The 57,671-nt window shown below is 46.0% G+C and carries 49 protein-coding genes and 1 pseudogene (1 of these 50 running past the window's edge); 26 read left to right on the top strand and 24 right to left on the bottom strand.

Annotated elements, in window-relative coordinates:
* Both QUA99_RS17015 and QUA99_RS17010 read left to right on the top strand, forming a co-directional pair.
* A protein-coding gene (locus QUA99_RS17015; protein ID WP_333238733.1) for a mechanosensitive ion channel crosses the window boundary here: on the top strand, window positions 1-1,397 show its 3' portion. The gene continues 280 nt to the left of window position 1, outside the view; 1,397 of the gene's 1,677 nt are visible here — the last part of the coding sequence; its start codon lies off the left edge, out of view; it ends in the stop codon at window positions 1,395-1,397.
* A 104-nt stretch (window positions 1,398-1,501) separates the two neighbouring features.
* Complete coding sequence (locus QUA99_RS17010; RefSeq protein WP_333238731.1) at window positions 1,502-2,287, top strand: Uma2 family endonuclease; 786 nt, start codon at window positions 1,502-1,504, stop codon at window positions 2,285-2,287.
* 67 nt (window positions 2,288-2,354) lie between these two features.
* Here QUA99_RS17010 and QUA99_RS17005 read toward each other — a convergent pair whose 3' ends face one another.
* From QUA99_RS17005 to QUA99_RS16990, 4 genes are all read right to left on the bottom strand, one after another.
* The gene (locus QUA99_RS17005; RefSeq protein WP_333238729.1) at window positions 2,355-4,997 is read right to left on the bottom strand and encodes a polynucleotide kinase-phosphatase; all 2,643 of its coding nucleotides are present in this window, start codon (window positions 4,995-4,997) and stop codon (window positions 2,355-2,357) included.
* Window positions 4,998-5,503: 506 nt separating this feature from the next.
* Window positions 5,504-6,412, bottom strand: a complete 909-nt coding sequence (locus tag QUA99_RS17000) for a leucine-rich repeat domain-containing protein (RefSeq protein ID WP_333238727.1) — start codon at window positions 6,410-6,412, stop codon at window positions 5,504-5,506.
* Between the two features lie 174 nt (window positions 6,413-6,586).
* Window positions 6,587-7,981 carry a 3' terminal RNA ribose 2'-O-methyltransferase Hen1 gene (locus QUA99_RS16995; protein ID WP_333238725.1) on the bottom strand — a complete coding sequence of 465 codons (1,395 nt, stop codon included), beginning with the start codon at window positions 7,979-7,981 and terminating at the stop codon, window positions 6,587-6,589.
* A 145-nt stretch (window positions 7,982-8,126) separates the two neighbouring features.
* The gene (locus QUA99_RS16990; RefSeq protein WP_333238723.1) at window positions 8,127-9,578 is read right to left on the bottom strand and encodes a GTP-binding protein; all 1,452 of its coding nucleotides are present in this window, start codon (window positions 9,576-9,578) and stop codon (window positions 8,127-8,129) included.
* A gap of 179 nt (window positions 9,579-9,757) precedes the next feature.
* Between QUA99_RS16990 and QUA99_RS16985 the strand changes: the two genes are divergently transcribed.
* Both QUA99_RS16985 and QUA99_RS16980 read left to right on the top strand, forming a co-directional pair.
* On the top strand, window positions 9,758-10,588 hold the full coding sequence (locus QUA99_RS16985) for a CPBP family intramembrane glutamic endopeptidase (protein WP_333238756.1): 831 nt from the start codon (window positions 9,758-9,760) through the stop codon (window positions 10,586-10,588).
* Window positions 10,589-10,672: 84 nt separating this feature from the next.
* Window positions 10,673-11,020 carry an S-layer protein gene (locus QUA99_RS16980; RefSeq protein ID WP_333238722.1) on the top strand — a complete coding sequence of 116 codons (348 nt, stop codon included), beginning with the start codon at window positions 10,673-10,675 and terminating at the stop codon, window positions 11,018-11,020.
* Window positions 11,021-11,101: 81 nt separating this feature from the next.
* Here the strand turns inward: QUA99_RS16980 and QUA99_RS16975 are convergent, their stop codons facing one another.
* The 4 genes from QUA99_RS16975 to psbH all read right to left on the bottom strand — a co-directional run bounded on the left by QUA99_RS16975 (window position 11,102) and on the right by psbH (window position 12,643).
* Complete coding sequence (locus tag QUA99_RS16975) at window positions 11,102-11,368, bottom strand: DUF3146 family protein (protein WP_333138881.1); 267 nt, start codon at window positions 11,366-11,368, stop codon at window positions 11,102-11,104.
* On the bottom strand, window positions 11,365-12,027 hold the full coding sequence (gene pth, locus QUA99_RS16970; RefSeq protein ID WP_333152462.1) for an aminoacyl-tRNA hydrolase: 663 nt from the start codon (window positions 12,025-12,027) through the stop codon (window positions 11,365-11,367). The genes QUA99_RS16975 and pth overlap by 4 nt, the downstream gene beginning before the upstream one ends.
* Window positions 12,028-12,288 (bottom strand): TatA/E family twin arginine-targeting protein translocase, encoded by a 261-nt coding sequence (locus QUA99_RS16965; RefSeq protein WP_333096244.1) that lies wholly within the window; start codon window positions 12,286-12,288, stop codon window positions 12,028-12,030.
* A 151-nt stretch (window positions 12,289-12,439) separates the two neighbouring features.
* The gene (psbH, locus tag QUA99_RS16960; RefSeq protein WP_172189685.1) at window positions 12,440-12,643 is read right to left on the bottom strand and encodes a photosystem II reaction center phosphoprotein PsbH; all 204 of its coding nucleotides are present in this window, start codon (window positions 12,641-12,643) and stop codon (window positions 12,440-12,442) included.
* A 214-nt stretch (window positions 12,644-12,857) separates the two neighbouring features.
* Here psbH and psbN point away from each other — a divergent pair, with 214 nt between their 5' ends.
* The 7 genes from psbN to QUA99_RS16925 all read left to right on the top strand — a co-directional run bounded on the left by psbN (window position 12,858) and on the right by QUA99_RS16925 (window position 19,829).
* Complete coding sequence (gene psbN / locus QUA99_RS16955) at window positions 12,858-12,989, top strand: photosystem II reaction center protein PsbN (protein WP_333238719.1); 132 nt, start codon at window positions 12,858-12,860, stop codon at window positions 12,987-12,989.
* Window positions 12,990-13,242: 253 nt separating this feature from the next.
* Window positions 13,243-14,343, top strand: coding sequence for a chorismate synthase (gene aroC / locus QUA99_RS16950; RefSeq protein WP_333238717.1), 1,101 nt, complete (start codon window positions 13,243-13,245; stop codon window positions 14,341-14,343).
* A 1-nt stretch (window position 14,344) separates the two neighbouring features.
* Window positions 14,345-15,256, top strand: a complete 912-nt coding sequence (locus tag QUA99_RS16945; RefSeq protein WP_333238715.1) for an MBL fold metallo-hydrolase — start codon at window positions 14,345-14,347, stop codon at window positions 15,254-15,256.
* A 633-nt stretch (window positions 15,257-15,889) separates the two neighbouring features.
* On the top strand, window positions 15,890-16,813 hold the full coding sequence (locus QUA99_RS16940) for a hypothetical protein (protein ID WP_333238713.1): 924 nt from the start codon (window positions 15,890-15,892) through the stop codon (window positions 16,811-16,813).
* Window positions 16,814-17,771: 958 nt separating this feature from the next.
* Complete coding sequence (locus QUA99_RS16935; protein ID WP_333238711.1) at window positions 17,772-18,365, top strand: class II aldolase/adducin family protein; 594 nt, start codon at window positions 17,772-17,774, stop codon at window positions 18,363-18,365.
* Between the two features lie 266 nt (window positions 18,366-18,631).
* Window positions 18,632-19,186 carry an Npun_F5560 family protein gene (locus QUA99_RS16930; RefSeq protein WP_333032327.1) on the top strand — a complete coding sequence of 185 codons (555 nt, stop codon included), beginning with the start codon at window positions 18,632-18,634 and terminating at the stop codon, window positions 19,184-19,186.
* Window positions 19,179-19,829 carry a hypothetical protein gene (locus tag QUA99_RS16925; protein ID WP_333238709.1) on the top strand — a complete coding sequence of 217 codons (651 nt, stop codon included), beginning with the start codon at window positions 19,179-19,181 and terminating at the stop codon, window positions 19,827-19,829. Before QUA99_RS16930 ends, QUA99_RS16925 begins: the two co-directional genes overlap by 8 nt.
* A gap of 44 nt (window positions 19,830-19,873) precedes the next feature.
* Here the strand turns inward: QUA99_RS16925 and QUA99_RS16920 are convergent, their stop codons facing one another.
* The gene (locus QUA99_RS16920; protein ID WP_333238707.1) at window positions 19,874-20,401 is read right to left on the bottom strand and encodes an STAS domain-containing protein; all 528 of its coding nucleotides are present in this window, start codon (window positions 20,399-20,401) and stop codon (window positions 19,874-19,876) included.
* Between the two features lie 164 nt (window positions 20,402-20,565).
* Here QUA99_RS16920 and QUA99_RS16915 point away from each other — a divergent pair, with 164 nt between their 5' ends.
* The 3 genes from QUA99_RS16915 to QUA99_RS16905 all read left to right on the top strand — a co-directional run bounded on the left by QUA99_RS16915 (window position 20,566) and on the right by QUA99_RS16905 (window position 22,035).
* A complete protein-coding gene (locus tag QUA99_RS16915; protein ID WP_333238705.1) occupies window positions 20,566-21,189 on the top strand; it encodes a DedA family protein in 624 nt (207 codons plus the stop codon).
* A gap of 323 nt (window positions 21,190-21,512) precedes the next feature.
* Window positions 21,513-21,641, top strand: a complete 129-nt coding sequence (locus tag QUA99_RS16910) for a hypothetical protein (RefSeq protein ID WP_333238703.1) — start codon at window positions 21,513-21,515, stop codon at window positions 21,639-21,641.
* The gene (locus tag QUA99_RS16905; protein ID WP_333238701.1) at window positions 21,625-22,035 is read left to right on the top strand and encodes a hypothetical protein; all 411 of its coding nucleotides are present in this window, start codon (window positions 21,625-21,627) and stop codon (window positions 22,033-22,035) included. Before QUA99_RS16910 ends, QUA99_RS16905 begins: the two co-directional genes overlap by 17 nt.
* 245 nt (window positions 22,036-22,280) lie before the next feature.
* Here the strand turns inward: QUA99_RS16905 and QUA99_RS16900 are convergent, their stop codons facing one another.
* From QUA99_RS16900 to QUA99_RS16890, 3 genes are all read right to left on the bottom strand, one after another.
* Window positions 22,281-22,499, bottom strand: coding sequence for a hypothetical protein (locus QUA99_RS16900; RefSeq protein ID WP_333238699.1), 219 nt, complete (start codon window positions 22,497-22,499; stop codon window positions 22,281-22,283).
* 48 nt (window positions 22,500-22,547) lie between these two features.
* Window positions 22,548-22,964, bottom strand: coding sequence for a hypothetical protein (locus QUA99_RS16895; RefSeq protein WP_333238697.1), 417 nt, complete (start codon window positions 22,962-22,964; stop codon window positions 22,548-22,550).
* A gap of 348 nt (window positions 22,965-23,312) precedes the next feature.
* Window positions 23,313-23,744 (bottom strand): hypothetical protein, encoded by a 432-nt coding sequence (locus tag QUA99_RS16890; RefSeq protein ID WP_333238695.1) that lies wholly within the window; start codon window positions 23,742-23,744, stop codon window positions 23,313-23,315.
* 197 nt (window positions 23,745-23,941) lie between these two features.
* Here QUA99_RS16890 and QUA99_RS16885 point away from each other — a divergent pair, with 197 nt between their 5' ends.
* A complete protein-coding gene (locus QUA99_RS16885; RefSeq protein ID WP_333238693.1) occupies window positions 23,942-24,769 on the top strand; it encodes a pentapeptide repeat-containing protein in 828 nt (275 codons plus the stop codon).
* Window positions 24,770-25,008: 239 nt separating this feature from the next.
* Here QUA99_RS16885 and QUA99_RS16880 read toward each other — a convergent pair whose 3' ends face one another.
* A complete protein-coding gene (locus QUA99_RS16880; protein WP_333238692.1) occupies window positions 25,009-26,211 on the bottom strand; it encodes an argininosuccinate synthase in 1,203 nt (400 codons plus the stop codon).
* Window positions 26,212-26,588: 377 nt separating this feature from the next.
* On the opposite strand from QUA99_RS16880, the gene QUA99_RS16875 reads away from it, so the two are divergent.
* The 5 genes and pseudogenes from QUA99_RS16875 (at window position 26,589) to QUA99_RS16855 (ending at window position 34,615) form a co-directional block, all read left to right on the top strand.
* Entirely contained in the window at window positions 26,589-27,527 is a 939-nt protein-coding gene (locus tag QUA99_RS16875) for a glycosyltransferase (protein WP_333238690.1), read from the top strand.
* A gap of 585 nt (window positions 27,528-28,112) precedes the next feature.
* Window positions 28,113-31,265 (top strand): PAS domain-containing protein, encoded by a 3,153-nt coding sequence (locus tag QUA99_RS16870; RefSeq protein WP_333238688.1) that lies wholly within the window; start codon window positions 28,113-28,115, stop codon window positions 31,263-31,265.
* A 427-nt stretch (window positions 31,266-31,692) separates the two neighbouring features.
* The gene (gene argZ / locus QUA99_RS16865; RefSeq protein ID WP_333238686.1) at window positions 31,693-33,807 is read left to right on the top strand and encodes a bifunctional arginine dihydrolase/ornithine cyclodeaminase; all 2,115 of its coding nucleotides are present in this window, start codon (window positions 31,693-31,695) and stop codon (window positions 33,805-33,807) included.
* A gap of 132 nt (window positions 33,808-33,939) precedes the next feature.
* Window positions 33,940-34,197: pseudogene (locus QUA99_RS16860) on the top strand (hypothetical protein); the annotation flags it as partial.
* Between the two features lie 169 nt (window positions 34,198-34,366).
* The gene (locus QUA99_RS16855) at window positions 34,367-34,615 is read left to right on the top strand and encodes a hypothetical protein (RefSeq protein ID WP_333238685.1); all 249 of its coding nucleotides are present in this window, start codon (window positions 34,367-34,369) and stop codon (window positions 34,613-34,615) included.
* Between the two features lie 414 nt (window positions 34,616-35,029).
* Here QUA99_RS16855 and QUA99_RS16850 read toward each other — a convergent pair whose 3' ends face one another.
* From QUA99_RS16850 to QUA99_RS16830, 5 genes are all read right to left on the bottom strand, one after another.
* Window positions 35,030-36,181 (bottom strand): citrate synthase, encoded by a 1,152-nt coding sequence (locus tag QUA99_RS16850; protein ID WP_333238683.1) that lies wholly within the window; start codon window positions 36,179-36,181, stop codon window positions 35,030-35,032.
* Between the two features lie 684 nt (window positions 36,182-36,865).
* Window positions 36,866-37,360, bottom strand: a complete 495-nt coding sequence (gene sixA, locus QUA99_RS16845) for a phosphohistidine phosphatase SixA (protein WP_333238681.1) — start codon at window positions 37,358-37,360, stop codon at window positions 36,866-36,868.
* A 93-nt stretch (window positions 37,361-37,453) separates the two neighbouring features.
* Window positions 37,454-40,870, bottom strand: coding sequence for a diguanylate cyclase domain-containing protein (locus tag QUA99_RS16840; protein WP_333238678.1), 3,417 nt, complete (start codon window positions 40,868-40,870; stop codon window positions 37,454-37,456).
* 459 nt (window positions 40,871-41,329) lie between these two features.
* Window positions 41,330-42,604 (bottom strand): bifunctional oligoribonuclease/PAP phosphatase NrnA, encoded by a 1,275-nt coding sequence (locus tag QUA99_RS16835; RefSeq protein ID WP_333238677.1) that lies wholly within the window; start codon window positions 42,602-42,604, stop codon window positions 41,330-41,332.
* A 247-nt stretch (window positions 42,605-42,851) separates the two neighbouring features.
* Window positions 42,852-43,349, bottom strand: coding sequence for an HNH endonuclease (locus QUA99_RS16830; protein ID WP_190659271.1), 498 nt, complete (start codon window positions 43,347-43,349; stop codon window positions 42,852-42,854).
* Between the two features lie 343 nt (window positions 43,350-43,692).
* Here QUA99_RS16830 and QUA99_RS16825 point away from each other — a divergent pair, with 343 nt between their 5' ends.
* Entirely contained in the window at window positions 43,693-44,157 is a 465-nt protein-coding gene (locus QUA99_RS16825) for a COP23 domain-containing protein (RefSeq protein WP_333238675.1), read from the top strand.
* Window positions 44,158-44,245: 88 nt separating this feature from the next.
* Here the strand turns inward: QUA99_RS16825 and QUA99_RS16820 are convergent, their stop codons facing one another.
* Window positions 44,246-47,020, bottom strand: coding sequence for an AAA-like domain-containing protein (locus tag QUA99_RS16820; protein WP_333238673.1), 2,775 nt, complete (start codon window positions 47,018-47,020; stop codon window positions 44,246-44,248).
* Between the two features lie 160 nt (window positions 47,021-47,180).
* Between QUA99_RS16820 and QUA99_RS16815 the strand changes: the two genes are divergently transcribed.
* Both QUA99_RS16815 and QUA99_RS16810 read left to right on the top strand, forming a co-directional pair.
* Entirely contained in the window at window positions 47,181-47,948 is a 768-nt protein-coding gene (locus QUA99_RS16815; protein ID WP_333238671.1) for a 5-formyltetrahydrofolate cyclo-ligase, read from the top strand.
* Between the two features lie 93 nt (window positions 47,949-48,041).
* On the top strand, window positions 48,042-48,932 hold the full coding sequence (locus tag QUA99_RS16810; RefSeq protein WP_333238669.1) for a M48 family metallopeptidase: 891 nt from the start codon (window positions 48,042-48,044) through the stop codon (window positions 48,930-48,932).
* A gap of 155 nt (window positions 48,933-49,087) precedes the next feature.
* Here the strand turns inward: QUA99_RS16810 and QUA99_RS16805 are convergent, their stop codons facing one another.
* The 3 genes from QUA99_RS16805 to QUA99_RS16795 form a co-directional block, all read right to left on the bottom strand.
* Window positions 49,088-49,339, bottom strand: a complete 252-nt coding sequence (locus QUA99_RS16805; RefSeq protein ID WP_333238754.1) for a S1 RNA-binding domain-containing protein — start codon at window positions 49,337-49,339, stop codon at window positions 49,088-49,090.
* Between the two features lie 259 nt (window positions 49,340-49,598).
* Window positions 49,599-50,198, bottom strand: a complete 600-nt coding sequence (locus QUA99_RS16800; protein ID WP_333238667.1) for a Uma2 family endonuclease — start codon at window positions 50,196-50,198, stop codon at window positions 49,599-49,601.
* A 293-nt stretch (window positions 50,199-50,491) separates the two neighbouring features.
* Window positions 50,492-52,357: an AAA-like domain-containing protein gene (locus QUA99_RS16795; protein WP_333238665.1), complete on the bottom strand. Its 1,866-nt coding sequence runs from the start codon at window positions 52,355-52,357 to the stop codon at window positions 50,492-50,494.
* A gap of 276 nt (window positions 52,358-52,633) precedes the next feature.
* On the opposite strand from QUA99_RS16795, the gene QUA99_RS16790 reads away from it, so the two are divergent.
* The 3 genes from QUA99_RS16790 to QUA99_RS16780 all read left to right on the top strand — a co-directional run bounded on the left by QUA99_RS16790 (window position 52,634) and on the right by QUA99_RS16780 (window position 54,803).
* A complete protein-coding gene (locus tag QUA99_RS16790) occupies window positions 52,634-52,807 on the top strand; it encodes a hypothetical protein (RefSeq protein WP_190659259.1) in 174 nt (57 codons plus the stop codon).
* Window positions 52,808-52,850: 43 nt separating this feature from the next.
* On the top strand, window positions 52,851-53,186 hold the full coding sequence (locus QUA99_RS16785) for a hypothetical protein (RefSeq protein ID WP_333238663.1): 336 nt from the start codon (window positions 52,851-52,853) through the stop codon (window positions 53,184-53,186).
* 291 nt (window positions 53,187-53,477) lie between these two features.
* Window positions 53,478-54,803: a serine hydrolase gene (locus QUA99_RS16780; RefSeq protein ID WP_333238661.1), complete on the top strand. Its 1,326-nt coding sequence runs from the start codon at window positions 53,478-53,480 to the stop codon at window positions 54,801-54,803.
* Between the two features lie 245 nt (window positions 54,804-55,048).
* On the opposite strand, the gene QUA99_RS16775 is transcribed toward QUA99_RS16780, so the two are convergent.
* Complete coding sequence (locus QUA99_RS16775) at window positions 55,049-55,420, bottom strand: DUF4342 domain-containing protein (RefSeq protein WP_333238659.1); 372 nt, start codon at window positions 55,418-55,420, stop codon at window positions 55,049-55,051.
* A 361-nt stretch (window positions 55,421-55,781) separates the two neighbouring features.
* On the bottom strand, window positions 55,782-57,257 hold the full coding sequence (glgA, locus tag QUA99_RS16770; protein WP_333238657.1) for a glycogen synthase GlgA: 1,476 nt from the start codon (window positions 57,255-57,257) through the stop codon (window positions 55,782-55,784).
* Window positions 57,258-57,671: the final 414 nt, after the last annotated feature.

Below are 57,671 nucleotides of genomic sequence, written 5' to 3'. Positions count from 1 at the left end.
CTGAAGGAGCTGGAGCCCCGCAAGTGGAAAAATGGATTTCCGCAGCGGTGTTCTGGATCATTTTTGTCTTTTTCCTAATTGCCTTTTTCAACCGCCTGAATCTAACGGCTGTCTCGCAACCCCTCAATACTTTTCTCAATCAAATTACCGGTTTCTTGCCGAAGTTAGCCGGCGCGCTAATTTGGTTGGGGATTGCTTGGGTGTTGGCAACTGTAGCCAAAATGGCCGTATCGCGGGCGATGCGGGCTTTTAGCGTGGACGAGCGCTTGAATCAGGAGGTGGGAACTGCGCCCAGCGAGCGCCCTTTGCTGCTGAGCGATACTGTGGCGAATGCGCTGTACTGGTTCATTTTTCTGCTGTTTTTGCCGCTGATTTTAGACTCGCTGGAAATGCAGCAGGCTCTGCTGCCGGTTAATAATTTACTCAACCAAATTCTGGCGGCAATTCCGAAAATTCTGGAAGCTGTGCTGATTGGGTTTGTCGGCTGGCTGCTGGCTATGGTGGTGCGGCGGATTGTCACAAATCTGTTGGCTGCTGCTGGGGCAGACAGTTTGGGCGCTCGCTTTGGAATTTCGCGGACTTCGGGCGGACAATCAGTGTCGTGGATTGTCGGGACGATCGTCTATGTTTTAATTTTGATTCCAACCGCGATCGCAGCTCTCAACGCTTTGGACATTCAGGCGATTTCCCAGCCTGCAGTCGCGATGCTCAACGACATTTTGACAGCGGTTCCCAAAATCTTCACGGCAGCGCTAATTCTGGTGCTTGCTTACATTTTGGGGCGCTGGGTAGGCGATTTGGTTACTAATATCCTGACGGGAATTGGCTTTAACAATGTCTTTTCTTGGTTGGGAGTGCAGCCACCGAAACAGCCGCTGAGGCTACCGCGGAGTTCGATCGATCCGGAGGCAACAATACTTCAGGAACCCGAACTTCCGGCCCGCACGCCTTCGGAATTTGTCGGCATTGTGGTGCAGGTGACGATCGTTCTGTTTGCTGTGGTGGCCGCTACCGACGTGCTGCAGATTCCAGCGCTGACGGCGATTGTTAGCGGTATTGTGCTGGTTGCAGGCCGGGTGCTAGCCGGTTTGGTGGTATTTGCGATCGGCTTGTATTTGGCAAATCTGGCGTTTAGTTTGATTGCCAGTTCTGGAACTCGCCAAGCGCGGCTTTTGGGCCAAACGGCTCGGATCGCGATTATTGCTTTTGTTGGGGCCTTGGCGCTGCAACAAATGGGCATTGGCAGCGATATTGTGAATTTGGCTTTCGGGCTGCTGCTCGGGGCGATCGCAGTTGGCATTGCTCTAGCTTTTGGTTTGGGCGGGCGCGAGATTGCGGCCGACCAAATTCGCGAATGGTTAGCGTCGTTTAAACAAGATAAGACGCCGCGTTTGTAACTCTATAAAAAGGCGTTTGTACTTGACAAACGCCTTTTTTTTATAAAAAATTTAATCGCTTGTCGGCTAAAATAAAAATAATCAGAATTGAGGAAAATTAAACTGTGAAAGTTTTCACTCAAATCGAACAAGAAGAAATAGAATATCCCAGCAGCGACGGAGAACCGATGGCGGAAAGCGACATCACGCGCGATTACATGACTTACAGCGTGGAAGCTCTGAAGCTGTACTTTCAAGGTCGATCGGATGTATACGTGTCAGCAAATTCTTTCGTCTATTACGAAGAAGGCAACAAAGCAGCAGTAGTTGCTCCCGATATTTATGCAGTATTCGGAGTCCGAAAACGCCAAAGAGATAACTACAAAGTTTGGCAAGAAGGCGGAATAACTCCGCAGTTTGTCCTAGAAATAACATCGGCAACAACTCAAGATGTAGACCAAGAAACAAAACCAGAAACTTATCGAAATTTGGGGGTCAGGGAATACTTTCAGTACGATCCATCTGGGGATTATCTGAATCCGATATTGCAAGGAGTGCGTTTAGTCAACAACCACCAATACGAGCCGATTCCCGCCAATAATATCGCCTTCGATACGCTGTGGCTGTACAGCGAAGTATTGGGACTGGAATTGCACTTAGTCTCTGGAGAATTGAGGTTTAGAAATCCTCAAACAGGAGAGTTTCTCAAGACTTACCAGCAATCCGAACAAGAACGGCTGGCGGAACAACAAGCACGGCTGGCGGCGGAACAAGCACAAATGGCGGCGGAATCAGCTTTGCGATCGCTCATTTCTCACCTGTTAAATTCGGGAATGAATTTAGAACAAGTTGCACAAATGATGAATTTATCGACATTGGAAGTGCAGCGATTAGTAGGAGGAAATGAATGAGATCCCCGTAGGGACACGGCATTGCCGTGTCCCTACAAGGGCTAACTAAATCCGCCCCTACAATGACTTACAGCCTCGGATCGACAGGTTCGATCTCCATCGCTAAAACTCCGAAAACGCACTCGTGAACTCGTCTCAATGGAGCACCCGCAACAAATCTCTCCAATGCTTCTACACCCAGAGCAAACTCTCGCAACGCCAAAGAACGCTTGCCGGAAAGTCCGCGCGATCGCAGTTTTTCTAAATGTTCCGGCAAAGAATATTCCAGACCGTAAATAATTCGCAAATACTCTTTCCCGCGACATTTCACCGCAGGCTGTACGAGTCCTTTGCTATTTTTCACAATAAAATCCATTGGTTTAACAACCATTCCTTCGCCTCCCGCCGCCGTCAGTTTTTCCCACCATTGAATCCCTGCCAATTGGCTGTCAAAATCGGCAATTTCAACTATTTTGTATTCAGTAGCTAACAGAAATTCAGGGTCAGCTTTACAAATTTGTGAAATCTGTTCCATGTGCCAACAGTGATTTTTGTCAGTGTGAACAGTTCCCTCGGTTGCCAAGATGTGGAAAGGCGCTAATTTGAGGTCTAAGAGCGATTTCACAGGCCAGCAGTAGCGCTGATAGGCATGAACATAGCGATCGGCTAGTTCGGCTCGCTGTTGGTAGCTAGTCAGCAAAGAATTAATTTCAACTCCCCGCTGGTTTGCCTGTTCTAAGTTCTTAATCGCCTCCGCAAACCCGTGACGAGATGCTGTTCCCACGGCGGCGTATTGCTCTTTCAACAAACCTTGAGCTTTGGCTGACCAAGGCATTAATTCGCAGTCCAAACACACCCAATCGGTTTGAAATTTATCCCAAAAATTGCTCGCCGTGAGAGCGACATTTACCCGCGCTAAAAATTCTCTTTCTAAGGCAGAATTATCGAAAAAATGCCGTCCCGTGCGGGTGTAGCAAATGCCCGTACTCTCGCTGAGAATGCCAAAGCGGCGTAAAGCTGCCGGTGCGTCGCGGCAAACAATCGCAACTGCACGGGAACCCATGTGCTTTTCTTCGCACACAACTGTCGGTATGCCCTGCTGTTGGTAGTAGCTAAATGCTTCGGCTGGATGTTCTAAAAGTCCTGGTTCGTTGGAGGTAGCAGCGGGAGACATTGTGGGCGGCAAATAAATCAGCCATTTGGGATTGGCGGCAAACCGACTCATTACTTCTAGGGCTGCGATCGCATTTTCTTCTTTAATCGTAATGTTACGTTGCAGGCGAGTTGAAATAATGCGTTTTCCGAGTACGTCGCTAATGTCCAGTACGTCATCAAACTGCTGTTGGGCGGTGAGATTCCCTGCCGCCAAACCGCTATTGATAACGGGTGAATCCGTGTCTCTATTGTTAAGTGGAGTTTGGCTGTCTTGAAAGAGGATCGGTTTGGCAGGTTCGCAGTAAATTCTAGCAGCAGGAACGCTGACAAATTCTCTTTCGGGATACCGCAAAGCTGTTAGTTTGCCCCCGAAAACGCAGCCGGTGTCAATATCAACTGTATTGTTCAACCATTCTGTTTCGGGAACGGGGGTGTGTCCGTAAACAACTGCTGCCTGACCTCGATATTCGGCGGCCCAATTGTAGCGGACGGGCAAGCCGAATTCATCGATTTCGCCAGTTGTTTCTCCGTACAAGGCGAAATCTCGAATGAGGCGCGATGCGCGTCCCTGAAATTCAGCTTTCATCCCGGCGTGGGCGACGACTAATTTTCCGCCATCGAGGACGTAATGCCCGATCAAACTATCTAAAAATTGGCGAATTTCTCGTACTGCTGATTCGCGCAATTCATCGGGTAAAGCGGCAATTTCTGCTAAGGTTTGTTCGAGTCCGTGGTTAATTTTGACATTTTTGCCGTTGAGTTTTCGCAGCAGTTTGATGTCGTGATTTCCAGGTACGCACAAAGCTGTTTCTGCGAGTACCATGTTTCGCACGAGTTTGAGGGTGTCGAGAATGCGCGGGCCCCGATCGACCAAATCGCCCAAAAACACGGCTTTACGGCCCTCCGGGTGCGCGTAGGTGGGAAAATTCCCCAAATCGGATTCGCTGGATTTTTCGATAATTTGATAGCCCAACTGTTGCAGCAGTTGTTCCAATTCGTCGCAGCATCCGTGAACGTCGCCGATGATGTCAAAAGGGCCGCAGTCGCCTTTGCGATTGTTCCACAAAGGTTGTCTCTCGACTTCCACGGCCTCGATTTCCTCTGGGGAACGGAGGACGTAAACGTAGCGAAATCCTTCCCTATCTAGAGATTTGAGCGATCGCTTTAAATTCTGAACGTGGCGGCGAATTACATGATTTCCGAAATTGCGGTTTGGACGTTGTTGATTGCGATCGGCACACAATTTTTCTGGTAAATCTAGCACAATAGCAACCAAAAAGCAATGGTATTTTCGGGCTAATTCCACCAAAGATTTGCGGCTTTCCGGCTGAACGTTTGTGGCATCAATCACAGTTAGCTTACCCGCAGCCAGACGTTTAGCAGCGATTAAATGTAATACTTCAAAAGCATCCGCGGTGGCCGCTTGATTGTTTTCGTCGTCGGAAACCAGACCGCGGCAGTAATCTGATGAAATGATTTCTGTAGGTAGGAAATGTTGGCGGGCAAAGGTGGATTTGCCGGAACCGGATGCACCAATGAGAACGACTAGGGATAGTTCTGGGAAAGTAATTTTCATTGTTTAATAATATAGATTTTTTACTCGTTTACTCGTTACCAGGCTCTGCCTGGTAACGCATATCCAGAGGCTCTGCCTCGAATTCTCATCGAACCTCGCGAGGCAGAGCCTCTGGGCATCGGTTCCCAGGCACAGCCGGGGAACCAGTGAAGCCTCACGAAGTCCGATCGAAACCCCAGCCTCGCTTACATGGGCTAAGGGGCACAGCGACAGGAACCAGTTAAAATGCGATCGGCTAAATCACAATTACACTGAGTCCTACTCTGGGATCGCCATTTTTTCCATTCCAGCCAGATATCTTCATCTGCAAATTTTGCCCATATATGGTTTAAGTTTATATAGCAATGCCTCTACAGTGCGTTTAGCTTCTGCTGTTAGGCGATCTTTGGTGCGACACCAATCAATAAAGCGGGTGAAAGTTAATCGAGCGGGCTGGTCAGTCATTGGGATAGTCCTACTTTTCTTCAAATCAGCAGCTCGGAATTTTAATAATTGAGGGATGTGTTTTACCCTTTACAAAAATCCCATGCACATTGAGAATTCAAATGTATCAAGTTTGGCAAGGTTGTCAGAGGACTGATATCAGTAATTCGGTTGTAGCTAACGTTTAGATTCTTCAGCGTCGTGAGTTGAGCTATGGTTTCTAAAGAGCGATCGCCAATCCAATTTCTGGATACATCCAGAGATTGTAGTTGAGTCAAAGCTAGCAACGGACTAAAATCTGTCTGCTCTGTCAGGTGGCTTCCATCAAGGTTCAGATCGGTCAGATTTTTCAAGGTAGAGAGGGGAGATAAATCGGTGATGGGATTATCTGAGAGGTATAACACCCTTAACTCGGTCAAAGCAGCAACAGGACTCAGATCTGTAATGCTATTTTGACCGAGATCGAGTTCAGTGAGATTTGTGAAGTTGGCAAGGATCCTAATGTCGGACAGTTTGCCGTAGCTACGGTTCCTCCCATAGCCATCAAAATCCTCATAGCAGCCATTAAGATCCAGGCTGGTTAGCTGGGTAAATGATGCCAATGGACGCAGATCCGTAAGCTGGTAGGAATACCCGCGATCGCAATATTTATGAAGACTTAATTTTGTGCAGGCTAAAAAGATGCGTTCTTTAATCTCACTGTCTAGGGCTGTCCTGACTTCATCAGGTATCAAACTCCTTACATCCTCCAAAGGAAACTCGTCGTAGTAGTCGCTCAGATTTAACTCTTTGCAGGCTAAAAAGATGCGTTCTTTAATCTCACTCTTCAGTGCTGTCATGACTTGAGTAGGCATCCAACTCCAGACACAGTTCCATTCAACCAGTTCTATCAACGCCTCCACAGTGCGCTTAGCTTCTGCAGTTAGGCGATCTTTGACGCGACACCAATCAGCAAACGTCTTCAATTCGGACAGATCAACTTGGATAGTCATAAGATTAGCGATCGCAACTATTGATAACTAATCAGACCAGATGGCTAAGATTTCGCAATTTGACTCAACTGTTTTACATCTGGCGATGTCGTTCGATCGATTTTCAGGTTTCTACTACAAAAGCTTCGGGGTTTACTCGTTACCAGGATATTCCTGGGAACCAGTTAATAGATTTTACATCTCGAATATTGCCATTTGCGTAGGCGAACCTACTTCTAAATCTTCAGTTCCCACACAACGAAACTCTACCCCACAGCCAAACCGTTCGGCAACCCCATTCGCCCAAGTTTGAAACTGAGTTCTCGTCCACTCAAAGCGGTGATCCCGGTGGCGAAATTTGCCCGCTGGCAAGTTTTCAAACCGAACATTATATTCAATATTTGGAGTTGTGACGATCGCACTTTTGGGTCGGATAAATTCAAACAAAACCCGCTCGAAAGCAGCTAACCGTTCTAAATCCAGATGTTCGATCACTTCAATTACCGCCGCCGCATCAAAACCAGTCAAGCGGCTGTCCCGATAAATCAGCGAACTTTGAATTAGTTGAATGCGAGATTGCTGTGCGGGAGACAATCGATCTATCTGCAAACGTTCCCTGGCAATTTCCAAAGCCCGAAAGGACACATCGACGCCTGTAATTTGTTTGATCGAGCTTTCTTTCAAAAGCAGTTTCAGCAGTTTTCCCTCACCGCAGCCCAAATCTACCACTCGCTTAGCACCACTTTGCTTTAAAACCTCCGTCACAGCTTCCAAACGCTGTTGATTCAGACTAATTCGCTGTTCTAAAACTTCCTCTTCTTGCTGGTGAGAAACTTCGACAGAATCGAGGTCGATATCAGCTTCTTCTGCTAACTGCGCCACAGCAATTCGCATCAGACGGCGCTGGCGTTTCAGATAGCGATCGGCAATTTTTTCGCGGGCGGGATGCGCGTTCAACCAACCTTCGCCGTGACGCAATAACTTCTCGATTTCATCATCGCCCACCCAATAATGTTTGTCGTCATCCAACACGGGAATTAGCACGTAAAGATGGCTTAACAAATCCGCCAAGCGAACTGTATTTTGCAGTTCCACAGAAAAGTAAGGACTCGCGCCCCACTCGGGAAATTGTTCGTCAAGAATCAGGGGTTTTGCTGCGACTTGATAGCCAAGCGGCTCAAACATTTGCCGCAGGAACTTCTCGCCACCGCGACAGGGCAAAACCGCCAGATTAACTGTCAAAGGAAGGGGGGTTTCTGCGAGTTCTGGGCGGTCTTTGCAGCGACCGGATAGAGCTGTACTAAAGACTTTGGCGAGGGCGACAGACAGGAAGGAAGAGGCAACGTAGGGGCGATCGTTCACGTATTGTTCGAGGGGGCGATCGCCGGATTTCGACTTGCCGCGCACCAAACCAACCGGATCGACATCTAAGAGTAAAGCAGCCGTGCACCTTTCTGCATTTGCCTCTGGATAAAACACGCTGGCTTGCCCGAAAGTCATCGGAAAACATTGATGGCGATCGGGATGTTTGTGCAGCAAGTAACCCAAATCCGTAGCAGGGACGCGAGTTGTAGAGATGGTTAATAACATAATATTAGGAATTGGGCATCGGGCATCGGGCATCAGGCATCAGGCATCGGTAGTTCCTCACAAATAACAAAGAACAAATAACTACTCACGGTCGATAATTAATCCGTGTATCCGTGTCAAAATCCGTGTCGTGCCTTCCTTCTTCTCACTGAAATTTCTGTTTTTCCACACTTCCCAAATCCAACTTAGCCCGCAACTCTTCCTTAATCCGATTTAAAATAGAATCCTCATCCAAAGAAGACAAAATCTTGCTCACCACAGCCTTTGGCCCATCATCTCCCCAAGAAGCACCATTAGCCAAATAAGCCTTAGTAACTTGACCGATACCGTAGGAAGAAACCCCCGCGATCGCAGCTTGCGTCACCGCCACAGACAAATAAGGCCCTAAAGCCAAACCCCCTGTCGCTGGCGTCGCCAAACCCAACAATCCTTTCAACGAGCTCAAACCAAAATTAGCCAACAATTCACCCGCAGTAATTCCCCCCATACTAATCGCAATCTTTTGCAGCAATTCCACCGCGCCCGCTTCCGTCATCGCAATGCCGTAAACTTTAGATAAAGTTAAGATCATCACCACATCAATTACCGCACCGCTAAGAATATCAACTACAGTAATTGGATTAAGTGCGATCGCCACCGATTTCGTCATTACCGCGTTCCAGATAATTCGATTAGCCGCGTCATCTCGAATTTCCATTTTTCGCTGCACCAACTGCTCGTTAATATCACCCGCACAGAGCATCGTATTCAGCGCGACCAAAGATTTGCCTTCCCGGTCTAAAATCTCCAAAATCTTTAATTTTAAATCTTGCACTTGTGGCAAACTGCGAGTCATTTGCACGCCCATACTTCCGTCGGGACGGCGCACCGCCCTCGCCGTCAAAGGGGAAGCCGCCGCCATCACAATTTCATCGGGAGACAACAATTCTCTCACGCGATCGTCTCGAATTTTATGATAAATTGCCAGCCTGTCTGCATCAGGATACTGGTCAATTTTATTAAACACTAATAACATCGGTTTTCCGGCTTCCCGCAACTGCGAAAGTGCTGCGTATTCCACCTTTGTAATGTCGCCAGCAACTACAAACAAAATCAAATCTGCTTGTTGAGCAACGCGGCGGGCTAAAAGTTCGCGAGTTTCGCCGTCAACTTCATCTATTCCCGGAGTATCGACTAATTCAACTTGCGACAAACGGTAAATAACTGGCGAAAGTCGATCGGGCAAATTGTCATCAATTCCCTCTCCGACATCCCATTGCCCGATAGTCGTCGTGCGAGTCACCCCGTGAGTCGGGCCAGTTTCAAACACATTTTGACCTAGCAGCGCGTTCAAAACCGAAGATTTTCCCCTTCCCACCATCCCAAACACAGCTATTTGCACGCAAGCGCGCTCTAGCTTGTCGAGCATTTTCTCCAACCCGCCAATTTCCGGTTCCAGTCCAGTTCGCTCTTGAACTGTCAAGTCGAGATTTTCTACTATATCTCGCAGAGCATCTTTAGCGTGGCGCAGGTTGAGTTCTGCCTGAATGTCTGCGAAGCTTAAAATTGTGTCATCTAATTCGCGATCGACATTTGAAAAATCCGAGGCTTCAGTCATTGTTACCTGATGTTATAGTTTTGCTTCACTTAAAGTTTCAACCGATATGATGCCATTCTAGCTTTTTCCGTCTGCTTTGTACATTAGGGGTACGGCAATGGTGCGTTTAGAATCTGGGTAGGGACACAGCATTGCTGTCTCCCTACATATCTCATGTAAAACCTGTTTAATTGACAACAATGATTAACCGCCTCCAAATAATAGCCAGTTATCCATTTCCTTTACGTGTAATAATTTTCCTATTAATCTTGCTAGCAATTTGGCTGCCGCTAGCAGCACCAATTTATCTCTTAGTTAAAGATAGTAACCTAGCAACTATTCTGACAATGGGATTGTTGTTTGCTGAGTTTCTGTTCCTAGTGCCGCGCTGGGGGAAACAGGTTTACGGACAAACCCAATTACTCAAAAGTTACGGTTTAATCAATACGCGAAAAAACGGTTTTGAGCTTTTAATCGGATTGGCGATCGGGCTTTTGCTTACTTTCAGCTTATTTGCGGTGCAAGGGCTGTTCGGCTTAGTCGCGTGGCAAAATTCTGATAATTTGCCGAGAATCATCGCAGAAGGGCTGTTAAGCGCCCTTGGAGTCGGTTTTGCGGAGGAGTTGGTATTCCGCGGTTGGTTGCTGGACGAGTTGCAGCGGGATTACAATTATAGAATATCTCTGTGGGCGAATAGCCTGGTGTTTGCCCTATCTCATTTTATCAAACCTGTCGCGGCTATGCTGGGGAGTTGGCCGCAGTTTCCGGGGTTGTTGTTGCTGGGTTTGATTCTGGTTTGGGGAAAAAGATCGCGCCAAAATCGCCTCGGTTTGTCGATCGGGCTTCATGCAGGTTTAGTCTGGGGATATTACATAATTAACATCGGGCAGTTAGTGCGATATTCGACATCTGTTCCCGAGTGGGTGACAGGAGTTAACGGCAATCCGCTAGCTGGGGCGGTGGGGCTGTTGTTTTTGAGCCTATTGGCTTTGGGAATGCGAAAAATGTCTGAACATTCCCAAGGTTTGTAGTAAGGACGAAGAGTCCTTATTTTCCACAATCTTGAGGACTAAAGTCCTCACTACCAACCAACTTATTCAGAAATTTATAAACGTATGAAACTCAGCATCTTTGCCACTGCTACACTGTTAATTTCTACAGGCTTTTTAGCTCCGGCCAAAGCAGAAAATACTCCACAATTCCAGCCAACGCCAGAACAAATTCTGAATGCTTGCGTGCATAATCAGGCCGAAATCCTGCCAAATCATTTTACCGATGTACCTTCCAATCACTGGGCTTACAAAGCTGTTTTGACAATGTATTATTGCGGGGCTTACCGAGAAGCGACGCCACCTGCTTTAATTAAAGAATTACTGGAATCGGGAGATACTACTAGAGAAAGTTTGCCTTCCAGATTACCGTTTCGCAATTTCCCATTACAGCAATTTCCCGTGATTAATTAAAGAATTACTGGCATCGGGATATCCTACTAGAGGAAGTTTTTATTCCCGATTACCTTTTCCCCATTTCCCATTACCAAGATTTTAAAACTGAGCTCGAACCGTAAACGAATAATCGCCACCTGGTTCTAATTGATAATCCCATTTTTCCAGAAAACGGTGCAGCGGTTCCTGAATCAAGGCCCTACCCTGAGAAGGCTCAAGTATCAGTGTTTTTTCTGAGGTGAAACGCCACTGAAACTGCCACTCAAAATTGCCAGCACTTACTTCACCCTCAATCGTGCCTTTTTGCCAAGATTGGCCAGTAACTCGAACATATGCTGTTGTTTCAGGCAAACGTCTCGAACTCACCTTTTTGTTTCCGCGTTTGTTTCTGCAATTGTGCGACTGTTGTAAAGGCTCATGGCTTTTTCTACTCCCTGATGCAGACTTAGTTCCACAGCCTCTACCACCAGTTTAAGCACTTTCTCTACTAACTGACTTTCCTCTGAGGAAAACTTTCCTAACACGAAGGAAATCGTATCTTTCTCATTTTTAGCAGCATCGTTTTGAGGTTTGCCAATGCCAATCCGCAAGCGGGGAAATTTGTCTGTACCCAAATGAGAAATTGTCGATTTCATCCCGTTGTGCCCGCCTGCAGAACCGGCAAGACGCATTCTCAATTTCCCGATCGGCAAATCCATATCGTCGTATACTATTAATACAGACTCCGCAGGTATTTTGTACCAATCTGCCGCCGCCCGAATCGCTTGACCGGACAGATTCATGTAAGTTAGAGGTTTCAGCAAGCGGATTTTCTGTCCCCGCGGCCGGTTTCCCTCGCCAAATATGCCTTGAAATTTGCGATTTTCCGACAGCGAAATCTGCCAAGATTTAGCCAAGGCATCGACGGCATTAAAGCCTATGTTGTGTCGGGTGCGATCGTATTTAGGTTCGGGATTTCCCAACCCAACTATTAGCTGGGGAATCACTAACTCCGCTGGTGTTTCCGACTTCTGAGTGTTGTTCATTTAACTGTCTGTGCTATCTTCCTTGGGCTTCGCCGCCGCGAGTTTTTCAGTTTCCGGTTTGCTGCTAGTTGCTACTGCTTCTTCTAACTGCTTGGCTTCCCGCGTGAACTCAGACTCAAAATCCCGCGAAGCATCTTGAAATCCCCGAATTGCCTTCCCCATACTCCGGCCGATTTCAGGTAATTTTTTCGGGCCGAATACCAATAGGGCGATCGTAAAAATAACGGCCATTTCCGGCAAACCAATGCCAAAAATATTCATGGTTTTTCTCCTGCAATTTCTTTAGTTACTTCTTGTTTATTTATGCCAAAAGTAATCAGAAAGGGTAAGGAAAAAAGGGAAAACTTAGCTTTTACCCTTTCTCCTCAACCCTCAGCTTTTACTTTTAGCCTTACTGTTTTGCGATCAATTTTTAGCGGCCGAGACTCGACCAATCCATATCCACATTCTCCAGAATCAGAGAAGAGTTGTAGATTTGCAAAATAATCAACAAGAACACGAAAAACAGTCCAATGAAAACGCTCATCAACAGCGTGGTGCCCCAACCCGGAGCCACCTTGCCGTACTCTGAGTTAAGGGGTTTGAGTATATCTCCTAACCAAGTCCGTTGTGCCATAAGTCACCTGCAATGAATCTCTACAGAGAAGTTTGACATATTTTCACCGCTAATTGCGATCGCAATTTCTCAGAAATGCGGCATGGGGGACTGGGAGAAGGGGGAGTGGGGGTTGGCTGCCATACCGTACTGCGCCTGAAATCACTAGACTTTCAGACGGATTGTTATTTTTTGTAATATTATGGAGTGGAGCACTCAATAATCGATCAAAAATATGGAACCCGCAGCAGTTCTAGGCATTTCACTGGGCGTGTGTCTGGTGGCAATCACCGGATTCTCGATCTACACCGCTTTCGGTCCTCCTTCTAAGGCATTGAGAGATCCTTTTGAAGAACACGAAGACTAAAGAAGAAGGAAGGCACAACACGGATTCGGACAGGGATACACGGATGAATTTAAGTGTGTTTCCAGAAATCTTCTATTCTCTGTCTCTCTGTCTCTCCCTCTCTCCCTGGTAGATATTCTTTTCGGGGTGGGAAGGGAGTGATGCTGTGGGGCGATCGCCTGTCGCCTACTCGTCAAATGGTATATTTTTCAGAAATACAGTAAATCTCTATTCCATTGAAGCTAAAAATTATTAGGTGTCAGGCTAAAGCATCATGGGGAACACATTTGGGCATTTATTTCGGATCTCGACATTTGGGGAATCTCACGGCGGCGGTGTCGGAGTAGTAATTGACGGTTGCCCTCCCTTGGTGTCGATAGACGCATCGTTCATTCAAGCCGAACTCGATCGCCGCCGCCCCGGCCAAAGCAAAATTACCACGCCCCGCAAAGAAGCAGATACCTGCGAAATTCTGTCGGGAGTGTTTGAAGGCAAAACTTTGGGAACGCCGATCGCAATTTTAGTCCGCAATCAAGATACTCGCCCCCAAGATTACGGCGAAATGGCGACAACTTACCGCCCTTCCCACGCTGATGCTACCTACGATGCCAAGTACGGAATTCGTAACTGGCAAGGCGGAGGTCGCAGTTCGGCGAGGGAGACAATAGGTAGAGTAGCAGCAGGCGCGATCGCTAAAAAAATTCTCTCTCAAGCAGCAGGAGTCGAAATAGTCGGCTACGTCAAACGCATCAAAGACTTAGAATGTGTCGCCGACCCGGACACTGTTACCTTAGAACAAATAGAAAGCAACATCGTCCGCTGTCCAGATGCTGAATGCGCCGAAAGAATGATTGAACTGATCGAAAAAGTTCGCGATAGCGGAGATTCGATCGGCGGTGTAGTCGAATGCGTTGCCCGCAACGTACCCAAAGGTTTGGGAATGCCCGTATTCGACAAACTCGAAGCCGACTTGGCCAAAGCCATCATGTCGTTGCCCGCCAGCAAAGGCTTTGAAATTGGTTCGGGCTTTGCCGGGACTCTGCTCAAGGGCAGCGAACATAATGATGAATACTATACTGATGATAAGGGTGTAATTCGTACAGTGACGAATCGCTCTGGCGGAATTCAGGGTGGGATTGCTAACGGCGAAAATATCATTTTGCGGGCGGCCTTCAAGCCAACGGCGACAATTCGCCAGCAGCAGCGCACCGTTACCCGAGAGGGCGAAGAAACCCTGCTGGCTGCCAAAGGACGGCATGACCCTTGCGTTTTGCCAAGAGCTGTGCCAATGGTCGAAGCAATGGTAGCTTTAGTGTTATGCGACCATCTGCTGCGCCATCACGGACAATGTGGAACCTTAAAGCCTGAATTTTAAAATGGAAATCAGCTTGTCCTCTGTAGCGGCAACTCCCGTTGATTGCCCTCAACCCTCCGAATCAATAAAAGGTATAGATGATTTTGTAGTACAGTTCTGGGGCGTGCGGGGCAGTGTTCCGACACCAGGACAGGAAACTGTTCGCTACGGCGGCAATACTTCTTGTTTGGAAATGAGAGTCGCTGGCAAACGCTTGATTTTTGACGGCGGAACAGGCTTGCGGATGCTGGGAGACCAGTTGGTGCAAGAAATGCCCGTGCAAGCTTATATGTTTTTTACTCACTATCACTGGGATCACATTCAAGGTTTCCCGCTGTTCGCCCCAGCTTTCATCCGCGGCAATAGGTTTGATATTTACGGGGCGACTCCGCCGGATGGAGATTGCATGAAAAGGCACTTCGTCGAACGGGTGCTCCACTCGAATTCGCCGGTGCCGCTGATGGGTTTGCAGGCAGATTTGAATTTTTACGAACTCAATCACAACCAGACGATGATGCTGGACGATATTGAGATTAGGACGGGTTCTCTGAATCATCCGAATACTGCTATGGGATATCGGGTGACTTGGCAGGGACGATCGGTTGTTTATTGTTCGGATACTGAGCATTTTCCCGATCGGCTAGATGAGAATGTTTACAATTTAGCCCTCGATGCTGATGTGCTGATTTACGACGCGATGTACACAGACGAGGAATATCACAACCCCAAGTCTCCGAAGGTGGGTTGGGGACACTCGACTTGGCAGGAAGCGGTGAGAATGGCTAAGGAAGCCCGGGTGAAACGAGTGGTAATTTTTCACCACGATCCGGCTCACACAGACGATTTTCTCGATCGCATCGCCGAAGACGTGCAAATCGCTTTTCCGAAGGCTGTCATGGCCCGCGAGGGTCTGATTTTGCCGATCGGCTTCTGAACATTCGCCCTTGTGAGGTCGATCGAACCATCAACCGATCGCACCCTAATTGTTATGTGAATATGTGGCTCTGGTCTCGCGCCCAAAGCCTCATATTTTTTTAATATGCAGCAAACTCTTAACTGCATGGTATAATTCTTGCTTGTTAAGTTTTTAGGCAAAGTATTTAAGGTTTTTTTATTGTTCAACCGCGTCCGCCAGACGCCAAGACGTAAGATAATTGGAGGATTCCCAAGGGTGAAAAGGAGACAGTTTTGAATGTCAACAAACACGGCGAGGCGAGGATCTCGCACGCCTGAGTGCTAGTCTGATGCCAGTAGACTTCCAGAAACCTTGTTACAGATTAATTATTAAGGACAAAAACTGAAGTTATAGCTCTGATCGAGTAAAAGCTCGATCGGTTTTTTCGGATCGTGAATATTGACAACTGTCAAAAGCTAATAGCTTTTAGGTACAAACTGAAAAAACTTTCAGCAGTCAATTGAACTAACCAGAAAGAAACGATCGCTCTTGGGTTTGGCAGTAGCTGCGGCAAGCGAATGTTATGACTTGACTATCAAAATGGGAAATTTACGTTTTAGATCTTCAGCACATCAATACAGATGGATTGCCCTAGGCAGTTTTGCTGTAATTATGGGTATTTCAGGCGCCCTGGCCTACCGCCTCGCCCCGCCTCCCGGATTCATGGCTCAAGGCACTCTCACTTCTAATAATCCCCCCGTCAAATTTTCGAGTACGGGTACGACAATTCTCAAGCAGGGAGAGCAACTCACCCCGGAGGTTCTGCTGGCAGATAATGTTGTCAAAGCAGTGGCCGATGCAGTTAAGCTGTCGCCCCAGCAAGTTCGACAAAATGCTAGTGTCAAGATTTCTAAGCCGGAACAACCGCTAGAGATTGCTGTTGGGTATCGCTCGCTCGATCGGGACCAAGCAATTCAAACGGCAGATATGTTGATGAAGGGCATGGTTGAAAAAAGCCGCCTGATTAACAGATATCGGTGGCAATCAGTCAATCAGTCGCTCAACCAACGCTTGGCACAAGTCACTCAAGACCTCAAACAAGCTCAGCAAAAACTAGACCAATACGAAAGAGAGCGCGCTCGCCTGTTGCAGCAAATGAAGCTTCAGCAAGACGTTTATAACAAAACTCAGCTTGCAATGGCGGATACGCAAGCGTCGGAAAAAGAAATGGTCAGCAGTTTGGCCGCCGCTACAGTGCCGCAAATTGTGGCGACGCCCACGAGCGATCCGACTGTGCCTCTGATTTTGGGAATTGGCTTGCTGTTGGCGATTTTGGTCAGCCGGGGTTTGATTCCTTCGGTGGCCGATTGGAGGTACAAAGCAGCTTTTCAGCGAGAAGAGAGCGAAAGACTCCAAAGTGCTTTGTACCGACTGATCAAAGAAGGCCGCGGCGAAATCACTCTGGTGCGGTTTGCGATGGAAACGCGGCTGCCGCCGGATGTGGCTCAGCGTTTTTTGAACCAACAAGCTGAAGTCTTTAATGCCAATTGCGAAATTAAAGACGACGGCAGCATCTTGTATCACTTCCACATTTAAAGGGCTGCGGGCGATCGCACTCCACAGAAGACTTTAGCCGATCGGGGCATCACTGCTCGATCGGCTTGCCTTTTTGCTAAGGAATGAGAATTAAATAACTTACATTTTTGATGGTTCTTGTGGGATGGGCGTCCCGCCCGTCCAGAAAGGGCGGGCTATAAGAGCCCACCCCACTTTCAAGAGTGTAAATTATTTAATTCGCGATCCTTATCTCAAGTCCGGTTCGAGCATCCCCTCTCGGTCGGCGCGGGTTTGCTGGCTCTGCAACTTATACTAGAGATTTTGGTGAACCCGCCGAGGCGAGCTTCATTGCGGTGATTTTACCGGGCATGAGATTACTCACCAACATGGTTTCTGAGCTTGTAGGGTGCGTCAGGGTTCAAAATTGCTCGATCGACAGAGGTGTTGACGACCCTAGATCGCGCGAAGATTGTGCCAGTTGCGTCCAAGACTGTCTAAAAAAAATTTTATTTTTGTGTTTTCCCAGCTTAAATATATGTATAATCATAAAAAATAAGTAAATTTACGGTTGTTTTTTACCCCAGTTACCGCATACAGGTCTAATTTCTCGTTAAATATCCCTTAGGAGGTGTCTCACCTCCGTATAAATGCTTTAGTCTAGATCCATAACTTGTTGAGGGAAGTTATGTAGTTTCACATCAGAAACTTCAGGAGGCAAGAGCCTGAAATCAAACTTCCCTGCAGAAAGCCTACGTTTTCATTTTGAACTTTTGTAATCACCTAGAGGCAAGACCATGACGTTTGGAATAATTTGTTCTTCTTTCGTAGCTTACTTTTTGCTAATGTCGATCGCTAATTACGGCGACACAGGAATGTAGATTAGGTAAGGCACTTATGCACCGAGACATCGGGCAGCAGCAAAAAAAAGCAGTTTGACAACTTAGATTAAGTCTCAGCCCGGGCTGTGTCTGTCGCGGCCGCTCTGGCAGGAAAATTAATGGATGAAGGAGTCGTTAAGTACCGCTGTGACTGGGAAGAGGCAGACCCTGTAGCTGCCGGGAACATAGCAGATTTGATGGACTGGCGCGATCGGCTCCACTCTTGGGGATTAATTGGCGTCTACGAAAATGGCATCGGGTTTGGGAACGTCAGCGTCAGGCTCGGCAATTCCTGCCAATTCGTGATTTCGGGAACCCAGACTGCACACTTGAGATGTCTGGGGCCAGAATCCTACTGTACTGTTACAGAATTTAACTTAGAACAAAATCTCCTCGGTTGCCGGGGCCCCGTACAAGCTTCGTCGGAGTCCCTGACTCACGCTGCCCTGTACCTTCACAGAGACGATGTGGGCGGGATAATTCACGTCCACAACCCTCAACTATGGCAGCAACTGCTGTTTAAGATTCCTACTACTAGAAAAGAAATACCTTACGGCACTCCCCAGATGGCCTTAGAAATGTTTAGACTTTTTGAGGAGGAGAATTTGGCAGAGCGTAAAATTCTGGCGATGGCCGGTCACGAGGACGGAATTATCTGTTTTGGCAGCACGTTGGACGAAGCTGGCAAAGTGCTTTCGGCTGCGCTCGGTTAGACGTGATATCTGGCACTATTCTCAAAAAAGCTCAGAAACCTGGTTTATTGACAAAAAATCTAGGATTTTAGGTGGGTCTGCTGCAAGAAACTAAAGTGATGGCGTGGGTGCCTGATGTGAGTTAAACTGAGCTTTACCGTTGATATCTAGCCGATCGAGCGATCTAGCCTCACGGGTTCCCAACTTTTAAAGTGCCTCTTGCCTCTGCGGTAAGGGAAAGATATTTTAAAGAGAAACAAACTATATAGCAAAAGCTGAGAGTCATCGTGAATCAAACTAAACTTGTAAGCTCAAAAGAACTGCAATCAGAGGTATCTCGTCTTACCGAAGAGCTGCAAATGCGCGACCAATTGGTGCAGCAGTTGTCTCAAGAACTTTTCAGGCTGGTGAAGGGAAATTCGAGTTTTGTGCCGGCACCGGAAGTTTCCGATCGCCACCAAGCTCAAATGCAGGCGATGCGGGAACAACTGCAAGCTGTTGAAGAACAGGTGGGTTTTTATCAAGAACAAATTGCAGAGCGGGATGCTGAGGTTTACCAACTGCGGCAATCAGTGCAGGAATTGACGGATCGCTCTCGGATGCTGGAACAGGTGGTTCAGGAATTGCCTGGGGTTTACCGCCAGAAGTTTGCCGAGCGGATCGAGCCGATTAAGGAAAAGTTGGATCAACTGCAAAAGGAAAACCGCCAGTTGCACACTGAGTTGCAAAGCGTAACTTACCGTCTCGCTGTGCGGAGCCGCAAGGCTAAGGGCCTGGATCTGCCGAGCGTCGATGAAACGGACGATCGGGGCATTCAAATGCCGAGCTTTGGCAATGTCTAAGGTTTTGATTGTGGCGGATGCCCAAAAAGGCCCGGCGGAAGCTCTGTTGCTGGCGATCGCTCAATCTAACCCTTTAACGGAAGTCAATATCTGTGGGGTTTCTGAACTCAATTCTGGCGCGATCGCTCCGGGCGGGGCGATCGTTTGTCCTTTGACGCTGGATCTGCCGTCCCATCTGGTTTTTCCGGGTCGGGACGTGTATCGATTTTGCCGCAATATTTGGGCGGCGCGCGATCGAGTGGCTCAGGAGTTACAAGTACCCGTCGGCGAGGGCAATTTTTGGCTGCCTGTGGTGTTGACGCCAAAGGGGCCGCTGTATGCTGAGGCGATCGGTGCGGAATCTGGCAAGCAGTCTGGCGAGTTGAGTTACTTTCAACCTGTGCATTTGTCGGATGTTTGGCGGCAGCAGTTGTACGAGTTGGCTTACCGGTTGCTGAATCTTTTAAATGCGCCGCCGGCGACTTATTTGATGCAGTTCGGGTTTGTAGGGGAAAGGATTTGTTTCGATCGACTTTGGCCTTTTCCGGCTGCACCTGCGATCGCTTCAGTCGGTGTTCAAGTGCCGGATTTATTTGTTTGTCATTGGTATTGCTTGACAAATAAACCTATTTATGATATTGAAATTAGCTCTGCGGTTGCTTGAAGCCTCTTGGAAACTTGAGATTTAAACTCGGGCTCTCATTTGAATCATGCAACTAGAGCGGGAGTTTCAGTGGAGATAACTTGCTCGAAACTGTCGAAGATTTCAAAGAGTTGGTCGAGTTGAGTAATTTCAAAAATTAGCTTGACTGTGGCTGAGAGGTTGCAGATGACGAGGCGGCATCCCCGGTGGCGGGCGGCGTTGAGTCCGCCGACTAAGGCACACAGCCCGGAACTGTCGATGAAATCTACGGCTGTCATGTCTATTACCCAGAGTTTATGGCACTCGGGTACAATCTCGGCTAGCTGTTGCTGGAGGATGCTGCCTGCTTGGGAGTCGAGGCAGTTGTGAGGTTGAAGGACGATGTGTTGGTTGAAGTTGGCAAATTCCATAGCAGTTATCCTACGATCGTAAAGTATGAATAAGTGAGTTGATTTGCTGACTCTGTTGAAAGACTCAGGGGATTTCAGCGTATGTTTTAGGATTCGCGATCTGGCTAGGGAATCGGTGGCGATCGCCGTGGTGATAAATTTAGTAGTAAAACTGGCTAGCGATCGCGCGGAACGCAACCGCAAGAATTCTCTATTAGTCTAGTATGCCTAGAAGGCTACTTTTTAGGTGGACTAGCGATCGCGACAAGAGTGTGTTCCTCATCACAGCGAAAGATTGCACTATTGACTGAATCGAGCCAATATATAAATGTATTGAGCTTTGCAAAAGTTTACGAAGGCAGTATCGAATGTCTTTTGAGTTTTTATCGTTAGAGACTATTCAGCAGTTTGCGCGCGATTACGGCTACTGGGCAGTATTTCTGGGAATTTTGCTGGAAAATCTGGGAGTTCCTCTTCCAGGGGAGACAATTACGATTGCTGGCGGGTTTTTAGCTGGCAGTGGAGAACTGAATTACTGGTTTGTGCTCGGCAGTGCGATCGCTGGTGCTACATTGGGAGGAAATTTTGGTTATGCGATCGGCAGGTACGGCGGCTGGCCGCTGCTGCTGAAGCTGGGACAGTTTTTCCGTTTTCGGGAAGAACAACTGTTTGACTTAAAAGAACAGTTTAGCAAAAATGCAGCTAAAGCCGTATTTTTGGGCCGTTTCATTGCACTGCTGCGAATTTTTGCTAGCCCCCTAGCAGGTATTGCAGAAATGCCTTTTTGGAAATTTTCGCTGTTCAACATTTTGGGTGCTGCCAGTTGGGCATCTGTAATGGTAAGTTTATCCTACTTCTTGGGACAAGTTGTGTCTTTGGAGAAATTGGTAGCTTGGGCTGCTCAATTTGCGGTATTGGCTTTGCTGTTAGCAGTTGCTTGGATTGCAATTCCTATTTGGTTGGAGGCGCGGAGTTTGGACAAGACTAAGTAAGATTGCTGGTTAGGCTTTTTGCAAGAGTTCTGGATTTTCTGTTTTTAACCGCAAATGAACGCAAATGAACGCAGATATTATCTATTTTTGCAAAAAGTCTAAGGAGTGGCGATCGCCTATTAATAAGTCTGGACTTCTGTTCTCAAAATCCTCAAGTTTTTAGCGAGAACTTCCGTCCTCAAACTCATTTGTGACAATCTAAAGAGAAGGCAGTATAATGAGGCTGCGGCGTTCAATTCCAAGGTGGTAAAACGTCCGAAACTGACCAGTCCAAGAAAAAGCGATTTACAAAATCGGCGACCCCTCCAGATAAATGCGCGGAAATGGCTAAAAAATACGGCTGGGATTATCAGAGATTTATTCCTAATAACGACCCTGTTTTGAAGGTAGACTGCGAGTTTGTAGGAGAAGAGATTAACTTTCAGGAGCTCTGGTATGACCACCAAGATTAACTCGATAAAAGGCAAGCCAACACTGAAGATTTACCGCACTGACGGTGCACAGACTGGATGGGAAAAAAGGCTCGATGCCATAGGTTCGGGTACTTACTTGCTGCACGAAGAGATGGATTATTCCAGAAACCGAACTATCCCTAAAATTGGCGATCGCTTGGGAGAATCTAAACGTTTCGCAGACGGAGAAATTTACCACCGCCAAAGCGACTGGTTCGTCGCAAAAGTACAGTCCTATCCTGCTGTTGGCGAAGACTGCGACTGGGATGAAATCGTACTTTGCTACTGTCAGTTTGAGCCAATAGAGTCTAAGTGGGAGAGAGTCGCTACTTTGGAGGAAATTGTAGCGGAACAAGTAGCTAAAGATACGGGTTTGGAGGTAGTTAAGAGTTGAGCGATCGCACTTCACAAACCTGTTCACCCATCCGTCAAAGAGTGCTGTGAACAAATGAGAGGAGTGGAAGTGCGATCGTAACTATGAGCCTGTTTTATACTGTCCTAACGACAATGATTATGCTGAGAAGATGGATATGTAGTTATCAAAAGCTGGCTTACTGTTAAACCGTAAGCCAGGAAGTTTGACTGAAAAATAGCTGAATACCTAAATACCAAAGCCTTTTAGGGTTTTTATGCTCTTTTTTAATCGAAAGTAGTATCCCACAAAGTTTCAAACTTAATCCTTTTTACGTCGCTCTTGTTAGCTGCGTGTTCCACAGCAGTTATCGCTGATTGGTAAGCAGAATAGGGAGCAAGTATAATGTCAGTAGCAAGGCTGCGATCGTGCTTCTGGATTTGACGGCTGCTGACTCTCACTACTGAGTAAGATGTCTGATTTGGTTGCTCATTATTTTGTTGCATGGTTCTTTACATCAAGATAAGTTATGTGAAATTTAGCCCTGAGAACACTTAGTAGATATCATCTTTCTGGAAACGCTTGAGCCTTTGATCCATTCTTTCAAGAAGTCTGGCTTCATATAACTGTTTTGTTGCATCCGTGTACGAAAGACTGGAAAGTTCACGAATTTCTTTTCCAAAAACTTCTAGCACATCGTGCATCCTTTGCAGTTCTGCTTCTAATCTAATCCTGTGTAATTCTGTACCAATGTCAGCAAAAGTTGCAGATATATCAATGTAAGCCTCACCAAAAACGATAGTTAATGCTTTAACTGGAGTTGCTAAAGCTCTACCAACCATTTTAAAAATTAGTTCTTGTGCTGCCGAACTACTTAATATTAACCGTGATGCTCGACTGCCATCTCCTTGTAAAGTTACAGGAACTCTGTTCCCACTAACCGTTACCGTAGAAACTTTTTCCTCATTCATATGTTTCCTCTTCTCTCATGATTTTTGTTCAAAAGTTAGTTTTCTACAGCACTAAGTAAGACACAAATAAAGACAACCCAAACAATAGAAAATACTAGTAAGTGCCAGTGAAGAATTCCATTGAGCAACCCTGAAACAAATATAGCGGATCTAGTTGCAAGTTTCAGATCTCCGGTACTGGCACAATTATTCATCATATTTAATAAGCTAGTACCGATATCCATAGATAAATCTGATATCCAGGGTGTTCCGGGAGGAAGTATTTTGTTTAGCGCATATGCTAGTCCCAAAAGTAACCATATGGCAGGCAAAACAAGAAGCATTATCCAGATAAAAGCAATGCAAAAATTAACCATTCTTCCGTCTTTTAAATGAATATTTTTTGGGCTGTAAATTTTCTTTCATCCATTCTTTTAGTTTGTATAACAAATTCTGTTGCGTACTTTGATTTTGCTCCGGAGCGTCTTCCTGATTAATATCCTCTGGATAAAGTGGATACACTAACCTTTTTTTTTCGATAGCTGCGATTTTTGATTCAACTTCGATTCTGTATTTTTCAAACAAGTTCTCCATATATACTCTTAATACACTCTCAGGATAATTATTTTCTGAGTCAAAGACTTGTAAAACTGCTTTTCCAGTAAGTTGAATATCTATCTTAAATTGTTCAATGTCTTGACCGGAAAGTAGCCCTTGGTTGTAAAGCTCACGCAGCTTAACGTCAACCTCTCTTTGGTAGGTAATTAAGTTGTGGCTAATTTGTTCTTTTAGCTGTTGCATAGTCTTACTACCCTTAACCTAACGGCTATTGTAACAGTATAGCAATGCTACCTCAGCCTTGAAAGCCAAAAAGTAATATAAAAGTAGTCTAATAGTATTACCAAAGTAATAATTCAAGCTTAGAGGCCAAGTGGCTGGACTGTTAAGCTAGAATCTGCTATAATAATACAGTTTTAGCTATGAGGGGACTTTGACACATGACTGTTGACGAAGCCATCACGATCGCAGAAACAGCCCTCAACTACGATCGCCTCAACAAGATTCAAGAGATAGTGTTTCGTCAATCCTGGGAAGGACAGTCTTATAAAGAAATTGCAGCCAGCACTGAATATGAATATGATTATATCAAAGATGCTGGTGCTAAACTATGGAAACTACTTTCAACAGCACTCGAAGAAAAAGTTAAAAAAGATAATCTCAAATCAGTCTTAAAGCGATATTTACGGCGGAGTCAAGTGAATCTACAGCGAAATCTGACAATCGAAGTTAACCTCAGCGGCGCAAATCTCAGTGGAGCTAACCTAAGTGGAGCCGGACTATTTGCAAACTTAGTGAAAGCGGATTTGTACCAAACGGACTCACACAAACCAATAATACCCGATGCGATCACTGAATCAAATCAGGAAAATAGAGCGAGCGAAGATGAACAAAATCAGGAAACTCAACCTGACTCTGAAAACGAAATTGACTGGAACGGTTTTTGCTTTCACTCCGACGCACAAGTAAAAATTGCCGAAATACTCGATCGCACTTCCACTCTTTTCATCCCCAACTCCCAACTCCGATTCGCAACACCGGAAGGCAGACAGAATTTAGAAGCTGACTTTCTGATATTTCATCAAGGTAAATTAGGGATGCTGAAAATTGACAGCGAATCATCGGATCAAAACGCAACTGAAGATGAAGTGTGCGGACTTTCGGTAGATTCCGGCATTTGTCTTGTCAAGCATTATGACGTTACTCGATGCAGCGAACAACCCGATTTAGTTGTGCAGGAGTTTTTGGAAATACTGAGTCAGGCGTAGGCATTATACCAAATCCTGCCATAATATTGCTTCTCTTATTTAGTCCCCATCGGCGCTGCACAGTCCGCCGGGGGTTTAAACCCCCGCCTCACAGCTCGCATTCGTCTAAAGACGACTGAAAAATTTAGATCGGAGCGGGTTAATTAGAGAACTAATGAATTATTCAGTCCTCTTTTAGAGGACTTTAGCTATTAGCCAGGGGTTTAAACCCCTGGCGGACTTATGCACCCTACTAATTTCTAACCTCGATTCTTCTCCGACCAAATGCGAGTTGGCAGTCCCCAAACGTAGACAAATCCTTCGGCAGCTTTGTGGTCGAATTCATCTTCAGCGCCGTAGGTTGCTAAATCGAAACTGTACAGGGAATTTTCGGATTTGCGGCCGACAATTGTGGCATTTCCTTTGAACAGTTTGAGCCGCACGGTTCCAGTTACTCGCTTTTGCGTGTCCTGAATAAATGCGTCTAAAGCTGTTTTTAAAGGGTTGTACCAAAGGCCGTTGTAAATCATTTGGCTGTAAGTTTCTTCGATGCCTCGCTTGTATCGCGTGACATCGGCTGTCAGGGTCAAACTTTCTAAGTCCCGGTGCGCGTGCATCAAAACTAAAATCGCTGGTGTTTCGTAAATTTCCCGCGATTTAATCCCGACGAGGCGGTTTTCAATCATGTCGATGCGCCCAACTCCGTGATTTCCAACTATTTCGTTGAGTTGGGAAATTAAGGCAACTGGTGATAAATTTTTGCCGTTCAAACTGACAGGATTTCCGAACTCGAAACCGATTTCAATATATTCGGGTGTGTCGGGAGTTTGTTCGATCGCCTTTGTCATCAAATAAACTTCCTCCGGCGGTTCCGCCCAAGGATCTTCGAGGATTCCGGCTTCAATTGCCATTCCCAATAAGTTGCGATCGATGCTGTAAGGAGAAGATTTTTTCACGGGCGACGGAATTCCGAATTTCTCGCCGTATGCGATCGTTTCTTCGCGGCTCATTTTCCATTCCCGCGCCGGTGCTAAAATTTTAATCTTGGGGTTGAGCGCGCCGATCGACACATCGAACCGCACTTGATCGTTTCCTTTACCCGTACACCCGTGGGCGATCGCATCTGCACCGTATTTTTGGGCAGCTTCTACTAACAATTTAGCAATTAGCGGGCGAGCCAGCGCCGTAGAAAGAGGATACCGATTTTCGTAAAGTGCGTTAGCTTGAATCGCTGGAAACGCATAATTTTTGACAAATTCCTCCGTAGCATCAATAACTAAAGATTCCGAAGCACCGGATGCCAAAGCTTTTTTGCGGATCGGTTCTAATTCGTCTCCCTGTCCCAAATCCGCAGCCAGAGTAATTACCTCTTCCACACCCCACTCGTTTTTGAGGTAAGGAATGCAGACGGAGGTATCGACTCCGCCGGAATATGCTAGCACAACTTTTTTAGCGCGACTCATTGCTATTTACATCCTGAATTTAAGTGACATCTTGCACTATTGTCACCAAGCTTTTTAGGGCGGGCAAGATGCCCACCGCACAATAAAATTTAATTTGTGTGGAACAGGCATCTTGCCTGTTCTGGAGAATGGTGTAAGATGCTCATCCACAAAAAAAGGTCATTTGTGTGGAACAGGCATCTTGCCTGTTCTGGAGAATGGTGCAAGATGTGATATTTAACCAACTTTGTATTATGCACCTAATTGAGATCGATTCTTGTCAGAAATAGTACAGATTTATATATTCTTTTTTTGCTAAACTTCTATATTTTGCGGCGGAGTTGCTGCGGAAAATCTGTTACCGTGGGATACGGTAACTGTGGCGATGGGGAAAAGTCGTGTTTTTTAGTGTTGTGATTCCGACGTACAATCGTAAACCGATTTTGGCAAAATGTCTACTGGCCTTGGAAAATCAGCAGTTCGGTAAGATTGTGAGAGAGTATGAAGTAATTGTAGTGGACGACGGCTCGACTGACGGGACGCTGGAGTGGTTGGCGGCAGATGCCGACTTGTTGCCTCATGTGCGTGCGATCGCCCAATGTCACCAAGGCCCCGCCGCTGCCAGGAATTTGGGCGTTGAAAATGCTAAGGGCGATACGATTATTTTTATTGACAGCGATTTGGTCGTTACGGAGCATTTTTTGCAAGCACACGCAGATGCTTTGCTACAGGGTTACAAAGATACTGATGCGGTTTTTACTTACGGAAGCGTGATTAATACTTGCAATTTCGATAATCCTACTTCAGAACCTTACAAAATAACGGATTTTTCGGCTGCTTATTTTGCAACGGGAAATGTGGCGATCGCCCGCCACTGGCTGCTCGCTGCTGGACTGTTTGACACTCGCTTTCAACTCTACGGATGGGAAGATTTAGAATTGGGTGTCAGGTTAAAAAAATTAGGTTTGAAACTGATTAAATGTCCGGCTGCTGTCGGCTATCACTGGCATCCACCTTTTAGTTTAGAGCAAATTTCGGGCATGATTGACCGAGAAATTCAGCGCGGGAGAATGGGAGTTTTGTTTTATCAAAAACACCCAATTTGGGAAGTGCGGATGATGATTCAAATGACTTTTTTGCACCAAATACTGTGGGGAGTTTTATCATTGGGCGGGATACTGAACGAGCGGACGATGACACCTTTTTTGCAGTGGTTGATTGACAAAGGCAAGCCGCAGTTAGCATTAGAAATAGCTCGCATTTTTCTGAATTGGTATAATGTGAAAGCCGTGTATGCCGCTTGCGGTGAATTGCAGGCTGATACAAAAATGCCATAGATCGACCCGCTCGTGCCAACAAAAGATCAGATATTGTAGGAGCTTGTCAGGGTGAGTTTATTTGCCGTTTAGAGTAAGTAGATCTACTGAAAAAACAGAACACCGAGCAACCCGGTAAATGTAGGCAAAACCGGGTTGTAAACACTATAAAAGTTTTACGTTTAATGAAACTTGGCTGCTGAGTCGGTGATTTGAGGAATATCGGCTGTTTTCTTCATCGGCTGCGACAATTTACTCTGAAAAAAAACAACAATCAATTAAGAATTTCTGATACAGTTAATACAAATATAATGGGTGCGCTATCTTGGCGATGAGAGGGTTACGCTCCCATAGCTTGAAAGGAGGCTGACTGTCTAATTTATCCTGCCATAGCTGATAAAAGTATCGCATACAGTCGCTCATTGAGCACCTGGCATCGAAAAACAGGATGCGGAGCAGATTGAAACTTGTATTGTTCACATCCCGGCAATAAATTAACCTCTACCTAATACTATTGCTGCGACAAGCTAATAGTTATACTACCAACGGTTGCGGTTTTAATGAATTTTGAGGATATTAAAAAATAATACTTTGAGGGGGTCTGTTGTGAATGAATCTGACAAAAAATACGCTAAAATACAAACACTGGCATCTGAAAGCGATGCCTTAAAACAAAATATTTTAATGGTAGACGACAACCCAGAAAGCTTACGCCTTTTATCTCAGCTTTTGTCTAAGCGGGGATATAAAGTGCGGGCGACACGGGATGGCAAACTGACTTTCAACTTAGCTTTATCGAGTGCACCGGATTTAATTTTGCTGGACATCGTGATGCCCGGTATGGATGGATATCAAGTCTGCGAACAGTTAAAAGCTTGTCCCGAAACTAAAGATATTCCTGTGATTTTTATCAGCTCTTTAAATGAAGTATTTGATAAAGTTAAAGCTTTTTCGCTGGGGGCGGTAGACTACATTACTAAACCGTTTCAAATAGAAGAAGTGGTGGCTCGCGTCGAAAATCAACTGCTGCTCAGTCGGCTTTCTAAGCAAATTGTAGCACAAACGGCGCGGCTGGAAACAGAAATAGAAGAACGCAAGCGGATCGAAGCAGAACTCCGAGAAAGCCAACGCTGGCTGTCGGCAGTAATTCAAACAAATCCTAATCTTTTGTACGTTTACGATGTGATAGAACAGCGAAATCTCTATTTTAACCGCGAAATATATAGCGAGATCGGCTACACAATAGAAGAAATACAGCAGATGGCAGGAGCATTTATTCCCAACTTAATACACGCTGACGATTTGCCGGCATTCTCAGAACATATCAGCAGAATGGAGACAGCAAAAGACGGTGAAAACTTTGAGTTGGAGTGCAGAATTCAGCACAAAAACGGTGAATATCGCTGGTTCTTGAGCAGGGATACCGTGTTTGCCAGAACAGAGGACGGCAAACCTTGGAAAATTCTGGGAACTGCTACTGAAATTAGCGCTCGCAAACAAGCAGAGCTCGAACTTAAAACAGCTTTAACTGCTTTGGAGCGACAAATAAAGCAAAGATTTTTACTAGAAACAATTACTCTGGAAATACGCTACAGCTTAAATCAGGAGCAAGTTTTTCAAACAGCGACTGCTCAAATAGGGAGAATTTTTAATGCTGATTGCTGCTTGATTCACACCTACACCGAACACCCTAATCCTCATATTTCTTGTGTTGGTCAGTATACAAAATCAGGAGTAGAATCGCTTTTCGATGTAGAAATTCCTGTGGATGGCAATCCTCACGCTCAGTTTGTATTGTCGCAAGATAATGCTGTAGTTTCTGACGATGTTTTTGCCGAACCGCTGCTAAAAGATGTCAGAGATTTGTGCTGCCAAATAGGTTTGAAGTCGATGGTATCCGTTCGCACTTCCTACCAGGGAAAAGCCAACGGAATGATGTGTTTGCACCAGTACGATCGCCCCCGCCACTGGACGGAAGATGAGATCGGATTATTGAAAGCTGTGGCGGCACAAATGGGAATTGCGATCGCTCAAGCCAATCTTCTCGAACAAGATAAGCAGCAGCGACTTAAACTTCAACAAAGCGAAGCTAGTCTAGCAGCAGCCCAGAAAATTGCCCATATCGGCAGTTGGGAATTTGACGTAATCTTGAATAAATTTACCTGGTCATCAGAAGTGTTTCGCCTTTTTAATCTCGATCCAGCTATCCCTGAACCGACATACTTCCAACTTTTGGAAATGTATCATCCCGACGACAGAGAGATTTTTGACCAAACTATAAACCAGGCTATCTCACAAGGAATTCCCTACAAAATTGAATTGCGGATTTTGCCTGCCAGCGGTCATATCCGATATGTAGAGATTAGGGGGGAAATTATTTATAGCGAAAGTGGAGAAGTAATCCAACTTTTGGGAACAGTAATGGATATTACTGAACGCAAACAAGCAGAAGCAGCTTTACGGATTAGCGAAGAACGTTTTTATCTGGCATTTGAAGGCTGTGCTATGGGATTGTGGGATTGGAATGTGCAGACGGGAGAAGTATATTTTAGTTCACGGTGGAAGACGATGTTGGGGTATGAAGTGGAGGAGATAGAAGATAGTTTTCAATCCTGGGAAAGACTGTTGCATCCAGAGGATTTACCACCGGCTCAAGCAGCTATCGAAGCTCACTTTCAAGGAAAAACTTCTATCTACGAAGTGGAATTTCGGATGCTGACAAAATCCGGCGAGTGGAAGTGGATTTTGGCTCAAGCGAGGGTGATGGAGCGCGATGATTCGGGAAATCCTCTGCGGATGACGGGCACGCATATCGATATGAGCGATCGCAAACAAGCAGAAGCAGCTTTGCAATTTAGCGAACTACGAGAACGGGAGAAAGCGCAACAGTTAGAACAAACTCTGGAATACTTAAAAAATGCTCAAGCCCAGCTCATTCAAGCCGAAAAAATGTCAAGTATCGGGCAAATGGTAGCGGGGGTTGCCCACGAAATTAATAACCCCGTCAACTTTATCTACGGCAATATTATTCCCGCCGCACAGTACGCTCGCGATTTACTAAAGTTGATCGAACTCTACCAGCAACACTATCCCGAACCAGTTCCCGAAATTGCCCGAGAATTGGCAGAAGTAGAGGTGGATTTTATCGCTGACGATTTCCCGAAAATCATGGCTTCAATGCAAGAAGGTGCTAACCGAATTAAGCAGATAGTGCTGTCTTTGCGAAACTTTTCGAGACTCGACGAAAAAGAACGCAAAGTAATCGACATTCATGAAGGGATAGAGAGCACTTTGGTGATTTTGCAGCACCGATTGCAGTCACAGCCAAAACGTCAGGAAATTCAAGTTATTAAAAATTACGGCAAACTGCCAAAAGTCGAGTGTTATCCGGCTCAATTAAACCAGGTATTTATGAATTTGCTGTTGAATGCGATCGACGCTGTGGAAGAGTCATCAGCAAACTGTACTTGCAAAGTTAACCAGATTCGCATTGTTACTGAAGTCAGCAGCAAAAATCAAGTCTGCGTCAGGATTGCTGACAGCGGGCCCGGTATCTGTCCCGAGGTTCAGTCAAGGATGTTTGACCCGTTTTTTACTACTAAACCGATCGGCCGCGGCACAGGTTTGGGATTGTCGATTAGTTACCAAATTGTTAAAGACACCCACGGCGGTAAGCTGGAGTGTCATTCAGAAGTTGGCCGGGGAACAGAATTCGCGATCGAACTGCCGATTTCGCAAAAGTTAAAACTTAAAAGTTAGGAGAAGCTGTCATATCATGTCCGGTAAATAAACCATAATTCTTGTGGGGGCGGGTTCACCAACAATCTATAATATCAGCCAGAGACGAGCGTAAACGCCCCTGCACCGTCAGATTAGGGGCAATTCCACGGACATGATATTAATCGTCTACCAGAGCCTATTGTAGGGTACGTCATAATCTGACATTTTCTGCTGTATTTCCTGCGAAAAATCTGTGATTTAGTTTAACCTTATCCTAACCGTGATATAATAACAAGTTACCCTTGTGATTTAGTTTAACCTTATCCTAACCGTGATATAATAACAAGTTACCCTTTTGAACCCCAGACGTTCCGCTGCTAAAATTAGTAGTGGATATTACAGTTGCTATTATACAAACTCTGTCAACATACGTCTGCTGTAGCATCTACCACATTTTAACTGAATTATGACTGACTCAATTCGCTTCCTCATGTGTGCTCCCGACCACTACGATGTCGATTACGTAATTAACCCTTGGATGGAGGGCAACGTACACAAATCATCGCGCGATCGCGCCGTCGAACAGTGGGAAAAACTCTACCACGTCCTCAAAGACAACGCCGTGGTAGACCTCGTACCGCCCGAAAAAGGCTGGCCGGATATGGTGTTCACCGCCAACGCAGGCTTGCTTTTAGGCAATACTTTCGTCCTCAGCCGTTTCTATCACAAAGAACGCCAAGGCGAAGAACCCTATTTCAAAGCATGGTTTGAAAGCAAAGGTTTCACCGTGCACGAACTGCCGAAAGACTTGCCGTTTGAGGGTGCAGGCGATGCTTTGCTCGATCGCGAAGGCCGCTGGTTGTGGGCGGGATACGGCTTTCGTTCCGAGCTCGACTCGCACCCGTTACTAGCAAAATGGCTCAATATAGAAGTGCTGTCGCTGCGTTTAGTTGACGAACGTTTCTATCACCTAGACACCTGTTTTTGTCCCCTGACAGGCGGCTATTTGCTCTACTATCCAGCAGCATTTGATTCCTACTCAAACCGCTTAATTGAAATGCGAGTTGCGCCGGAAAAACGAATTGCCATCGAAGAACCAGATGCTGCCAACTTTGCCTGCAATGCCGTCAATATTGACAAAATTGTGGTCGTGAATAAGGTCAGCGAAAGCTTAAAAATGCGCCTCAATAATGCTGGGTTTAAAGTAATTGAAACACCCTTGAGCGAATTTCTGAAAGCTGGCGGTGCTGCTAAGTGCTTGACCCTGCGGGTCACAGAACCGGTGCAAGAAGATCGATCGGCAAACGTGATGGTAGAAAGCCGCACAATTCGCATGGAAGGCCACCTGCTTGATGCCGGTTTAATCAGCCGCGCTTTAGACTTAATTATCGAAAACGGCGGCAGTTTCCAAGTGCTCAACTTCAATTTAGGAGAGCAGCGGCAAAGCACATCATCTGCGGACGTTAAAGTTTCGGCTCCTTCCCACGATGTGATGGAAGAAATCATGGGACTGCTGATTGACTTGGGTGCAGTTCCCCCGCCGCAAGAGATTTGCGATGCAATTTTAGAGCCTGTAGTGCAAGATGGCGTTGCCCCGGACGACTTTTATGTGAGTACGATTTATCCCACGGAAGTGCGGGTAAACGGTCATTGGGTGAAAGCGCAAAATCAGCGGATGGACGGTGCTGTTGCTATTACTGAAACTGCTGGTAGTCCAGTGGCTAAATGCAAATTATTGCGCGATTTAAAAGTAGGAGAAAAAGTAGTTGTTGATGTGGTCGGCATCCGCACCATCCGCAAAACAGAATCGCGGGAACAGCGCAATTCTCAGGAATTTAGCTTTATGTCCGGCAGCGTTTCTAGCGAGCGCCGCGTAGAATTGGTAGTGGAACAAGTAGCTTGGGAATTGCGCCAGATCCGCGATCGGGGTGGTAAAGTTGTAGTTACCGCAGGGCCTGTTGTTATCCACACGGGCGGCGGCGAACATTTAGCGCACTTAATTCGCGAAGGTTACGTACAAGCGCTGTTGGGCGGAAATGCGATCGCAGTTCACGACATGGAACAATCAAGCATGGGAACTTCTTTAGGAGTTGACATGAAACGCGGCGTAGCTGTGCGCGGCGGACACCGCCATCACTTGAAAATAATTAACAGCGTGCGCCGTTACGGGAGTATTGCAAAAGCTGTTGAAGCCGGGCTGGTTACTAACGGTGTCATGTACGAGTGCGTGAAGCATAATATCCCGTTTTCTCTAGCAGGTTCGATCCGCGATGACGGGCCGCTTCCCGACACGCAAATGGATTTAGTTAAGGCTCAAGAAGAATATACTGAGCTGTTACGAGGTGCGGATATGGTGTTAATGCTGTCGTCTATGCTGCACTCAATTGGTGTGGGAAATATGACGCCGGCGGGTGTGAAAATGGTCTGTGTGGACATTAATCCGGCGGTGGTGACTAAATTGAGCGATCGGGGTTCGATCGAATCTACAGGAGTTGTTACCGATGTGGGATTGTTCCTGAGTTTGTTGGTGAATCAATTGGATAAATTGACCAGCCGCCATCATGTAACTCAATCTGTTTAGATGTAGCGCGGAATCGGCGGTTGAAACCGCGTCTGTACAAACGAAGTCCGCCTTTGCAGACTGAAGAATAAAGCGCGTAGGGTGCGCACTGCGCACCTTACGAAATCGTTATAAATCTTGAGGGCAAAAGCAATGGTACAGGAATTAATAGACCTGAGAAATTGTATTTTGGAAGGCAGGAATGAAGATGCTCTAGCAATTGTCGATGAATTAGAGGGCATCAGCAAACAAGCAACTCTGCGGAATATAGGATATTTTTTACTGATTCTAGTCATCCACCTAATTAAAAACCAAGTTGAACAGCGTTTAACAAATTCTTGGGCTGCTGCTATTGCTAATTCTGTCCTAGGTATTAAAAAGCTCGATCTCAAAGATAATAAAACATCTTACTAGATCAATGCTGCGGAGTGGGAGCCTTTTGGGAGCATCTCACTTTTGCAGTTAAGCTAGAAATTGGAGTTTTAAGGCAGGAGGCAGGAGGCAGGAGGCAGGAGGCAGGAGGAAAGAGGAAGAAGGAAAGAGGAAGAAGGAAGGAGCCATAAGAAGTGTTTTTACAAATATGAGATGCTCCCAGCCTTTTATAGAAGATGAACTAGAAGTCGTAATTCGTGAGGCTAGCAGGGAAGTGTTGGAAGGAAAGTTAAGCCGCGCTCAACTCAATCAAAGAGCGGACAGAGAGCAAATTATGGCGATCGCAACAGGGCTGCTATCTCTGACATACACTTATTCTAGAGGTGAATTCGAAGATGCGATCGATGAATATTTGTCGCAGTTGCCTGGGGGTGCAGATTGGAATGTAGAGAGTTAAAAATAGAAAAAGGCATTGCTGTAGAATACTGAGGGTAATAAACCATTAAACGATGTTTGCGATCGCACCCTCTAGAAAACTATTCGTAAATCAGAGCGTGGCTGGGGCGGGTTTACGGGCTCTTTCGCGCTTTTTTACAGATTTTGGTGAACCCGCCCAACATCGGCTGCAACTTTGTGCAATAAAAAACCTCAGACCTGCAAGCCTGAGGACCGGAGTTCCTGAAAATCGTCACTTCTTATTATTGTCGCCAACTAATACCAGAACCGACAAGAGGGGTGCAACCCACCACGGCAGCTTTTGCCAGACAAACAGAGAAATTTTGAGTTTTCAATTTTGAGTTAAAGAGTTTTTAACTGAACACTTCAATTGGTAAAACAATTCCTCTCCCCCTTGACCAGTCTGGGTTGATAATTATGCCTTAGGAGAGTGTCTGTCCTCGATCGCAATATAAGGAGCACCGTGAGTCCCCGTATATATTTGAGTCGGGCGGTAAATGCGGTTTGCCTCTAGCTGTTCCTTCCAGTGGGCCAGCCAACCGGCAACGCGGGCGATCGCAAAAACCGGCGTAAACAAGTCGATGGGAATTCCCATTTTTCGGTAAACCAGACCAGAATAGAAATCTACATTTGCATAAATTCCTTTGTGACCCAAGTTCTCCTCAACCACTTCTTCCAACTTGACAGCAATGTCGTAATAATCGTCGCGGCCGAAGTTGTCAAATAACTGTTCTGCTAACCCTTGGAGAATAGTTGCTCTCGGATCTTTCACCTTGTAAACTCGGTGACCGAATCCCATAATTTTGTCCTTGTTGGCAACGCACTTCTCGACAAAAGGCCGGACGTTTTCTACCGAACCAATTGCCTGCAACATATCAATCACTTCTTCATTAGCTCCCCCGTGCAGGGGCCCCGCCAAAGTGCCAACTGCTGAAGCAATCACCCCGTAAGGGTCTGTCAGCGTCGAAGCTGTTACCATTGCCGAAAATGTAGAGGCATTAATTGTATGTTCGGCGTGCAGAGTCAGACAAGTGTCAAATATGCTAGCTAACAGCGGATCGGGTTCTTGCTCGTTGAGCATATAAAGAAAGTTAGCCGAGTAGTTCAAGTCATCCCTCGGCCGCACCGGGTCATTTCCCCGTCGCATTTGCTGGAACGCCGCCACCATTGTCGGAATTTTGGCTAGCAGCCGCACTACAGCTTCTCGAATGTATCCCTGGTTGGGGAGAGCTCGGCGGGAGTAGAACAAGCCCAGGGCAGCCGCTGAAGCTTGCAGGGCGTCCATTGGATGTCCTCTTTCGGGAAAGCATTTCATCATGTCCCGGATGCGATATTTGATCCGGCGGTGATAGCGAATTTCATGCTCGAAAGCTGCTAGTTCTTCCTTTGTCGGAAGTACCCCCCAGATTAATAAATATGAAGTTTCAACAAAGGAACTGTTCAGTGCCAGTTCCTCGATGCTAATCCCGCGATATTCCAGCAACCCTTTTTGTCCATCGACGTAGCTAATGCTGGACAAGGTGGCGGGAACACCTTCTAAACCTGGTTTGAATTCGCCGACGACCATTGCGATACCGTTTTGTGTGAGTTCAATCTACTAAAAGTACATTACCAGAAACGAAGATAGTGTCACAGTCTTGACAATTGACACTCCCGGACCTAAAGGCGTGGGGATTCTTAATTCATCGACTGACCTTTAAGCGCTATGTCCTTTCGGCACTTCTTAAACCTTTCAACCGTACAACATACCAATTGACGAGTTCAACTCACAGCAACTCCAGAGGGTCTATCTCCAAAAGCGTACTAGGATATGAACCTAGAGTTCGGGTATGCCCTACCCTACTTAACAAATGAACCAAATTATTTTTGTCTGGTAAAAAGAATGCGTTGATTCTCTAGCTGTTTTAAGAGTATTCGCTGCTCTGTGTCCAACAATTTATGCCTAAAAGTGTGTCTTAACTGTTTCACTTGAGGCACAGGAGTTTAACCTTGACGATTGTAGTATACTACAAATACCAGCAATTCCCTGATTTTTAGGAATGGATTTAAGAAATTAAAGCCGTCCTAGAAGGACGGGGTTTTAAACCCAATTTCCAAATAATCATTTAATTGCGCTTCAGAAACCGGGTTTTTCAACAGAGATCCCGATCGCACCCATGAGTATTTTCGCCCCTCAAAGCCGGTTTCTGCGTCCTTTGAATCCGGGTTTAAGAGTGCTGGCGCATCCTGTTAATGTCGCGGTTCGCTGTTTCTAGGGGAGCAAAAACTTGGGTGGAGTCAGCCAGAACATTTGGCTGCGGCCTACCGGGGAACCTATTTCGGGGAGGATTAAGCCGATGATACCTGCTTTTTTGAGAATCAGGGCATCTTGCGATCGACCCCAAAGCAAAGTTTCTGCCCAGTTGCCCAAGTCTGGTTGGTGGCCCACCAAGGCCAAGTTGCTGCTGCCTGTTTCCTGCCACTGCTTGTACCACTTCAGCCAGTTCCCGATGTCTCCTGAAGGTGCGAGGGCGCGGGATTCTTCTATTTTGGAACTCAAACCGACTGTTTGCAGGATTTGGGCGGTTTGCTGCGCCCGCAGTAGGGGACTGGTGAGAATCAGGTCAAACTGAATTTCGAGTTCGTACAGCCGCTGGGCGATTTTCCGGGTTTTGCTCGCACCCTCTTTAGTCAGCGGCCGTTCAGAGTCTGTATCGTATTCTTCGGGTGCGGCCGCGATACCGTGACGGATCAGATATAAGTGCAATGTCGCTGTCCTTGTGATAGCTGTGCGATGGCTCCGCCCCGGCTTACGCCTACGAACTTATGGGTGAAGTTTGGCGCGATCGACATCTTTTGCCTATTCTACAACTTTATTGAAATCTGCCGCCGTCATCTGGTTGGCGCTAGAGGCGTAGCGATCGCGCCCTTGTCGTTTCGCATCGTACAATGCTCGATCGGATGCGGCTATCAGTTCCTCGGGCGATTGTCCCCTGCGGGGAACCATGCTAGCAATTCCCATGCTAACGGTCACGATCGCGCTCACATCAGATTGTTCGTGAGGGATTGCCAAATCTCGGATTGCCTGTCGCATCGACTCAGCAACTGCGATCGCCCCTGCAGCATCCGTATTCGGCAGGATAGCAGCAAATTCTTCGCCCCCGTAGCGCACAAACAAATCGGCGGAACGTTTAACTGCCGCTGCTGCGGCTTTGGCGACTTTCACCAAACAAGTATCCCCAGCAAGATGTCCGTAGCAATCGTTATATCGCTTGAAATAATCTACATCCAACATAATCAACGAAAGCTGTTGTTTTGCCTGCATCAGTCGGTGCCATTCCGACTGCAATCGCTCATCAAAGCAGCGACGGTTTGCTACTTGTGTTAACCCATCTGTCGCTGCCATTAATCTGTCTCCCTGAGCCTGATTTCTGACTATCTCCTCTGCCTGCTTCCGTTCTGTAATATCAGCAAAAGTCGTCACTACTGCATACGGATGACACTCATTCCTCTGGAACAGCGGTTGCGAATTAATCGAAATCCAAGTCAGTGTTCCATCGGCCTTGTGAATGCCCATCACCACATTTGATAGCGGTTTTCCCGTCTGTAGGGTGATCGTTGCCGGATGCTGTTCGCCGGGGAAGGGAGAGCCATCTTCCCGAACAGTTCGCCAGTCTAAATCTACTGATGTACGCCCCATCATTTGTTGGGAGGTCAGCCCGATAATCCTTTCGGCACTGGCATTACAGGCAATAATTTCTCCGTCTGCTAGCTGAAGTACGACGCCTTCTGTCATGGTGGCAATCACAGAACGATACCGTTCCTCACTTTCCCCTAATTGACTCAGGAGAATGTTTTTGGCATCAAACTCTGAAGCCAGATGCACGCTACCAGCCAAAAACCCAGCCATCAGTTGTAAAGTCTGGATGTCTGACTCTGTAAAGCTAGAGGGTGTCGCTGAAATAACTTTTAAGACACCAACCCGTTCTTGTTGATAAAACAAGGGAACAACCACCATTGACCGGACACCAATGCGCTGACAGGCAGCCCGATCCACCCGTGCATCGGTTTCTGAATCGTGGCAAAGCAGGATGGAGCCGGTCGTAATACATTTTCCCGATAAACTTGTCGCTATTTTGACCCGCAATCCAACATAGGCGCTGGCGATACCGCTGGCAGCCCGATACACCAATTCATCCCCTTCAACCATTTCAATCACCGATCCGTCGGCGCGGGTCAAATCTTGAGTGCTGTCTGCAATCACCGCCATGACTGCATCAAGATTGGGATTGCGGATGGCGATTTCCTGTTGGGTAGCAATCACTTTACTCAGACGCTCGAAATCTTGTTTTAATGATGTTTCTGCTTGCTTGCGATCGCTGATATCCTTCATAAAGCAGTGATGCCCGATGAACTGCTGTCGATCGTCGTAAATCGAGATCATCACCACTTGTTTGTAGAAGCTAGAGCCGTCTCTGCGAATCCCTCTGGCTTCTACCTCTACTTTGCCCTCTTGCTGCATTTGTTGATAAGCCGCAATTAACTTTTCTAAATCATCGGGATGTACAGTTTTTTTCCAGAACATTCCGATCATTTCTTCTGGTTGATATCCAACTGTATTTGCATAGGATTGATTGACAAATATATATCGTCCTTGAGTATCCAGTTGAGAGATACCAGAAACTGCATTTTCTAAGGCAATCATCAATTCTCTTCGCTCAAACTCCGCCTGTTTGCGCTCACTAATATCGGTGTGAGAGCCTGACATCCGAATGACATTGCCTCCTTTATCCCAAAGGGCTTGACCGCGATCGAGAATCCACTTATAGCTGCCGTCTTTGCACAAAAGCCGATGCTCTGAGATGTAAAACGGTGTTTTCTTGGCAAAATGGTCAAGAATTAGTTGCGTTACCAAATCGAGGTCATCGGGGTGTAAGCGTTTTGACCATTCATCCAGATGGTTAGAAATTTCGTGTTCTTCAAATCCCAACATCTCTTTCCATCGACTGGAAAAGAAAACTTCGTTGGTTTTCACATTCCAGTCCCAGATGCCGTCGTTATTGCCTCGTAGTGCTAGTTGCCAGCGTTCTTCGCTCTCACGCTGTGCTTCAGTTTTTTCGATCAGCTTGCGAGCAGATAGACGCAGTTCCATCTCATCCATAACGATCGCGGCTAGATCGCGTAAGGTGGCTTTTTCTTCTGCTGAAAGGTGACGGGGATGCTTATCAATTATGCAAAGGGTTCCCAAGTTATACCCATCATGGGTTTTTAGCGGTGCTGCTGCATAGAATCTCAAACCAAATGCTCCCAACACTAGGGGATTTACGATCGTCTGCGGATCTTCAAGAGCATTCTTAATTTCGTACACATCGTCTTGCCAAATCGCCGAGGCACAGAGTCCGGGTTCCCGATCTATTTGCTGGATATCCAACCCGTAACGAGATTTGAACCAAATCCGATCGCGATCCACCAAGGTGACAACGGCGATGGGCACTCGAAAAAAACGCGCCGCAATTGCCGTGATGCGATCGAAGGCTCCATCCGGTGGAGTATCCAAAATCTGGTAGCGCCGTAAACATTCTAATCGCTCAGATTCATTGGCTGGATGATTAATTTTAGAAGATTGTTGTTGACTCTCTGGCAGACTGATGTCTAATGACTTTTTCTCTATAATATCCGTTTCTGTTGGTTGAAGTTCAATGGTTCCGGGTTTTAGCTTTACTTCTGATTGGTGAAGTTGTTGATGCCGTTCCTGTTCCTCGACGATCGCGCTGCCGAGTTGGAGTGCCATTTGTTGCAATAATTGCACTTCGGAGGATTGCCATTTCCGCAGGCTTCTACACTGATGGGCAATCAGCAATCCCCACAAATTATTCTGGCACAAGATTGGCACGACTAAATGCGCCCGAACCTGGAGGCGATCGAGAAATTCCACATAACAAGCTGGAACATCACCTGCGTGAATATCTGAAATGGCACTCGTTTCTCCTTGGCTGTAACGCTCTATCCAGGTTGCTTCAAACCAAGGATCGTCAATCACTTGTCCCTGGATTCGCGGCCACAAGGGATCGACGGCTTCAGCTAATACTACACCATTTCCCTGTGGTAGGAAGCCATAAATAATCACGCGATCGGTTTGCAGCAACACCCTGGTTTCTGCAACCGCCAATTGCAAAAACATCTCCCAATTCGTGAAATCGTTGATTTGAAGTGCTATTTTGAAAAAATTTTCGATAAATTTCTCTGACGAGCAAGAGAAAGCCTGTGGTGTAGACATCTCCATGTTCCTTTCCTTTTATCAACCCTTTTTATACCAGTCTAACCTGCTTGGGATCGGTACAGTAATTTATTATTTGCAGCCGCTGATATGCCGGTAGCATCGGAATTAATGTTACCCACAGTCAGGACACCGCGAGTGCCTAACTCCCTACAATTAATCTGGCGTAGGGACTTAGGCACTCGCCGTGTCCTCTATACCATTCCGGTGTAACCGGAATAGATATGAATAGGAAGATGACTTTGTGGCTTTTAGGTAGGGTGTTTTTGCTGTATTTAAGATTTTCATATAGTCTTGAGCCGTTAGCTGAGGTGTTCTGATTCGGTAAGTAAGACTACCTAAAAAAACAAAATACCTCGATACCCGACTTCTTTAAGCCTCCAAGGAGCTAACCTCACTTCATTAAAAACTATATAAGTCCTGTCAAATATTCAATTGATTGGCGAAAAATTAGTCAATCTAATTATGATAAACCGGGTTGTCTGTCGGACTAATTAAATTCAGCAATTTTTGCTTGATCTGAGCATCAAATACTTCCCATTTCAGCCTTGCATAATCGCTATTCTCATTGCTGCCGGAAAGAAATCCCACCGGAATTTCAAAACCTCCGGCTTGACTTCTACCACCTCCAAAAAAGCGTCCTTGAGCATCTTGACCGAAAGTTTCTTTAATAAATTCGTCGGGGTCGAGAGTGAGTTTAGTAGTTCGCAGCGACCCAATTACTAATTCAATTTCCTCATCTTTGTCGTGAACAATTCCGTAAACAACGGCTGTATGTACGTTCTCTTCTGTTACTAAAAAGTCCGCCGCTTGGGGAATAGAATCCCGATCGTCATAGCGGAGGTAGCCGATGCCGGCGATCGAAAAATTGTTCCGGACGGTGCGGTGTTTGAGCGATCGCTCGATCGCGTCCATCACCCATTTAGAACGAGACGACTGCAACACCGCATTCAGCAACTGCGGGTCGTAAAACCGGCTCAAATAAGCCGCAGCCAAAAAGTCCTCCTCCTGAGCTTGTCTGAGGGCGTTCGTATCCGATCGCAAACCGTGCATCAAAGCTGTAGCGCACTTGATGTGCAGGCTGACACTGCCGTCGAGAGCTAGGAGTCCAGCCTGTAAATACTCGGCAAAAATCGTGGCTGTAGCGCGGATTTGGGGGCGCAAATCGGTAAATTCTGCGTTCATTTCCCCCTGCAAATTGTGGTGGTCGATGACGGCGGCGATCGGAACTCCGGCCGCTAAAATATACTCGGTTAAGTTACAAGTAGTCCCTTGGTTGTCGATGAAAGCGCAGCCCTGAAACACTGACAAATCCTTAGTTTTTACTGTTTCCAGCGTCCACCGCTGCAACGGCAACCCTGTCAATTTAACTAAGGCAATATTTTCTTGGTGGCTGAGGGTGCCGGCGTAGATAATCTCGCATTGGATATCGTACTGTTCGGCAATTAATTTGTAAGTCCAAGCGCTTGAAAGTGCGTCGGGGTCGGGAAAATCTTGCAGTAAGATTAACTGGCGAGTGCCTTTGTGCCGATCGAACATCTGGCGCAACTGCTCGATTTTGCGATCGTGCAATTCCTCGCGGAGACGGCCGCGATTCTCTTGGGAAGCAACTTCGGCTTTGCTGCGCCGTTTCCCGGGCGCACTCACTTCGGGTACAACCTCGCTGCTGGCATCAAGTTCACCTTCGCGGTTGCCGGATGTTTCATCGGAATTGTTAGGGGGATGGTCTTTCATCGTTGAAAATTAACAATTTAACTATTTCAGGATTTGCGCGACATTCGATCTTAAACCCCGTTTCTTTGTAGATGCCTGGTTGTCAAAGCCAATACTTCTTACTAGAAACCGGATTTAAGAACGTAAATTCTCTCTTTAACTCTTTAACTTTTTAACTCATGCACCCCGCGTGCATTGCGAAGAACTAAGCAATCTTAGAACTCAAACCTTCCGCAAAAAACCCCCGCGCTTGCGCTGACAGGGGGTTTTAAAGGCCTATTACATATTTTTGCCATTCTTTGTGCATACCGCTCTTAACGTGTTTAGTGACTTCAAAATAAAGACCGCTGTGAGGTTTCCTAGGCGGATAGCGCAGCGGCATTCCCGCTTCTTTCGGCGTGCGGCTGCCTTTATTGACATTGCAGCGCACGCAGGCGGTGACGAGGTTTTCCCAACTGTCGCCTCCTCCGCGCGATCGGGGAATTACATGATCGAGGGTTAAATCGTCCCCCGTATAACTACAGTATTGACAAGAGTGTGCATCCCGGTGCAAGATGTTCCGGCGGGTCAGCGGAATATCCTTATAGGGAACTCGGACGTAATGCCGCAGTCGGATCACAGTTGGTAGCGGGAAGTTTGGCGCAATAAATTTCCCGTTGTGTTCTACCTGTTCTGCTTTTCCTTTCAGCAACAAAACTACCGCCCTTCGCCAATTGGTGATGTTAAGGGGTTCGTAGGAGGCGTTCAGCACCAGAACATTGCCCATTGTTGATTATTAAAGAGAATATTTTTACCGATGTTAACACAGGTTCTAGTTTAGGTGGAACGGCCTGAGGAAGAGCGAGGCTCAGCAAAAAACGGTGAAAAACCGCACCTTTACCCTATTCCTGCGCGCTGGCGCCCCTGCCGCTGCACCTATTTTCTCCCGTCCGTCTTTGTCAGCCAGCTTTTTTCCCTGAGTCTTAGCCTAGATGAGGTCAGTATATGCGATCGCAAAAATTTGCAGAATTAATTTTATTTTTTTCCCTAAATGCCTAATCTTCCCGGCAACAAACAGTCTAACTTTTTAAACTATTAGTAACCTTAAATGAACAAGCTTATTACTGCTCATGAAATTTCGGCTCTTAAAGTCAGCTTTTAGCGCGTCAATTATTGCCCTTGCTGCTCCGATTTTAGGAAACAGTCCAGCCTTTGCCCAAACGCCTTCATTCTTCTGCGGCGCTGCGGGCGGCCGCCCAGCTACAATTGCTGTCCAACAAGGCAAAAATATTCCCGTTATTCTGTGGCTAGCTGATAACTATTTCAATGAATCCGGAGAAGACGCGATTACTCGGTGCACCCGAGTCTCGGGAATTCTCAACAACTCGCAACCGCAAGGTAACTGGGAGAATATTATCACATCAGGTGCATCTCCCAGCGGTCAACTAATTATTTGTGCAGCTAATTCTCAAGATGGTTCCTGTAGATTATTATATCAAGTACCCAAAGGACAAAATCCCGAACAAGCCCGACAAGAACTATTAAGAAAAGTCAAAAATCCTAATGTAAGTGTTTCGCCGGTTAAGGTAAATTGATAGTCATAAGTCATTAGCTACGGGTAGGGACACGGCATTGCCGTGTCATACTTGCAGATTATTGAGAGGACACGGCATTGCCGTGTCCCTACTTGCAGAGAGTTGAAACTCTTCTAAAATACTTCGGTTGACTGGTGAAAAAATTGCAGCTTTGCTTCAGCAATTCTTCTAACCCTTCAACCTGCCTCAGCCAGACAGTACCGTTGCTTCCAGCTACAGCAATTTGCTTTCCATCTCCCCTCCAACTGACACTAACCACATTCTCCTCAAACTCAAATTGAGCAACCTGCCGCCCTGCTAAATTCCACAGCCGCACTGTCTTGTCAATTCCGACTGTAGCAAGCCGTTCTCCGTCGGGACTAAAACTAATTGATTTCGCATCTAAATGCAATGTTTGAAATTCATTAACTAATTCTTTCCCTGACAGATTCCACAGCCCGACTTTGCCATTCAATGTTACTGTAGCAAAGCGATGCTGGTGTTGAGCCGGACTGAAACTGATCCCAATTGCCTGAAGGGGAAGGGTTTTTTTCAGTTGTCCCGACAAATTCCAAATTCGCACTGTAGAGTTGCCATCTAACGTTGTTATAAAATTGCCACTCGGGCTAAAATTTACGCTTCTCACTAAGCCGTTGTGACCGGGTAGTTTCACGCTAGGTGATATTGATTTGGGCAGTTTTGACAATTTCCAAATTGCAGCATTGCTGTCTATTCCTGCGGCAGCCAATAACTTTCCTTCGGGACTAAAACTGATGCTGGTAACTGAGCCTTGAATCTCTTTGAATGTAGAAATATTTTTTCCTGATAAATTCCATAGTTTAACTGTGCTGTCTCTTCCGGCAGTCGCCAAAAAATTACCGTTGGGGCTAAAGTGTACCATATTAACTGACTGCTGCAAAGCTTTCCATTCCAGAATTTTTTGCCCGAACAAGTTCCAAATCCGAACTCTATCGTCTATGCCTGCGGTCACTAAAATTTTTCTGTTTGGACTAAAATTGACGCTGGTAACTGCACCAGTATGAGCTTGCCAATTCATCTTTCTTTGTGAAAGTGATGAGTGGTTTATCGGCTGTTTTTCGCTAATTCGATCGAGAATTACTTGTAAGGCTAACAGGGGTATAGTTGCGGGATATTGTTCTAGGCGCGGTTTGTTTTTAACCAAAGTTTTTAATTTTTCTCCAGAGGCGATCGCCCTCAGTAAAGCTTCTGATAAAGCTTCGCTGTTTTCTGTCTTTTGAGATACCGCCAATAGTAAAGCATCGCTGCCATTTTGTTCGATTTCAATACTTGCTTGTGCTAGTTTAAACCGCTGGTAAGCCAGAGTTGAAAAGCCGATCGCCGCCAGTAACGATGCTGCCAGTACCGCAGAACCGATGCCGATCCACTGTTTGGCTTTTTGTTTGGCAGAGTCAGCTTCACTCAAAGCTTTTGCGGCATCCCACACAGCTTTTTTGGTTTCTAGTGTAGCTGAACGCAGCAGTTGATTTTGGTCGCTCAAAATATTTTTTTGGCTGGCAGTCAAAAATTGAAAATCTTCGTTTCTCAAACTTTTTCCGGCCGCCCAAACTAATGCTGACTGCAAATCATCGCCTCGCAACAGTTGGGAATTATCTTCACAGCTAGAATTTAGCCAGAGTTTGATCGCTTCGGAGTAAGGCGAGAGTTTTTCTAATTTTTCTTCAATTAACTCTTGGTTAAATACAGCTTGATAAATAGGATTAGAAATTGTTACTTTTTCCCCGCGCTTAACGATTAATCCGCTTAATCGCAATTCCATTTGTTCGGCACTGCCATCGGGGACAATTTCAGCTTGTTCTAAAATTTGCTGATACAATCCGAGTCTCCTCACAATCCGCTGGTTTTCTTTGAAAAGCCGATCGCGAATTGTGGACAAATGTTCTGGGACATCCTGAGATTCCCAATTCTCCACGATTTTCAAGCGCACTACTTTCTCCACCCACTCTTTAGAAGTGTTAATTTTATCTTCCTCCCCCCCTTGGCAAGGGGTGGCAGCATCTTTCTCCCCCCCTTGGCAAGGGGGGGCTGGGGGGGGTAAATTCGGGATTAATTGTGGATTTTCCAGCAGAAGTTTGCACAGCTTTTGAGTCAAAAAAGGCTGCCCGCCCGTCCAATACAAAACCTCTCTCAAAACTTCATGAGGGCTGTCTGTAAGCTCTGCCAACCCCGCTGCTAGCGGTTGAGCTTCTGTTTCGTCAAAACCAGTTAATTCAATCGGCTTGCCAATATTAAAAGGGGTATTGCTGCTGGCATTTTGCTCGCGGCACAAATCCGTCGGGGATGCTACGCCTAAAAGGGCCCAAGTTAGGCGATCGAATTCTGAATTGTTGGCGCGCTTGTTGTAGCACGATCGAATTAAGGCTAAAAAATCGTCTGCGGGAAAATCTAGGGCGAGAATGCTGTCGATTTCGTCAATAAAAATGACAATATTGCTGGAAATGTTGGGTAACAGTACGGTTTCGATGAATTCGCTCAATCTTTGAACCGGGGTTAAAAAATTGCGATCGCGCCACCAAGTTCGCACGTTGACAATATCCGACAGGTTAAAGTTATTTTCGAGAATGCGTAGCAAACCAGCATACCACTGTTCGGGAGTGACGCCGCGGTTGCCAATTTCCGAAATGTCGATCGCAGCACAAGCAATTCCTTCATTTCTCAGCCGCTGAATTGTCCGCACCTGCAAGCTAGATTTGCCCATTTGCCGGGAATTCAAAACATAGCAAAATTCCCCGGCTTTCAATCCGTTATAAAGGTCGTCGTCGGCTTGCCGCTTCACATAATTTGGAGCGTTATTTGTCAAACTCCCACCGACTTGATAGTAACTGGGTTTTGTGGTAAAATCCATAGGATAAAATGGTAAAATCCCAAAAATATCTTGGGGTCATTCGGCGGTTGAAACGGCGGTTGAAACCGCTCCTTGTCAAACAAAGTCCGCGCAACGCGAGACTGAAGAAATGAGGCGTATTAAAAAAACTTTTGTATGATACATTGTACCACAATACAGCATGAAAACTGATTGGACTGGATATAACGACGACAAAGACAAGTTAAGAGCTGAAATTTGGTCTTTGCTGAAGCAGCAAGCCGCCTCTATTGGCGATCCGTTTGGTCATATTCCCAACTTTGTCGGTGCCGAGTTGGCGGCCGAAAGATTGGCAACTGTACCAATATGGCAACAAGCAAAAACGATTAAGTGCAATCCAGATTCAGCGCAAATTCCGGTGCGGATGCAAGCTTTGCAAGATGGAAAACGCCTGTATATGGCAGTTCCGCGATTGACAGACGATAGATGTTTTGTTGAGTTAACGCTTGAGGATGTGCAGAGGCAAAATATATCAATTGCCGAAAGTGCGTTAGCGAAGCCCTCGAAGAGGATCGCCCGCAAAGCTCTCGATTGCGGAAAATTGGTAAGTTTTGCAGAAATGGAACCGATTGATTTAGTAATAGTCGGCTGCGTAGCAGCAGGACGTAACGGTGGAAGAACCGGGAAAGGTGCAGGATTTGCCGATTTAGAATTGGCTATGCTCAAGGAATTCGGGTTAGTAGAAATCGATACGCCAATTGTAACAACAGTGCATCCTTTGCAAATAGTCGAAGATTTGCGTTTGTCAATGCAAGCTCACGATTGGGCGCTGAATTGGATTGTTACTGCCCTGGAGGTAATTGAGACTAATACAAGTTATCCGCGTCCAATTGGGTTAAACTGGGATAGTATACGGTCGGAACAGTTGGAACAAATTCCGATTTTGCGAAAGTTGAGAGAGCAAGTTTAGATTTAGTTCTTTCAGGCATTGCTGAATCGAGAGATGAATGGCTAAGCACGATCGGGAACAGGCACATTTTCTACTAAAGGAGGTCTATTTAGGATGAAAAAAGTCTTATTAGGATTGAAGTCAGAGACTTACGAACATCCTTTCGATCGCAAAGCTTTAGCGTCTCTAGAAAAGATGCCTGGAGTTTCTTTATTGCTGAAGAAAGTGAATGAGTACGGTATCGATCGCCTACTCCGTTTGCAATGTTTGGGCAGTGATTTTCGCGTGACTCCCAACAATTTTCCGGGGTTGTCTCAGGCGTTGGAAGAAACTTGTGAAATTCTCGATTTATATCCCTGTCCAGATTTATATTTGTTTCGCGGTTGGGGGCATATTATTACCGTTACGATTGGTATTGAAAGTCCAATTGTAACGGTGAATTTAGAAGCCTACGAATGGCTTTCTAGCGAGGAACTGATTTATGTATTGGGGCATGAAGTCGCCCACATTAAGAGTCAGCATTTGCTCTATCATCAAATAGCGATGGTGATGCCGCTTTTAAAGAATTGGGTGAATGCAGCGACATTAGGATTTGGCGGTTTGGCAGCTAATGGGTTAGAACTGGCGTTCTGGAATTGGTTAATGATGGCAAGGTTTACAGCGGATCGGGCGGGGTTGCTGGCTTGTCAGGATGTGGATGTAGCGATTACCGCGTTGATGAAACTTGGCGGTTTACCCAGTTGCTATGTAACACCGGAAGCGATCGCTGATTTCCTCGTTCAAGTGCGCGAATTTAGCGACAACAGTGTAAAGTCTCAAGATACACTTACTAAGTTGCTCAGTTTCAACGATTCCAGCCAATCTTGGGTCGTGATGCGCGCTTCGGAACTTCTAAAATGGGTAGATTCAGGAGACTATAAAACCTTACTCGAACAACCCAATCAACCGCCACCATTATTATACCCAGACGATACAGAAGATTGGAATTTTCTAACGTCTTGGTAAATTCGGTATGCTATAGCAAAGTGCTGAGTAATCAACAGATGAAGGCGTTGCTAATTCCCAGGATGAAAATAGGACGAGATGCTTGGAACTTCGTTCCACATCATCTCGCTTTTCAGCAATGCCTTCTTTCAATTTATCACTCCCAATAATTTTGACTAATTCAACTGGCTGGGCTTCATCCCTAACCAAATTTGTTGTCCCGTTTCCTTAAATGCCCGCACGACTACATCAACTGATGAACCAACTGCTGGATATTCATCGCGTGTCAGAAAACCTTCATCTTTGAAATCCCCGAGTTCCACAATACCGGTAAACTTTATCCCTGGAAGGGCAACAAATATCCCAAAATGCCCGTGCTTGGTGACTACTCCTTTCAATTTAGTTCCAACTTTTAGAGACTCTTTTATTTCTTCCCACTATTGCTCGTCAATCATTTTATTTTATAAGCCTCCTACTTGCATCATTTAATTAGTAAGGTGCTCTACTATCCTAAACTTTGAATAATCGCCATAAAACTTCGTCTGACGCACCCTACAAGTTGAGGATTTATCTCAAATCCGTTGCTATCGAAATTATTCATCTCTCTCTTCTCTGACTCTGCGCCCTCTGCGGCCTCTGCGGTTAAATCATTCAAAAACAACCGTAAACGATATTACTCATTTTATCTCAAGGTAATAGAGAATTCACAGCGATCGCCCCAATTTCTCTCCCTTCAACAATAATCGGTATAACAGCCGATCGCCCCAAATCAAACCTTTGACAGTAATCTGACGCCTCAACTTCAACAAGAGGTTGAGAGTACACCTCAACCAGTCCTTCAACAAGATTCACAATCCAATAAATCGCAATTCCAGCGCGGGCATAAATCCGTTTCTTTACAGTGCGATCGCGCTGAAGCGTCGTATCTGATAATTCAACAATCAGGGCAATATCTTCAGCCCCCGGATGGCGATCGAGATACTGTCGCGTATCCCCTCGAACAACCACTATATCGGGTTCTGGTTCGCTGTTGGAAAGCGCGATCGGTTCTTGGGAATCGACATACCACCCCGCAGGTAAAATGTTCTCTAAAGCTGTTCTGACCAGACGAGTTGTTGCTTGATGCGGTGGATTTTTTGGCATTTTGAAAACCAGCCAACCTTCCAGCAATTCTACAGAGTCATTATCAGTGAGAATGCCAGCTTGAATTATCGCATGATACTGCTCGATGCTCAAGCGGAAAATCAGATCGTTCGGAATTGCTGCAACACTTTCTACGGCCGACATAACTGTATAGCAGAGTTGATTGTTGTCTTATTTTACTGTTTATTTAACGAACCGCGAAGGCGCGTTACGCGGCGCGTAAGCGCTAGGACGGGAAGTAAGAAAGAAGAAGAGACAGAAGGTAATTTCATAATATATCTACTTTGTGGTGAACACGCGCCATGCAATGAAAGCTGTAAAGGCTAGATAACCAAATACGGTTATCCAATCTAGCCAATTATCGGATGTTATCAAAAAAATATCGTTCATGGGTATCATTCACCTGATTATTACTTACCGCACTTACGCACAAAATTTTACACGATCGCGCTTAAGTGCGATCGAAAATATTCCCGGTACAGTTCGCACCTCGGCACGCACTCGTTCCCCTGCAACTTCACCAAACCCAAACTGTCTAATTTAAACGCCTGCATCGCCTTTAACGGCACCGGAGAATCCGCCGCTGCAATCTCTCTCATCCCCTGCGCCAACTCTGGATATTCTTCCAAATTCCACAACTGCCGGCGCAAATGGTCGCTGTAAATTCCCGCATCTGCGATCGCAGTTTCTTTTAATTCATCGAGTGTCAAACCCGATCGCGAAATGTGATATAATGCAACTCGCACTAAATACGGATGTCCGCCGACAATTGCCATCAATTCCTCAACTTCTGCATCCGACCAATTCAAGTTGTGCCTCGCTGCTAACTCTTGTACTTGCTGATGGTTGAATTCTGGCAAATCTACTGGCAATCCGACGTTGAAAGGCGATTGATTGATGTTCATCGGGATGTAAACTTCGGTGGAGTGAACGACAATTAATCGCAGTTTTTTCCAGATGTCGCGCCGCTTTGATTCTTCGTGCCACGCCCGCAGCAGTCCTAAGAAGTCTTCGGCAATGTCTGGATATTGGAAAACGCGATCGATCTCGTCTAATCCTAAAATTAAAGGACTGTCGATTTGCGGTAAAATGTATTTTTCAAAGTAATCTTTGCAGTTGACTTTGCTGCCAAAAATCTCGTCCCAATAATCGTCTAATTGATTGGGTAAGTGCAACTCGCGGCCGACGTAAGCGCAAAACCACTTTAAGAATTTATCTAAGTTGGCAAATACGCCTTTATCTACTAACTGAAAAGTTAGCGGGACGGTGCAATAGCCTTGATGTGCTCCGTGATGCAAAATTCTTGCCATCAACGAAGTTTTGCCCATTTGTCGCGGTGCTTTGATTCTAATTAAGGCGCTGGGCTGCACAATAGTTTGATAGCAGCGTTCTTCGATGGGCGGGCGTTCTACATAAAATTGAGAAGCGACATCTACTTGTCCTCCCGGTAATTCTGGTTCGGCGGCGGGTAGAGGTATTTCGTCACTGCTAATTTCTAATAGCTGTTTTTGTGTTAAATTTTCCGTTTCTTCGGTAACTGGTGCGGGTTCTTCTGCTAGCAATTTCAGAACTTCTTCGATAATAATTGGAGTGTCGGCGCTGGTTTTCCATTCCCTCTGTTTGATGCGGTACAGATAGCCGCGCAAATCGTGATTTAGAGGCGCGTTCAGGGGAAAACCGACGCGGATGGGGAGAATTATTGGTTTTCTGTCTGGGCGGGATTCTTGCAGTTCTTTTGCTTGCTGAACTTGATATGTTAGTAGTTCGCTTTGGTTTTCCGTTGGCGGCAACAGTAGCAGCAAATAATCGCATTCTTGGATGAATAAATTAATGCGGTCGAACCAATTATCTCCCAATCTAATGTTATTTTCGGCTGTGAAAACTGTATGACCGATCGCGATTAAGGCCATTTCCAACTGTTTTCCTAACTCGCGATCTGGTTCGGTGCTGCGATAACTGACAAATACTTTAACAATTCTGCTGTTGGCTGTTTCCCCCGCAGCAGGCAAATTGTCCGACTCACCCGCATCTTCCGCATCGTCTAGTTTAGCCGATCGGTGGTCGCCATTCGCCAGAGTCATCTCAAAAGCCGCGAACAACTGGCGAATTTTACTCAAATCCGCACCTTCTCTACCCTGCTTAATTTTGCTGACTGTATCGGCACCGACGCCAGACTCGGCCTCGATTTCAGTCAGAGTACCTCTAATGTTATGTCGGTCAGACCATTCTTGGAGCGCCTCGTTAAGTTTCTTTAAGCCAGAGGCAGTGAGAATGCGACCGCGATCGCGTTTTGACTTGAGCACTTCGCTTGCAGTGAAAGGGGAACAAATTTAGAAATTTTAACGCCTTAAGTTCTTATTTTAGGCGATTTTAAGGAAGATAATCAGCCAGCCGGAATTTAAGGAATTTTACTTGGGGAGGTTTTTTGGGCGATCGACTCCTCAAACTCTGTCCTGATAACGGATTCAACAGTTGAATATATTTTAGTATAAAAAGTTTTTCTTAACTCCCCAATCTCCGCCGCTAATGACCATTGAACTTTTTAGAGTAGATACACCAAGCAAAAAAGGAGCAGCCAAATGAGCAAAATCTTACACAGACTGGCAATGGCCGCTTTGGGAACTGCCGCCATTTTTACAATTAATACACTGAATAATTTAACAGAAGCATCAGCCGCTGGTAAATTTGACCAACCAGAAATTTATCAAAACACAATTTTTCCACTTGGCGTACCGGGTCAGTTGCATAAATAGGCAATTCATTGACTGAGTGATTTAATTTAATTAAGGAGAAATTATGAAGTCTACACTTTGCTCGCCACAACCTATAGCTACAAAATCTGCTGACTCGGTTGATGCTGACGCTATTGATGCCTGCACTGCACTTGCGTGGGTGGAATTGGTAGCATTAGATGCCAGCGCTCTCACGGGGGATGATTGGCTGGCTTTGTGCGATGATATAGATAGCGGGGAAATCTACCGCTGCTGGTTTTTGTGGCGCGATCGCGAAGTTAGCGGTAATTGGGAAGCTTACGATCCTTTGAGCGATCGCCGATTTGTTGCTAAAGGAAAAGTTTTTCTCAAAGCCGCGATCGACTCGCTCGAAGATGCTAGAAATCAGGAGATAGCATAACTTGAATTTATCTAAGGCGAATAAAATTTGCGCCGACACAACAAGATTCTGCCAAGATAATTCGCGACAGTACAAACTTTCGTCCGCCTGCGCGAGACAGGAAGAAAAAGGGGTAATAGAAGCGGATTTGGGATCTGTCCCGGAAACCGACTATTCTCAAAGAAAATAATAAAAATTACGGCTGCGGGCAAAAGTTGGCTGTATGATGCTATGTGGTTCGCCTCGAAAGCGGTTGATAACGTTTTTTCAGCCGCTTTCTCGTTGCAGCCGTTAAACTCTTTCTCTTCAAACATGACTTTAAAACTGCGATGGCTGTTGCCGGCCGCCCTTAGCCTTTTCTCGATCGCCCTGCCTGCAAAAGCTGATACACTAACATCTTGGCACTTCGATGCCCGCGAAAACCAGCTCAATTTAACCACAGATTCAGGAGTTCAGCCGGAAGTCAAACTAATCGCAAACCCCACCCGCTTAGTAATTGATTTGCCGGGAATAGTCTTGGAATATCCCGAAACTCCTCAAAGCTACAACTCAGCTATTCAACAAATTAGAGTCGGACAATTTGACACCCAAACTACCAGGTTAGTGATACAATTAACTCCCGGTTATAAGTTAGACCCGCAACAAATCCGAGTCATTAGAGAATCTGCCACTCGCTGGTCGTTTCAGTTGCCAAATCCCGAGCAAATAGCCGGCAACGAATCTTTTATACCCACAGCTATTACCCAGATAGAACAAGCAGCAAGTCAAGTTACGCCCACTGTTTATCCCGGAAATCTGAGAAACTATTCCGCTGATTTGGGGATGTCAACAGGCTTGGAAATGACAGCCATCAAGCCTCAAATCGAAAGTGCGATCGAACAGTATAGATCCCTCAGCGCCGGAATGTTTTTTCTGGATTTAGATACAGGAAACTATTTGGATATCAAGGGCGATCGCGTATTTCCGGCCGCGAGTACCATCAAATTACCTATTCTGATTGCTTTTTATCAAGATGTAGACGCAGGCAAAGTTAGCCTAGACGAAACATTAGTTATGAAGTCTGACTTGGTTGCCAGCGGTTCTGGAACTATGCAAGACGAACCAGATGGCACTCGCTTTAGCATCAGAGAAACCGTAGATAAAATGATTACCATCAGCGACAATACAGCCACCAACATGATTATTGAACGTTTGGGGGGAATTGCTAAACTCAACGAGCGTTTTCGCAGTTGGGGATTAACTGATACCAGAATTCGCAATTGGTTGGGAGATTTTCAAGGAACAAATACAACCAGTTCTGTGGATATGGTAAAGTTGCTGGCAATGCTGTCTGGCGATAAATTAGTTTCTGAATCCAGTCGGGAACAAGCTTTAGAATTACTGCGGCATACTACGACTAGAACGCTTTTGCCTTCCGGTTTAGGCCCCGGCGCAGTTATTGCTGACAAAACCGGAGATATTGGCTTTGTAGTTGGCGATGCAGGAATTATTGATATGCCCAACGGCAAGCGTTATTTAGCGGCAATATTTGTCAAACGTCCTTACAATGACCCGATTGTGAGAGATTTTGTGCGTCGGATTTCGCGGATTGTTTACAATTATTTAGACCAACCTGCGGCGAAAGTACCGGAATTATAGAACTTAGGAATGAGAATTAAATAACTTACAATGCGTGATGTTCTTGTGGGATGGGCGTCCCGCCCGCCCTTTCTGGACGGGCGGGACGCCCACCCCACTTTCAAGAGTGTAAATTATTTAATTCGCGATCCTTATGCAAAAAAACCGGTTTCTGGTAATAATCGTCGATTGATACGAACAATTAACACAGAAACTGGGTTTTTGGTGTGGCTTGGGTAAGCGCTGAATTAACAATTAACTCAAGACTATTCTTTGCGCTCGATGGCTACAGTCAAATGAGCCGCAACTGCCCCCACTGTAGCAAGTACAGCAGCAATTGGAAAGACTACCGATCCTGCAACGCCGCCCACCAATCCCGCCATCAGCGGAATGTCTGCCAAAGTCCGCCCTTGCGAGTTTTTGATGACGAGGCGGCGGAGTTTTCCTTGCTCAATTAGTTCTTTGACTTTACCAATTAAACTTTCGCCACTAATCTTAAATTCTTCCACTCTGACTTTTTCTTCTGCTGCAAATTCTGAGGCGAATAAAGGAGTTTCAACTGTTGGGTTTGCAGAATTTCCGGCCGCTGCTGTTTCGTCTTGTAGAATCGTTACTTGTTGTTCTAGTTGTGAGTTCATTTTGTGTAAGGGCGGGTGAAAACCAACCGTTTAATTTGTATACCCTTATCTTCGGCGATCGCACTTGGGAATGACAGGCAAGGAAACCCTACAATCTGCATTCGTACTTTCCACCCCCCCACTTTTACTCAAAACATTATCTCTGTCTGCTTAGAAAAGAGCGGGTTTATCTATTCCTAAAGGTAGAGAAAATATTTTTGGGAAAACCGGGAGCATCTCAATGAAAGCAGTTAACCTAGAAATTGGAGTTTTAAGGCCCGAGGCCCGAGGCTGCGAGGCAGGAGGAAAGAGGAAGAAGGAAGGAGCCAGAAGAAGTGTTTTTACAAATATGAGATGCTCCCGGAAAACCCGCCCTTACTGATTATTTGTGTCGAATTAGCTCGTAAATTTCCACATAGTCTTTAGCTGGATATTTCCACGAGTTATCGCAACTCATGCCTTGAACCATGAGTTTTTCAAATTCATCATGATAGTCATACCACAATCCGATCGCGCGCTCGAGCGCCGACTCTAAAGCGTAGTAGTCGCTTTGGAAAAATACGTAACCGTTGCGTTCTTCCGGGAGGTGGCGGGTGTCGTAATCTCGATCGAACACAGTATTCACCAAACCGCCAACTCCCCGCACCACAGGAACAGTACCGTACCTCAACCCGATCATCTGAGTCAGCCCGCAGGGTTCGTAATTGCTGGGAACCACAATGATATCTCCACCCGCGTAAATTAAGTGCGACAGTTCCTCATTAAAACCTAGTTCTAAATGGCAGTCTGGATTATCATTTAAAAAGTGTCTTTCGTGCTGGAAATGAGCGTTAATTCCCGCTTCCGTCGCGGAACCCAAAAGCACGAATTGCGCTCCCTTACTCAGAGAGTAATAAATTGCATGGTGGACGAGATGAACGCCTTTTTGGTCGTCCAAACGACCGATAAAGGTAATAATAGGCTTGTCAGCATCGCGCAGTAACAGCCGATCGCGCAAAGCTTTTTTAGTTTTGGCTTTTCCTGCCAAATCCTCCTGAGTGTAGTGGTGCGGAATGTAGCGATCGCTCTCAGGATTCCACACATCATAATCAATGCCGTTGAGCACCCCGCGAAACTTATCTTGATATAAATGCAAAGTGTGGCCCAAACCGTAGCCGAACTCGCCCATATGAGCTTCCCAAGCGTGGTGCGGCGAAACTGTGGTGACAAAGTTTGAGTAAACAATCCCACCTTTCATAAAGTTGATGGCAAAAGGGTTAAAATTATCTCGGAGGCGATCGTACTCAAAATAATAATCCTCTCGATTCAAACCCGTTGCATGCAAAATATCGCTACCTCCCATGCCTTGATGTTTGAAATTGTGAATGGTATAGCAGACTCGCTGATATTCCATCCAATTGTATTTGTATATTTCAAACAGCATGACTGGCACTAAACCAGTTTGCCAATCGTGACAGTGAATCACATCGGGACGCTTGTTGCTTCTGAGCAAAAATTCTAAAGCGGCTTTGCTGAAAAATGCAAACCGCATATTGTCGTCATCGCAGCCGTAATAACAGCCGCGATTGAAAAAGTTATCTTGAGAGCGAGGTTCGATGAAAAAACACAACTGCCCGTGCACCCAGCCGCACAAGACATCACAGAGGATTTCGCCGCCGTACCAGGGCACCGCGAGATCCCGATAGGCCTCGTGAAGTCCCCAAATGTGGTCGTACCTCATGCAGTCGTACTTGGGCAGAATAATCTCGACGCAGTGACCGGAATTCTGCAACTCCCGACTCAAACCGTAAACTACGTCGCCCAAACCCCCTGCTTTGATGACGGGGGCGCACTCCGAGGCAATTTGTACAATGTACATTTTTTTTCTCGCTCCTGGATGAATCAAAAAAATATTTTCTTAACTTGACAAAGTATATGATTTCTAGGCAGATAAGCAAGTCGGCCATTGGGAATACAGGGAAAATACGGGCTGCTAGCGGATGTTGAGAGGGATTTGGGCGATCGGACTGTTGCTTAAAATACAGGTACGGACACGGCACTGCCGTGTCCCTGATGTACCCAAGTGTAATCGAGAACCTGTTTTTCCAGGTTTTGCAACAATCAAACTAATTTGTCAAATCCATTTCTTGCGATCGATCGCATCTCATGTCGGTGTCAATAACTCAACCCAAACCCATAGCATCATTTTCACATACTACAGCACTTTGCTTAACGATTAGGTACAATATTAGAGGTGGTAAGAAAGAGAACAATGAAACCCTACTCCCTAGAT

The sequence above is a fragment of the Microcoleus sp. F10-B2 genome (assembly GCF_036704965.1).
In the GTDB taxonomy this organism is placed as follows: Bacteria; Cyanobacteriota; Cyanobacteriia; order Cyanobacteriales; family Microcoleaceae; genus Microcoleus.
The sequence above is the reverse complement of the archived record's forward strand: the minus strand, read 5'-3'. Positions and strand labels throughout refer to the sequence as shown.

What these genes read in the sequence shown, in the direction of transcription:
- QUA99_RS17005 (WP_333238729.1), bottom strand. Translation starts at nt 4,997, where the DNA reads ATGAAAATTACTTTCCCAGAACTATCCCTAGTCGTTCTCATTGGTGCA.
- QUA99_RS17000 (WP_333238727.1), bottom strand. Translation starts at nt 6,412, where the DNA reads ATGACTATCCAAGTTGATCTGTCCGAATTGAAGACGTTTGCTGATTGG.
- QUA99_RS16995 (WP_333238725.1), bottom strand. Translation starts at nt 7,981, where the DNA reads ATGTTATTAACCATCTCTACAACTCGCGTCCCTGCTACGGATTTGGGT.
- QUA99_RS16990 (WP_333238723.1), bottom strand. Translation starts at nt 9,578, where the DNA reads ATGACTGAAGCCTCGGATTTTTCAAATGTCGATCGCGAATTAGATGAC.
- QUA99_RS16985 (WP_333238756.1), top strand. Translation starts at nt 9,758, where the DNA reads ATGATTAACCGCCTCCAAATAATAGCCAGTTATCCATTTCCTTTACGT.
- QUA99_RS16980 (WP_333238722.1), top strand. Translation starts at nt 10,673, where the DNA reads ATGAAACTCAGCATCTTTGCCACTGCTACACTGTTAATTTCTACAGGC.
- pth (WP_333152462.1), bottom strand. Translation starts at nt 12,027, where the DNA reads ATGAACAACACTCAGAAGTCGGAAACACCAGCGGAGTTAGTGATTCCC.
- QUA99_RS16965 (WP_333096244.1), bottom strand. Translation starts at nt 12,288, where the DNA reads ATGAATATTTTTGGCATTGGTTTGCCGGAAATGGCCGTTATTTTTACG.
- psbH (WP_172189685.1), bottom strand. Translation starts at nt 12,643, where the DNA reads ATGGCACAACGGACTTGGTTAGGAGATATACTCAAACCCCTTAACTCA.
- psbN (WP_333238719.1), top strand. Translation starts at nt 12,858, where the DNA reads ATGGAACCCGCAGCAGTTCTAGGCATTTCACTGGGCGTGTGTCTGGTG.
- aroC (WP_333238717.1), top strand. Translation starts at nt 13,243, where the DNA reads ATGGGGAACACATTTGGGCATTTATTTCGGATCTCGACATTTGGGGAA.
- QUA99_RS16945 (WP_333238715.1), top strand. Translation starts at nt 14,345, where the DNA reads ATGGAAATCAGCTTGTCCTCTGTAGCGGCAACTCCCGTTGATTGCCCT.
- QUA99_RS16940 (WP_333238713.1), top strand. Translation starts at nt 15,890, where the DNA reads ATGGGTATTTCAGGCGCCCTGGCCTACCGCCTCGCCCCGCCTCCCGGA.
- QUA99_RS16935 (WP_333238711.1), top strand. Translation starts at nt 17,772, where the DNA reads ATGGATGAAGGAGTCGTTAAGTACCGCTGTGACTGGGAAGAGGCAGAC.
- QUA99_RS16925 (WP_333238709.1), top strand. Translation starts at nt 19,179, where the DNA reads ATGTCTAAGGTTTTGATTGTGGCGGATGCCCAAAAAGGCCCGGCGGAA.
- QUA99_RS16915 (WP_333238705.1), top strand. Translation starts at nt 20,566, where the DNA reads ATGTCTTTTGAGTTTTTATCGTTAGAGACTATTCAGCAGTTTGCGCGC.
- QUA99_RS16910 (WP_333238703.1), top strand. Translation starts at nt 21,513, where the DNA reads ATGGCTAAAAAATACGGCTGGGATTATCAGAGATTTATTCCTAATAAC.
- QUA99_RS16905 (WP_333238701.1), top strand. Translation starts at nt 21,625, where the DNA reads ATGACCACCAAGATTAACTCGATAAAAGGCAAGCCAACACTGAAGATT.
- QUA99_RS16900 (WP_333238699.1), bottom strand. Translation starts at nt 22,499, where the DNA reads ATGCAACAAAATAATGAGCAACCAAATCAGACATCTTACTCAGTAGTG.
- QUA99_RS16895 (WP_333238697.1), bottom strand. Translation starts at nt 22,964, where the DNA reads ATGAATGAGGAAAAAGTTTCTACGGTAACGGTTAGTGGGAACAGAGTT.
- QUA99_RS16890 (WP_333238695.1), bottom strand. Translation starts at nt 23,744, where the DNA reads ATGCAACAGCTAAAAGAACAAATTAGCCACAACTTAATTACCTACCAA.
- QUA99_RS16885 (WP_333238693.1), top strand. Translation starts at nt 23,942, where the DNA reads ATGACTGTTGACGAAGCCATCACGATCGCAGAAACAGCCCTCAACTAC.
- QUA99_RS16880 (WP_333238692.1), bottom strand. Translation starts at nt 26,211, where the DNA reads ATGAGTCGCGCTAAAAAAGTTGTGCTAGCATATTCCGGCGGAGTCGAT.
- argZ (WP_333238686.1), top strand. Translation starts at nt 31,693, where the DNA reads ATGACTGACTCAATTCGCTTCCTCATGTGTGCTCCCGACCACTACGAT.
- QUA99_RS16855 (WP_333238685.1), top strand. Translation starts at nt 34,367, where the DNA reads ATGAGATGCTCCCAGCCTTTTATAGAAGATGAACTAGAAGTCGTAATT.
- QUA99_RS16850 (WP_333238683.1), bottom strand. Translation starts at nt 36,181, where the DNA reads ATGGTCGTCGGCGAATTCAAACCAGGTTTAGAAGGTGTTCCCGCCACC.
- QUA99_RS16840 (WP_333238678.1), bottom strand. Translation starts at nt 40,870, where the DNA reads ATGTCTACACCACAGGCTTTCTCTTGCTCGTCAGAGAAATTTATCGAA.
- QUA99_RS16835 (WP_333238677.1), bottom strand. Translation starts at nt 42,604, where the DNA reads ATGAAAGACCATCCCCCTAACAATTCCGATGAAACATCCGGCAACCGC.
- QUA99_RS16830 (WP_190659271.1), bottom strand. Translation starts at nt 43,349, where the DNA reads ATGGGCAATGTTCTGGTGCTGAACGCCTCCTACGAACCCCTTAACATC.
- QUA99_RS16825 (WP_333238675.1), top strand. Translation starts at nt 43,693, where the DNA reads ATGAAATTTCGGCTCTTAAAGTCAGCTTTTAGCGCGTCAATTATTGCC.
- QUA99_RS16820 (WP_333238673.1), bottom strand. Translation starts at nt 47,020, where the DNA reads ATGGATTTTACCACAAAACCCAGTTACTATCAAGTCGGTGGGAGTTTG.
- QUA99_RS16815 (WP_333238671.1), top strand. Translation starts at nt 47,181, where the DNA reads ATGAAAACTGATTGGACTGGATATAACGACGACAAAGACAAGTTAAGA.
- QUA99_RS16810 (WP_333238669.1), top strand. Translation starts at nt 48,042, where the DNA reads ATGAAAAAAGTCTTATTAGGATTGAAGTCAGAGACTTACGAACATCCT.
- QUA99_RS16800 (WP_333238667.1), bottom strand. Translation starts at nt 50,198, where the DNA reads ATGTCGGCCGTAGAAAGTGTTGCAGCAATTCCGAACGATCTGATTTTC.
- QUA99_RS16790 (WP_190659259.1), top strand. Translation starts at nt 52,634, where the DNA reads ATGAGCAAAATCTTACACAGACTGGCAATGGCCGCTTTGGGAACTGCC.
- QUA99_RS16785 (WP_333238663.1), top strand. Translation starts at nt 52,851, where the DNA reads ATGAAGTCTACACTTTGCTCGCCACAACCTATAGCTACAAAATCTGCT.
- QUA99_RS16780 (WP_333238661.1), top strand. Translation starts at nt 53,478, where the DNA reads ATGACTTTAAAACTGCGATGGCTGTTGCCGGCCGCCCTTAGCCTTTTC.
- QUA99_RS16775 (WP_333238659.1), bottom strand. Translation starts at nt 55,420, where the DNA reads ATGAACTCACAACTAGAACAACAAGTAACGATTCTACAAGACGAAACA.
- glgA (WP_333238657.1), bottom strand. Translation starts at nt 57,257, where the DNA reads ATGTACATTGTACAAATTGCCTCGGAGTGCGCCCCCGTCATCAAAGCA.